The organism is Staphylococcus pseudintermedius (genome assembly GCF_001792775.2).
GTDB classification, from domain to species: Bacteria; Bacillota; Bacilli; order Staphylococcales; family Staphylococcaceae; genus Staphylococcus; species Staphylococcus pseudintermedius.
The window spans coordinates 1-57,671 of the sequence record NZ_MLGE02000002.1 but is presented as its reverse complement, the minus strand read 5'-3'; the positions used below and the strand labels follow the sequence as shown (position 1 = coordinate 57,671).

Genomic DNA, 57,671 nt, shown 5'->3' with positions numbered 1-57,671 from the left:
AAGAAGGTAATGAGATTAACTTAATGCAGTTCATTAAAAAGTTAGACAAACAAATGGATTTCTTAGACATGGATAAAGACATGGCGCAACGTTACTTAAATGAAGGCTTCTCTGGTGGGGAGAAAAAACGTAACGAAATTTTACAATTAATGATGTTACAACCTAAATTCGCTATTTTAGATGAAATTGACTCTGGTCTTGATATCGACGCATTAAAAGTTGTATCAAAAGGAATCAATGAAATGCGCGGAGAGGAATTTGGTTCATTAATTATCACGCACTATCAACGTTTATTAAACTATATTACACCAGACCATGTGCACGTAATGTATAACGGCATCGTAGTGAAATCAGGTGGTGCTGAATTAGCAAAACGCCTTGAAGAAGAAGGTTATGAATGGGTTAAAGAAGAATACGAATCAGTAGTGGCAAACCAATAATCATCACAGGAGGAAATAATTATGACGACTGAAACATTAAATATTTCTGAAGCGCAACTTGTTGATTATTCACAAGCCCATAACGAACCTTCGTGGATGACTGAATTAAGAAAAAAAGCACTTCAACAAGTCGAATCTTTAGAAATGCCTAAACCAGATAAAACAAAATTAACGAAATGGGATTTTGACTCATTTAAACAGCATGAAACAGAAGGTGCTGTATATAACGATTTAAAAGAATTACCGAAAGAAATCGATCGTATTATTAACGTCGAAAACACTGAAAACTTAGTGATTCAACACAATAACACGCTGGCATATACAAAAGTCAATGAAAAAGCGCAACAAGACGGTGTGATTATTGAACACATTCAAGAAGCGTTAGTGAACCATAGTGATTTGGTAGAAAAATACTTCATGAAAGATGCAGTGACTGTTGATGAGCATCGTTTGACAGCGTTACACACGGCATTAATGAACGGAGGTATTTTCGTCTATGTGCCGAAAAATGTTGTTGTTGAACATCCGATTCAATATGTTGTGCTTCATGACGATGACAATGCAAGTTTCTTCAACCATGTTTTATTAGTGACTGAAGAAAGTGCTGAAGTGACATACGTAGAAAACTATTTATCAACAGCGAGTGGCGAAGGAAACCAATTGAATATTATTTCGGAAGTGGTTGCTGGCGCGAACTCTAACATTTCATATGGTTCTGTTGACTTTTTAGATCAAGGTTTTACAGGTCATATCATTCGTCGTGGTGTGACTGCAGCAGATGCCTCTATTCGTTGGTCATTAGGTTTAATGAATGAAGGCGACCAAATTATCGATAACACAACGAACTTAATTGGTGACCGTTCATCTTCTGAGCTTAAATCAGTTGTGGTTGGACGTGGTACACAAACAATTAACTTAACATCTCGTATTGTGCAATACGGTAAAGAAACAGACGGCTATATCTTGAAGCATGGTGTGATGAAAGAGAACGCTTCTTCAATCTTTAATGGTATTGGTCATATTAAGCACGGCGGTTCAGGTTCATCAGCTAACCAAGAATCACGTGTGCTCATGCTTTCTGAAAATGCACGTGGTGATGCGAACCCAATTCTATTAATCGATGAAGACGATGTAGAAGCAGGACACGCAGCATCAGTAGGTCGTGTAGATCCAGAACAACTTTATTACCTTATGAGTCGTGGTATTTCGCAATCAGAATCAGAACGTCTTGTTATTCACGGTTTCTTAGATCCAGTTGTACGTGAATTACCAATTGAAGATGTTCAACGTCAATTACGTGAAGTGATTGAGCTGAAAGTAGGCAAATAATACAATTCAAGAAAGGTCTGTGATTGTAGTGGCCGATACAAAACTAAATGTAGAAGCAATTATTAAAGACTTTCCCATTTTGGAACAACAAGTCAATGGAAAACGTCTTGCATATTTGGATTCAACAGCAACAAGTCAAAAACCAAAGCAAGTGATTGACGCCTTGTCAGATTACTACGAGCGTTACAATTCGAACGTACATCGTGGGGTGCATACACTCGGTTCGCTTGCGACAGATGGTTACGAAGGGGCGCGCGAAACAGTCCGTCGTTTTATCCATGCGAAATATTTTGAAGAGATTATTTTTACTCGTGGTACAACAGCAGCAATTAATATGATTGCGCATAGTTATGGAGATGCCAATGTCGGTGAAGGTGACGAAATTGTTGTCACACAAATGGAGCACCATGCGAACCTCGTCCCTTGGCAACAACTTGCGAAACGTCAAGGTGCGACATTAAAATTTATCCCAATGGCAGAAGATGGTACGATTACGTTAGAAGCTGTGCGTGAGACAGTTTCAGAACGTACGAAAATTGTAGCAATCGCGCATGTTTCTAACGTATTAGGAACAATTAATGATATTAAAGCTATTGCAGAAATTGCGCATGAACATGGTGCGATTATTTCAGTTGATGGTGCACAGTCTGTTCCACATATGAAAGTAGATGTTCAAGATTTGAATGTTGATTTTTATAGTTTTAGTGGCCATAAAATGCTTGGACCAACAGGAATAGGTGTCCTTTATGGAAAACGAGAACACTTGAATCAAATGGAGCCTACTGAGTTCGGTGGCGATATGATTGATTTTGTGGACTTGTATGACAGTACTTGGACAGACTTACCGACTAAGTTTGAAGCAGGCACACCTTTAATAGCTCAAGCTATTGGCTTACAAGCAGCTATTGAATACATTGAGTCCATTGGCTTTGATGCGATTCATGAACATGAACAAGCTTTAACAACGTATGCCTATGAACAAATGTCACAAATTGAAGGCATCGACATTTACGGGCCGTCTAAAGACAAACGTGCAGGTATTATTACGTTTAATCTTAAAGATGTACATCCACATGACGTTGCGACTGCTTTGGATACTGAAGGTGTTGCAGTGCGTGCAGGTCACCATTGTGCACAACCATTAATGAAATGGTTAAACGTTTCTTCAACAGCGCGTGCAAGTTTTTATATCTATAATACAAAAGAAGATATCGATCAACTTGTCGAAGGATTGAAACAAACGAAGGAGTTTTTCTCATATGAATTTTAATAATCTAGACCAATTATATCGTTCGGTGATTATGGATCATTATAAAAACCCTCGCAACAAAGGTGTCATTGAAGACGGGACGATGACTGTCGATATGAACAATCCCACTTGTGGTGACCGTATCCGCTTAACATTTGATATTGCAGAGGGTGTCATTCGTGATGCGAAATTTGAAGGTGAAGGTTGTTCGATTTCGATGTCGAGCGCGTCGATGATGACTGAAGCGATTAAAGGGCATAGTTTAAAAGAAGCCATGCAAATGAGCCAAGAATTTACGAAAATGATGCTCGGTGAAGATTATGAAATCACTGAGGAAATGGGAGATATTGAAGCCTTACAAGGTGTTTCTCAATTCCCAGCCCGTATTAAATGTGCCACACTTGCATGGAAAGCACTTGAAAAGGGTACTGTAGAAAAAGAAGGCAAAAGTGAAGAATAGTCGTTTGTGAGAACTTTTTACACAACGATTACGATAGAGTTGAAAATGAGTTGTCATAAGGCACTCATGAATGAATTAGAAATAGGAGTGATGATTGATGGCTAAAAAAGCACCTGATGTAGGCGATTATAAATATGGCTTCCATGATGAAGACGTATCGATTTTTAGATCAGAACGTGGCTTAACAGAAAATATTGTACGTGAAATTTCAAGAATGAAAAGCGAACCTGAATGGATGTTGGACTTTCGTTTAAAATCGTTAAAACAGTTTTATAAAATGCCAATGCCACAATGGGGCGGCGACTTATCTGAATTAGACTTTGACGATATTACGTATTATGTTAAACCGTCAGAGCGTTCAGAGCGTTCTTGGGATGAAGTGCCTGAAGAAATTAAACGTACTTTCGATAAATTAGGTATTCCAGAAGCTGAGCAAAAATATTTAGCAGGTGTATCTGCACAATATGAATCAGAAGTGGTTTACCATAACATGGAAAAAGAACTTGAAGAAAAAGGTATTATCTTCAAAGACACAGATACAGCATTAAAAGAAAACGAAGAACTTTTCAAAGAATATTTTGCATCTGTCATTCCAGCAGCTGACAACAAGTTCGCAGCATTGAACTCAGCAGTATGGTCAGGTGGTTCATTCATTTACGTACCGAAAAATGTGAAATTGGACACACCATTACAAGCGTATTTCCGTATTAACTCAGAAAACATGGGTCAATTCGAACGTACATTAATCATTGCTGACGAAGGTGCATCTGTAAACTATGTTGAAGGTTGTACAGCACCAGTGTACACAACGAACTCATTGCACTCGGCAGTTGTTGAAATCATTGTACACAAAGATGCGCACGTTCGTTATACAACGATTCAAAACTGGGCAAACAACGTGTATAACCTTGTGACAAAGCGTACATTCGTTCATGAAAATGGAAACATGGAATGGGTTGACGGTAACTTAGGTTCGAAATTAACAATGAAATATCCAGCATGTGTGTTACTTGGTGAAGGTGCAAAAGGTAGCACATTATCTATCGCTTTTGCGGGTAAAGGCCAAGTTCAAGATGCAGGTGCTAAAATGATTCATAAAGCACCAAACACATCTTCAACAATCGTTTCAAAATCTATTTCTAAAGACGGCGGTAAAGTAGTATACCGCGGTATTGTACACTTTGGACGTAAAGCGAAGGGCGCACGTTCAAACATCGAATGTGATACGCTAATTTTAGATAACCAATCGACATCCGATACAATTCCTTACAACGAAATTTTCAATGACCACATTTCATTAGAACACGAAGCGAAAGTTTCTAAAGTATCTGAAGAGCAATTGTTCTACCTCATGTCTCGTGGTATTTCTGAAGAAGAAGCGACTGAGATGATCGTAATGGGCTTCATTGAACCATTTACAAAAGAATTGCCAATGGAATATGCTGTTGAAATGAACCGTCTCATCAAGTTCGAGATGGAAGGTAGTATCGGATAAGCTGAGTAGGCATGGTTGAGCGATTTTGATTGTCGAAAACTACCTTTTTGATACCTCTTTATTTTGATTATGTTCAAAATAAAGAGGTATTTATTTTACACAAGTTTTTTTATGTCGCTACCTTAATTCAGAAAGGATAGACTATATGAAAAAGCTTATGATGATCAACACAAGTCACCATCAGTTTGGGTATGACGAGAAGCCGACTGGGTTAGTGTTAGGCGAACTTGTTCATTTTTATGACGCTTTCAATCGTGAAGGTTACACCATGGACATATATATTAATGGGAGTGACACGCCTATCGATTCAGTCAGTTTAAACAAATTGATGTTAGATCGTGCCACTAAAACATATTATGAAGGTGCACATTTTATGGCGTTATTAAAAAAATGCGCAACCTATTACTCACGCAAATCCAAAAATGTATGAAAATCATGCAGGTATTATGTGTGATTCATTTGCAATTTAGCTATCGTTCAGACACAATAATACTATGATTGCCGGTATGTATTTTCGGTGTATAAGGTTTGAGATGATAGGGAAGTAGAAATGATGTGCATGATATAGTAGGAGATAGGGTGAGACATTAAGCTTTCTCATCATCTTCTTTCTCATGTTTTTATTGCGCATTGTTAATTATAAAACAGTTGAAAAATGAAAATGGGTTTAACATATTGACTATTTTCTTATGCTAGAGATTAAGAGGGGGAACTGCTTAATGATCATTGCGATCATTTTACTCATCATTGTCTCTTGTTTCTTTTCGGGGAGTGAAACGGCACTTACCGCAGCAAACAAGGTCAAATTAAAATCAGAAGCGGACCAGAATCACCAAAGATCCGCGAAATTATTGAAGTTATTAGAAAAACCGAGTGAATTCATTACCACTATTTTAATTGGTAATAACATTGCGAATATTTTGTTACCGACATTAGTCACGATTTTAGCAGTAGATATAGGCCTAAGTGTCGGTATTGCGTCCGCGGTGTTAACGGTCGTCATTATCGTATTTGCTGAAGTGATTCCGAAATCCGTAGCCGCAACATTTCCAGATCCAATTGCACGTTTTGTATTTCCAGTGATACGCCTTTGTGTCATCGTATTTAAACCGATAACGGTCGTGTTGAATGCTTTAACAGATGGCATTAATCGTATATTGTCACGTGGACAAGAAAATCAAGGTATGTCCAAAGAAGAAGTGCGTACGATGGTGTCGATTGCAGGTACGGAAGGCGCATTTAACGAAATGGAACGGAATCGTATTCAAGGGGTTATGGATTTTGATCGTTTGAAGTTGAATGATGTCAGCAATACTCCGCGTGTGAATGTGACATCACTATCTGTAGAGGATACGTATGATGAAGTGTATGACATTGTGATGAACCATCCATACACGCGTTATCCAGTATATGAAGGCGATATCGATAATGTGGTAGGTGTGTTTCATTCTAAATATTTGTTAGCTTGGAGTAAAACACCCGATAAAGCAGTGACAGATTTCTGTTCAGAGCCGTTGTTTGTTTATGAACATAACCGTGCTGAATGGGTATTGAGAAAGATGACGGTCACACGTAAACATATGGCTATTGTACTTGATGAATATGGTGGTACAGATGCGATTGTGACACATGAAGATTTGATTGAAGAGATGTTAGGTATGGAGATTGAAGATGAGATGGATCGCGAAGAAAGCGATAAATTGAAACAAATCCGTTAAAGTGACATAAAAATATAGAAAATGGCTGGGAACATTTCATTGTGACCCAGCTTTTTTTAAAATTTAAGGTGACTTGACGATGTGGTGTAAAACAAAGGTGACAGAACAATGTCAAATTGACTATCCAATTATACATGTAGGAATGGCTGAGAGAATGACACCAGAACTCGTCGCAACGCGGTCAGCGAATTAGGTGGACTTGCGACGATTGGTACATGTTATATGACCTCGGCAGTACTCGAATAAGAAATTTTAAAAGTGAAAGCACGCACATCCAAGTCTTTTTCAGTAAATTTATATGTGCCAGAGTCATTTTCATATAAAGATGAAGCTGTGGCGGCGATGAACGACTTTTTAACACCATATCGCCCAGCATTAAATCTTGAACAACCAACAATTGGCGATACCGACCCTTCCATATGTGACATATTGATTGACATTGTCATTCAACAACACGTTTCGATTTGCAGTTCACTTTTGGAATTCCTGATGAAAAAACAATCAACCGTTTGAAAGCAGCCGATATCGTATTAATTGGTAGTGTGACAACCGGTGAAGAAGTCAAAGCAGTAGAAGCAGCTAGTTGTGGCACAAGGAAGTGAAGCAGGCGGTCACCGTACAACATTTGATGATCATCAAGAGACAACGCCATTAATTGGGACAATGGTATGCGCCCCTTAAGTGGCGACAACCTTTTTAACAATACATGAAAGCACCGCAAAATCAGTGTATAAACAAGTGATTTTAACAGTGTGGCAACAGATGCGATTCTGACACATGAAATTATTAGAAAACCTGCAAGAGCGCTTCACAATGCATGGATTCAGCATTTTCGCGAAAAAGGTCCGGTCATTTTACCTTAGCCAATACAAAATGATTAAACGTAACATATTTGAGCTGCGGCAGGTATGGTAGGCGATGCAAACTGGATGCATATGTGGAGTGGTCAAGGTGGCCGTCTCGCGCAAAATCACGATGTGGCTAATTTTTTCAACCAATTGATTCAAAATGCACAGTCACAAGCTGAATAATTCAACATGTAACTGTGCATCATATGTGTCCGCTATACCGTATCGCCTGCAGTACGGTGTGCGAGCCATTCCAATAACATATTGAGGTGTGTCGCGCCAGGATTAATACAATCCAAATGGTCTAAATAAGGTAAGGCATAGAGTGTTAAATATTGACCATGCTTGTAGTTTTCTTGGACATAGGAGAGCGTGGTATCCATATGTACGGAAGTGTCGTTAAACCCGTGTACAATGAGTGTATCGACATCAATAGGTGCTTGCATTAAAGGTGAGGCTACACGCATCGTATGGGTTGAGCTAGAGTCAAAATATTCTGCTGCAGCGTTTTGTCCTAAATGTTGATGTAACGTGTAAAGGACGTCTGTCACAGGTGCGAGTGCGACGATTTGATCGAATAACTCTGCGTTTAATAAAACGAGTTGTCCACCCACGGAATGACCGATGCCAACCAGTTGTCGTGGTTGATAGGTAGAAGTTTTAAAATGTTGAATTGCTGCTGCCACATCGTCGCTCGGTATCGGCCATGGATGTGCTGTACCGCGACGATATTCCACATTGACTACTGCATAGCCTGCTTCAATCAATGTATCAATCATTAAATCCATCATCGCTTTACTATATTTTTGTCTCCAATAGCCGCCATGAATGAGAACAATCCATGCTTGTGACGTTTTCTGTTCATTGTCATAAACGTCATAATGTTGGTCTTCATGTGCCCCGTAACTGATTTGTTTTACCATTATTAAAAACTCCTTTTTGCACGTCTTTAATCCCATTATACCCTATGCTGCTTTCCAACAAACGAGGGGCATCATCACGTACATCATCGTGGTGGATATGATAAAATGAAGGCGGTGATAAAAATGATAGAAATTGGTCTAACAGGGTGGGGCGATCATGACACCTTGTATGAAGATTTACAGCGCAAAGCAGATAAATTACAAACTTATGCAAGTCATTTTCCAGTCGTTGAATTAGATGCGTCATATTATGCCATCCAACCTGAACGTAATATTGTGAAATGGATTAGTGAAACGCCACAACGCTTTAAATTCGTCGTCAAAATTCATCAAGCACTGACGTTACATGCAGATTACCACGACTATGCAGACACGATTGAAAGTTTATTTCATGATTTTCGACGGATGTTACAACCTTTAGTTGAAGCAGATCGTTTAGCGATGGTCCTCGTTCAGTTTCCGCCTTGGTTTGATTGTAATGCTAAAAATATTAAATATATTCGCTACGTCCGCGCACAACTCGAACAAGTACCGGTATGTATCGAATTTCGTCATCAATCTTGGTTCCAAGGCGAAATGAAAGAGCATACGCTACAATTTTTAACAGACAATCAACTTATTCATTCGGTATGTGATGAACCTCAAGTAGGAGAAGGCAGTGTCCCATTAGTGAACCGCATTACACATCAAACGGCACTCGTTCGACTTCATGGACGAAACAAGTATGGTTGGACGAAAAAGGATATGACGGACCAAGAATGGCGAGATGTGCGGTATCTTTATAATTATAACGCTGAAGAATTACAACAATTAGCAGATAAAGTGACATTATTAAATCAAAAAGCGCAACATGTATATGTCGTGTTTAACAACAACTCAGGCGGTCATGCTGCAGCAAATGCCAAGTATTTTCAAAAACTTTTAGGCATTGATTATGAAGATTTAGCACCACAACAACTTAAATTGTTTTAGAGGAGGGCGTGACGTTGAGTATTATCATTCTTATTCTCGTAGGATTTTTATCCGCTATTATCGGTTCTTTAGTTGGAATTGGTGGTGGCATTATCATTGTACCGACATTAATTTATTTTGGTGTCACGTTAAATATTTTAGGGGGCATTACACCGCAAACTGCAATTGGTACATCATCCATTATTTTAATTGCGACAGGGTTGTCCTCAACGGTAGGTTATTTAAAACAAAAGCAAGTGGATGTAAAAAATGGCATCATATTCACGATTGGTATCATTCCAGGGGCGTTGATTGGTGCTTATTTAAGCCAATATTTAACGCTACATTCATTTAATTTATACTTTGGGATGTTTCTAATTCTCATCTCTGTATTATTAATGGTCCGTCATCGTATACCACCGATTAAAGCCTTCCAACAAGAACGCTATATGAAGTCATTTACAGATGCACACGGTGAACATTATCGTTATGGTGTTGTTCCAACTATTGCGATTATTGCGTCATTTATTATTGGTTTAACAGCAGGCTTATTTGGCATTGGCGGTGGTGCATTGATGACACCATTAATGTTGCTTGTATTCCGTTTCCCACCCCATATTGCAGTAGGGACAAGTATGATGATGATTTTCTTCTCAAGTGTGACTGGTTCCATCGGTCATATTATGTTAGGTCATGTGTTATGGGGGTACAGTTTGATTTTGATCATTTCAAGTTGGGTCGGCGCACAATTAGGTGTGAGATTAAATAAAACGGTCAAATCCGATACCGTAGTTTTAATTTTACGATTAGTCATGCTAGGATTAGGGATTTATCTCATTTTACAATCATTCTTTAACTAAAAAGTGAGGCGAGATTATGCGTTTAACGATTTATCATACGAATGATATTCACAGTCATTTACATGCTTATTCACGTATCACAGCATATTTAACAAAGGCACGTGCACAATTAACGCATCCTTCTCGTTATGTCGATATCGGCGATCATGTCGATTTATCCTTACCTGTAACAGAAGGCACGTTAGGGAAACGCAATATAGAACTCCTGAATGAAGCGGGATGTGATGTAGCGACAATCGGAAACAATGAGGGCATGACGATTTCACATGAAGCGTTGAATGCATTGTACGATGAGGCACAGTTTAAAGTGACGTGTACGAATGTATTAGATGAATCAGGTCAATTACCACACAACTTTTTGACGTCTTATATTGAACAAATTGAAGGCGTGCGTGTGATGTATGTCGCAGCAACAGCGCCATTCACCCCATTTTATCGCGCACTAGATTGGGTGGTGACTGATCCTCTTGATGCGATACAACAAGAAATCGCCGCGCATAAGGGTGAATATGACGTTTTAATTGTATTGAGTCATGTTGGTATCTTTTTTGATGAGAAACTTTGCGAAACACTACCAGAAATTGATGTTATCTTTGGTGCCCATACCCATCATTACTTTGAAGACGGTGAAATTCAAAATGGTGTATTAATGGCGGCAGCAGGAAAGTACGGTCAATATTTAGGGGAAGTGACGCTAGAGATAGAAAACAGTAAAGTCATTGAGAAGACTGCGATGTTACATCCACTTGAGCAACTGCCTGAAGTTGAGACAAACTTTGAAGCGGAAGGGAAAGCACTCCTCAACGCACCAGTCGTGGATACACCGATCACTTTGCAACGTGCGATGAATCATATTACAAAAGCGAGTTATTTGTTAGCTGAAAGCGTGCACGAATTTACCGAAGCAGACTGTACAATTATTAATGCAGGTTTGATTGTCAAAGGCTACACGGCACAACGATTAACCGAATATGATATCCATCAAATGTTGCCCCATCCAATCAATGTCGTACGTATTCGTTTAACAGGGGCTGAATTGAAAGAAGTGCTATTGAAAGCCCGTGCTCAAGAATATATGTACGATTACGCGCAAGGTCTAGGCTTTCGTGGGGACATCTTTGGCGGTTATATTTTATATGATGCGGGCTACATTGAATCGAGTGAACGCTACTTTGTGAATGGCAAAGAGATTGATGATGAGGCGACTTATATTTTAGGGACGGTGGATATGTACACGTTTGGACGCTATTTTCCAACTTTAAAAGGCGGTCACATCCAATACTTAATGCCTGAGTTTTTGAGAGACATATTTAAAGAAAAGTTGTTAACGGTTTAATTTGCATGAACAGGAGATTTTAATTTCTTGTAAAGTTCGTTATAATAGAGTAAGACCTATAAATTATGGGAGGTTTTCCGCTGTTATGGCTACAAAAAATGAAGAAATTTTACGCAAACCAGATTGGCTTAAAATAAAGTTAAACACAAACGAGAACTACACAGGCTTAAAGAAAATGATGCGCGAAAAAGGACTACATACTGTATGTGAGGAAGCAAAATGTCCAAACATCCATGAGTGCTGGGGTGAGCGTCGTACGGCTACATTTATGATCTTGGGTGATGTTTGTACACGTGCATGTCGTTTCTGTGCAGTTAAAACAGGTTTACCGAATGAGTTGGACTTAGGTGAGCCAGAACGTGTCGCTGATTCAGTGAAACAAATGAACTTGAAACACGTCGTTATCACTGCAGTAGCGCGTGACGACTTGAAAGATGCCGGTTCAAATGTATACGCTGAAACAGTACGCAAAGTTCGCGAGCTTAACCCATTCACAACAATTGAAATTTTACCTTCTGACATGGGTGGCGACTATGAAGCGTTAGAAACATTAATGGCTGCACGTCCGGACATTTTAAACCACAATATCGAAACAGTACGTCGTTTAACACCAAGAGTGCGTGCACGTGCCACTTACGATCGTACATTAGAATTTTTACGTCGTTCTAAAGAGTTGCAACCAGACATCCCAACAAAATCAAGTATTATGGTGGGATTAGGTGAAACAATTGAAGAACTTCACGAAACGATGGATGATTTACGTGCGAACGGTGTAGACATTTTAACAATCGGTCAATATTTACAACCTTCTCGTAAACATTTAAAAGTACAAAAATACTACACACCATTAGAATTTGGTAAATTGCGTAAAGTTGCGATGGAAAAAGGCTTCAAACATTGTCAAGCGGGTCCATTAGTGCGTAGTTCTTACCATGCAGATGAACAAGTAAATGAAGCAGCTAAAGCGAAACATCGACTTGGTGAAGAACAACTTAAATTATAAGAACCAGGTGATGAACGTATGATTAAAGTAGGAAACCATTATTTTGAATTATTAACGTCATATAAAGATGGGTTCAATGAAGATGATTTTATTGCGAGATATTCTGAAATTCTAGATAAATATGACTTTGTCGTTGGGGACTATGGTTACGATCAATTGAGATTAAAGGGCTTCTATCATGATTCCTATAAAAAAGCAGATTTTAACAAACGCTTTTCAACGATACAAGATTATCTCTATGAATATTGTAATTTTGGATGTGCCTACTTTGTCGTACGTCGACTTTCAAAAGCAGAAGTCGAACAACAATTAGGACATGATGCGCCTATTGATGCAATAGATAAATTGAAGGATGTCAAAATACAACCGACAATACAAGATTAAATCATTCGAATGATATATGAGCAGCATGTGCATAGTGAAGTATAGTGAACTTCATCGTGTGCGTGCTGTTTTTTTATTTGGGATATTAAGTATTGACTGTGATCAGTTAAGAAGGAAACAGAGGAAAGCGCTAAAAAAATAAGCATTGCAAGACGTTTGATGACGCGGAAATCTTGATCCAGTCTCTCTACAGAAAATGATTGAAATGATGAAGTGAGAATATTGGTGAAAAATGGCATGAAGAAGAAAAGTAATTGTAGAAACCTGTAACATTAGATGTCCTGCGCCATAATAGTTAAAAACCGTGCAAAGATCCCGAGGGATGATGTAAAAAAACAATAACGTCATTTAACTTTAAATGTGGCTAGTGTTCAACGCAGTAGATGTCTGATTGCTCAAGGTTTGCACTTTTGAGAAGCCTAGCCAAGCTTGCGGGGGCAGTATGACGAAATCTTTGTTGTACATGAAATTTATGTCCTGCTCCCCAAATCCATTTCGGTACATCCCAATATACACTTTAATCAAGTTGAATTGCGTTGAAGGGATAGCGCCTAGGAAAGCGTAGCACTGTTCGGCAATCGAACGAACAAAAAATAACCTATGTACAACAAAGATTTAAAATTACCACTACTGAATCACTTCATGCAAATAAGCCCTAATCTCATCGCCCTCTTCTTCACTCACGCCCAAAATATAAGCAATATAACCTTCTTCCTCTAAATCATCCGTCCCAATAATCCCAAACTTATTCGTCTGCGTATTTAACACTAACGTCTTACCATAATGACGATCCGTTTGAATCAACACCAAATCATAACGGCTATGCTCACCAACAAAGCCAACAAAACGAATTTGAGAAGGTTCCATATCATCATATAAAAACATATCTATCATGTGTGTAACTCCTTTAAAATCATGTTAAGGCAAGTATAGCGATAAATGAAGTTGCATGCAAAATTATGATATGATAGAGGGGAATAGGGGTGACCATAAAGTGTATTTTGTTGATAAAACACAATTAGAAACGAAATTAAAATATTTAAAACAACTCACTGAAGATTATGAGACGGTAAAATCAAATCATTACGCATTTGAACGTGTCGCACAAATGTTGATTGAGTCCTCAGTCGATATCGGCAACATGATTATCGATGCCTTCATTTTGAGAGACCCAGGCAATTATAAAGACGTCATTGATATTTTAGAGCTTGAGGGTGCCATTTCTAAAGAGACCCAACACGCTTTACACGAAACGATAGATGTGCGCCGTCAGTTCGTGCACTATTACGATACATTAGATATAGCGCAGTTAATCCCATTATTTGATCAAACAGTCCCATTTTATGAGCAGTTTATTGAAGAAGTTTTACAGTTTTTAGAAAATGAAAATGTCCCTGTAACAGCATTTGGAAAAGGAGCGCAATAAGCAATGAAAGCATACAAAGGCTATTTAATCGACTTGGATGGAACGATGTATAAAGGTAATCAAAAAATTGAAGGTGCATCTGAATTTATTGATTACTTAAATGAAAATCAAATTCCACATTTATATGTGACGAATAACTCAACGAAAGCACCAGTCGATGTAGTGGAAAAACTAACGACGATGGCCATTGACGCAAAGCCACAAGAAGTCATTACGTCAGCAATGGCAACAGCAGATTATATCCATGGTGAAAAACCAGGTGCCACAGTTTTTATGATTGGGGGCTCTGGATTAGCGACAGCATTAGAAGAGGCGGGCTTACAACTTGAAAATGACATCAATGTCGATTACGTCGTTGTAGGTTTGGACGAAGCGATTACTTATGAAAAACTAACGACAGCAACGTTAGCCGTTCAAAACGGTGCGACATTTATTTCTACCAATCCGGACCCATCGATTCCTAAAGAACAAGGCTTTTTACCAGGCAACGGTTCTTTGACAAGCGTTGTAACGGTATCATCTAAACAACAGCCGATTTTTATTGGTAAACCTGAAACACCTATCATGGAAAAATCGTTAGAAGTGCTACAACTGAACAAAGATGAAGTGGCGATGATTGGTGATTTATACGACACGGATATTATGGCAGGAATTAACTTCGGCATCGATACGATTCATGTTCAAACAGGTGTAACGTCGAAAGAAGAAGTCATGCAACGTGACGTACCGCCGACTTATAGTGTGAAAGATTTGAATGAGTTACGTGAACAATTAATCAAAGGCGAGTGATGAGAGATGGAAAAAATTTTAGTAACGCGACGTATTCCACAGAAATTTGTAGAACGACTTGAAACTTTAGGTGAAGTTGAAATGTGGGATCATGAATTGACACCTATGCCACGTGAGAAATTTATAGCAGCAGTCCAAGATAAAACAGCGATACTTGTCACGTTAAGTGAAAAAATCGATGCCACTTTATTTGAAGCGGCGCCGAATTTGAAAATTGTCGCAAATATGGCTGTAGGTTTTGACAATATTGATTTACAAGCAGCAGCGCAACATGAAGTCGAGATTTCAAACACACCACATGTGCTAACTGAGACAACAGCTGAATTAGGCTTTGCGCTTATGATGGCAACGTCCCGACGTATCGTAGAAGCAGAAAAATATGTTCAAGATGGCAAATGGGAAAGCTGGGGCCCTTATTTGTTAGCCGGTAAAGATATTTATCAATCTAAAGTTGGTATTTATGGAATGGGTGAGATCGGTCGTGCCTTTGCGCGTCGTTTAAAAGGATTCCACGCTGACATTTTGTATCACAACCGTTCGCGAAATATTCAAGCCGAACAAGAATTAGGTGCGTTTTACACATCATTTGATAAATTGATTAAAGAAAGTGATTTTGTCATTTGTACGGCACCGTCTACACCTGACACGCAAAATAAATTCAATAAAGAAGTATTCAAGAATATGCGTAAGGATGCGATTTTCATTAATATCGGTCGTGGGGATTTAGTTGTTGAAGAAGATCTCGTTGAAGCGATTGAAACAGGAGAAATTGCCGGCTGTGGTTTAGATGTCGTGCGCGATGAACCAATTCGTACAGATCATCCGTTACTGCAGTATCCGAACGTCATTGTAACACCACATATCGGTAGTGCGACTGTACTCACACGTGACCAAATGATCCAAACGTGTTTATTAAATATTAAGGACGTTTTAGAAGGTCAAAAACCGCGCAATCAAGTTAAAATGGGTTAGCATTTCAACATAAAAAAGAGCTGGGATTATTGTCTTTTCCCAGCCTTTATCTATTCATTAAAGATTATAAAACAGCAGAAAAAAGAGGATGAATTGGATGAAAAATTGATGCTATTGTTTTTCTGGATTATATAAACTTGCTCTTAGTTTTACTTTATTTAATGTAAGATTGCCTAGAAAGCTGAAACTCGTGAGGAATTGACTACATACTGCTAACTGTCACTTTTTTACATTAAAAGTGGTTACCGTTTAACGCAGTAGCTGTCTGACTTCTCAATGCGCATGCTTTTGAGAAGTCTAGTCAGCCTTGCGGGGCAATACGACGACATCTTTGTGACACAAACGCTTTCTTTACTACTCTCAAAATCCAATTCGGTATCTATCTTGTTTACATTATAATCAAGTCGAATTGAGTTGAAGGTTCAGTCCCTGGGAACGCGTAGCCATGAGTGCAATCATAAACACAAATGGTAGGATATGAGGGCGAGTTAAACCAGAATGCTGCACCAATAGCATCAAAAATTTTTTTGTGTCTCATCTTCTTTTTTTCTCATATGAAATACGACATTGAATTAAACATGTTGTTAGAATACTTGTTCGACCTCGACAACACCTGGTACTTCTTCTACTAATGCACGTTCAATCCCAGCTTTTAAAGTAATTGTACTACTTGGGCATGTGCCACAAGCACCGAGTAATTGAAGTTTTACAATACCATCTTCCACGTCGACAAGTTCACAGTCGCCACCGTCACGTAATAAGAACGGGCGTAATTTCTCAATGACTTCTGCAACTTGGTCGTACATTGTAGCATTTTCAGTTGGCATGCGTAATGCCTCCTTTCAAATTTAAATGGTTCATTTTATCCTTATCTTTTTATTATAATAGAATCAGTACAAAAAATCTATCGAATCAATTAGGGGGATGGCTATGAAAAAAGTAAGTGTCGTTGTGTATGGTGCAGAAGTCGTTTGTGCAAGTTGCGTGAATGCACCAAGTTCGGAAAACACGTATGATTGGTTGAAAACATTATTACCACGAAAATATCCAAACATCGATTTTGAATACACATATATTGATATTATGGGGGCACAAGATAATTTGTCAGATCATGATATACAGTTTATTGAACAAATTCAAGAAGATGAATTGTTTTACCCATTAGTGACGATGAACGATGAATATGTGGCAGATGGTTATATTCAATTGAAACCAATTAAACGTTTTATTGAACGCAACTTTGATGTATCCGCAGAATAGGAGAAGTAGAGAACAATAGCGGGGTTAGGGCATAGAAGGTTTTTAGCCTTAATTCTTTCGTAAGTTTCATGATTCATTAATGATTTTAAAGCAGTCGGAAAATGAGGGTAAATGGGATAGAAAAAATTGATGCTATTGTTTTTTGATTTCATAAACTTGTTCTCAGTTTCACTTTATTTGATATCAGATTTTATTTGATGCACTTTTGAGTTGATTTCCGTAACATTAGGGCGTGATTGTAGCACCTCTAATATAAAAATGCCAAAATGGGCACGCATTCCGAGGATGAGCCTATAGGAACGTAAGCTCGTTTTGGCATTTATAAAATTAGCGTTTAAATGAACAGTAAAAGTTCAATTTCTATCCGTTATGATATTTATACAACCAAAGTACGCCTGATTTCAAGATGGAAGCTAAACGTCCAGTTACCGTTGTATCCATCAAATAAGCAAAACCTTTCTTTTCACCTAAAGAACCTAGAAAACCTTGAATCTTAATTTCAGGCATTTTTTCAGGTAAATTTTTCCCTTTCCACAATGTCGTTAACACCATCGCGATTTGGTCAGCTTGTTCTTCAGCGAGTTGTGCGCTCGGGGCATGTGGCAAGTTCGCACAGTCTCCAACAACATATACATTAGGATACGTTGGGATTTGGTGATATTGGTTCACCATCACGCGATTACTACGACTTAAGTCAACAGGCAGATTTCGCACGATTTCGACAGGTTGAATTCCTGCAGTCCAGACGATGAGGTCGTGTTCATTTTTCGTTTCTTTATTATAAAGTATACCTGGTTCAACTTTGACGATATCCGAATTAGGCACGACTGTGACATCGTGTTGATCGAACCATTTTTTAACATAATTACTTAATTTTTCAGGGAATTGATTTAAAATACGCTCACCGCGATCGTATAAGTAGATTTTCAAATCGCTACGACTTTCGCGTAATGCACTCGCGAGTTCGATACCACTTAAACCAGCACCGACAATACCGACAGTTGCATTGGTAGGAAGATCAGAAATGTCGTGGTAAGTTTTACGAGCGTCATGTAAAGTTTGGATGCTGTACGTATATTCTTTAGCACCTGGGACATTGTGGTATTTATCTTCGCAGCCTAGACCGATCACTAGTTCATCGTAATCGACTTTTGTTTGACCTACAGAAATGATTTGATTGTCTAAATCGATATCTGTAATTTCTCCGTATACTGTGTGGGTTCTGTCATGTTGTGGGAAATTAACACGTACCTCTTTATCAGATTTAGAGCCAGCAGCTAATGCATAAAATTCTGTTTTAAGCCCATGGTAAGGCATCCGGTCGATTAACGTCATATTATAATCATTTGGAAGCGCGTCTGGTAAAATTTTAGACATAATGCGCATGTTACCATAACCGCCGCCTAGCAATACTAAATTCTTCATTTTGATACCCCTCTTTAGTGATGTATATTCCGATATCTATTTCAGCAATGGACTCCACACAAAACGAAATAGGCACCGTTCAAGTTATTGATCATAGCTCTAAATTTAATTATATCCCTTTTTCGAAAGCCACACAAACAAAGGAAAACACGTGCTTTCAAAATTTTTCACAAACCAACTTTGTCAATCCAATCGATGCGTATGATGAAGCGTTAACATGAGCCGTCTCATAGATGTCCGTTCTAAAATTTGTTATACTGATAACATTAAAACATAGAAGAGGGTGTAAAATGAATCCGATTGTCGAGTTTTGTATTTCTAATATGGCGAGAGGTTCAGAAGTTGTTTACCAAACTTTAGAAAATGATCCGGGAGTGGATGTTCTAGATTATGGTTGCCTTCAAAACTGTGGGATTTGTTCGTCGGGACTCTACGCACTTGTGAATGGTGATATAGTTGAAGGTGATACGCCAGACGATTTATTGCAAAATATTTATAAGCATATAGAAGAAACGTGGACTTTTTAAGGAGGCTAAAACATGGCAGTAGTCAATTTGACAGAAGCAGCAGCATATGAAGTGAAAGATATGTTGAAGCAAAATGATATGGCAGATGGTTATTTAAAAGTGAAAGTAAACGGTGGGGGTTGTACAGGTTTAACGTACGGCATGACTGCTGAAGCTGAACCAGGTGAAAATGATGAAGTACTTGAATTTTTCGGTTTAAAAGTACTTGTAGATAAAGAAGATGCGCCGATTTTAAATGGCACAACTATTGACTTTAAACAATCTTTAATGGGTGGCGGTTTTCAAATCGATAATCCGAACGCGATTGCATCATGTGGTTGTGGTAGCTCATTTAGAACAGCGCAGGCGGCAGGTTCACCAGAAAGTTGTTAATCGAGTGAATGGTGGACAACATCCTTTTTAATGCGATTTATGTCATGCTTAAAAAGACTGAAATGTAACATATGAAAGCAACTACAGAGTGATATTGAATATCCGAGACTCTTCGCCATATCGAATTGTCTCGGTTTTCTTCGTATGACACGGATGCATTCAAAATGAGATCGAGTAGGTGGCATAGCATAGGCTAAGCGTACTTACAATGATTTGACGCGTCACAATATTTTTTTAAGATGAGCGACAAAAATAATGAAAATCTGTTGAAAACTTATAGGGTATTAACTTGAATTCAATAATAAAAAACTATACACTAATGAATGACAATATTTTACAATTTTGTGTACTGTAAAAATTGAGAGGGTATACAGTATTATTGGAATTTGATTATATTTACGAAAGAATAGGTGAATGCAAATGGCAGAACGTAAAAAAGTACTTGTTTTAGGTGCTGGTTATGCGGGCTTACAAACTGTTACAAAACTTCAAAAAAAATTATCAGAACAAGACGCACAGATTACTTTAATCAACAAAAACGACTATCACTATGAAGCAACTTGGTTACATGAAGCTTCAGCAGGTACATTAAATTATGAGGACGTCTTATATCCAATCGAAAACGTGTTGAAAAAACATGTTGATTTCGTTCGTGCGGAAGTAACAAAAATCGACCGCAATGCGAAAAAAGTTGAAACAACACGCGGTATTTTCGAATATGATATTTTAGTTGTTGCTTTAGGTTTTGAATCAGAAACATTTGGCATTGAAGGTATGAAAGAACACGCTTTCCAAATCGAAAATGTCAATACTGCGCGTCAAATCTCTCGCCATCTTGAAGATAAATTTGCAAATTATGCTGCATCAAAAACAAAAGACGACAAAGACTTAGCGATTCTTGTCGGCGGAGCAGGATTCACTGGAATTGAATTTTTAGGTGAATTAACAGACCGTATTCCTGAACTTGCTAACAAATACGGTGTAGAACAAAGTAAAGTAAAAGTTACTTGTGTAGAAGCTGCGCCAAAAATGTTACCAATGTTTTCTGATGAGCTTGTTAGTCATGCAGTGAGCTATTTAGAACAACGCGGTGTAGAGTTCAAAGTCGGTACACCTATTGTTGCAGCAAATGACAAAGGTTTCGTTGTTAAAATTAATGATGAAGAGCAACAATTAGAAGCGAACACTGTCATTTGGGCTGCAGGTGTTCGTGGTAGCCAATTAATGGAAAAATCATTCGAAGGCGTTAAACGTGGACGTATTGTAACGAAACAAGATTTAACTATCGAGGGTTACGATGACATCTTCGTCATTGGTGACGTCTCTGCATTCATCCCTGAAGGTGGCGATCGTCCATTACCAACAACAGCTCAAATCGCAATGCAACAAGGTGAAAAAACAGCTTCTAACATTGTGAATATCTTAAAAGGTGCACCAACAGAAGACTTCAAATATAGCGATCGTGGTACAGTATGTTCATTAGGTCGTCATGACGGTGTGGGTATCGTTTATGGCCGCGAAATTACTGGTAAAAAAGCAGCATTCATGAAACGTGTCATTGATACACGTGCCATCTTTAAAATTGGTGGTTTAGGTTTAGCTTACAAAAAAGGTAAATTTTAAGCATTAATCAACCCTGCTTTGATTCGACGATATTAAAATCAGGAGTCTCACTGAGTAAGGTTTTGAAATAACGCATTGATGATGAAACGGTATGACTTTTATCAGTCCAATGCTTGATTAGAGAAAAAGATTTTAAGCATACGGTATACATATACAGTGTAACAAAATGTATATGATAACTGCAGGGAGTGGAAAAGGGATCTAAATGTCATATTTAGGTTGCTCTTCTACTCCTTTTTTACATATTAAAAAGGAGTGAAAGTGATGCCTTCACAGCAAACAGAAACAGCAGCTGCGATCATTGCAGGTGTTCCAGAACATTTAAACCAATATTTCGATGTCGTGAAACAGGATACGGCATTTTTCGAAGCATTGACGGAATTAAAAGCACATCATCTCATCAGTTCAAAAGTAGGTGAAATTGCGTCAACTGGAGTCACAATAGAAAATCAAATGTATCGTTTAATTACGGTAGGTCTCGGTAATTTGAACCAATTGAAAGCACAAGATTATTTGAAAATATGGGGCAAATTATTCCAATATTTACAACAAGGTGCGATTGCTAAAATCAATTTAAAAGTGAATACATTTTTAGCCAAATCACTAGAATCAGAAACGATATTTAAATTAATGGGTCTTCAAAGTGAACAGGCGATTTATCAATTTGATGATTATAAATCTGATAAAAAAGCACCGTTCCATCTTAAAATGGTATTGGATTGTGACCAAGTGTCAGACTATACAGATCCAATTGAAGTGGGACAAAAGTTAGGTCGTGCCGTTAACCGCGCGCGTGATTTGAGTAATACACCACCAAATATTATGACGCCTGCTTATTTAGCTGAAACGGTTGAACAGTATTTTAAAGATACAGCAGTTAAAGTCCACATTAAAGATGAACACGCGATTGTACAAGAAGGATTCGGATTAGTCCAAGCTGTCGGCAAAGGGTCTGTACATCCTCCGCGTATGATTACATTAGAATATCAAGGAGATCCGGACCATGAAGATCGAGTGATCGCTTTAGTCGGTAAAGGGATTACGTACGATTCAGGTGGTTATTCCATCAAATCTAAAAATGGCATGCCGTCAATGAAATTTGATATGAGTGGTGCGGCTAACGTCATTGGTATGGTTGAAGCAATCCGAGCATTGAAACTCAAAGTGAATATTGTAGCCGTTATTGCGGCAGCAGAAAATATGATTGCGAATAATGCGATGAAGCCGGATGATGTATTTACAGCGCTCAGTGGTGAAACCGTCGAAGTGCCGAATACCGATGCGGAAGGGCGTTTAGTGTTGGCTGACGCGACGTTTTATGCGAACCAATACAAGCCCGAGATGATTATGGACTTCGCAACATTGACAGGAGCGGCAGTTGTTGCATTAGGTGAAGATAAAGCAGCCGTGTTCCAACATCGTGTCCAACCAGAAGTGTTGAATCAAATTTTACAAACTTCTCAAATTTATGAAGAACCTGTGTTTGAGTTGCCGATTACTGAGACAGAACGTAAAAATATTAAAGCATCAGATGTGGCAGATTTAACGAACCATGTCAATGCGCACGGTAAAGCTTTATTTGCGGCAGCATTTATTATGCATTTCAGTGGTCAAACACCACATCTTCATTTTGATATTGCGGGACCAGCAACAATCAATAAAGCGACACATAAAGGTCCAAAAGGTCCAACAGGTTTTATGATTCCTACAATTGTCACATGGTTGAAAAATCAATACGGTATGAATCAGTAAAGAAAGGGGGAGTGTGCCATGAATTTGTGCCACTCCCGCTTTAATTTTGATGTAGTAAGCATTGACGAATGACGTGACAACTGTTACCATTATACCCATACGCTTTATCTCGATAATGAATTAAAGGAGATAGAATAATGAATGCTGTGTTAATAGCGGTCGTCATCATGATAGTGCTCTGTTTATGTCGGCTCAACGTCGTCATTAGTTTATTTATTAGTGCACTCATCGGCGGATGGATTGCAGGTCTGCCATTTGATAAAACGATTACAACTTTTACAGAAAATATTGTGGATGGGGCAGAAGTAGCGCTCAGTTATGCTTTACTCGGTGGCTTTGCTGCACTCATTTCATACAGTGGGATTACAGATTATCTCGTACGTAAAGTGATTTTATCTATTCGTGCAGAAGAGACAAAAGTTTCGAGAATTAAAGTGAAAGTACTCATTATCGTGAGCTTACTATTACTGAGTATCATGAGTCAAAACGTGATTCCAGTCCATATTGCTTTTATTCCAATTGTGATTCCCCCTTTATTAAGCTTATTTAATGAATTGAAAATCGATCGCCGCTTAATTGCGATGATTATTGGTTTTGGTCTATGTTTTCCGTATGTCTTATTACCATTTGGCTTCGGTCACATTTTCCATGAGATCATTCAAAAAGGATTTGAAAAGGCACACCATCCGATTGAATTTAATATGATCTGGAAAGCAATGCTCATACCAGCATCAGGTTATATTATCGGACTTATTATCGCCATGTTTTATTATCGTAAACCGAGAACGTATCGGGAAACGGCAGCGCAAGAGGAAGAGGTGGTTGTGGATTTAAAACCATCTGTCATTATCGTTACGGTTGTTGCGATTTTAGCTACATTTCTCGTTCAAATGTTCTCAGATTCAATGATTTTCGGTGCATTGGCAGGGGTGCTTGTCTTTTTCATTTCTGGTATTTATTCTTGGCGCAAACTCGACGACCAATTTGTGGATGGCATTAAAATTATGGCTTACATCGGCGTCGTGATTTTAACTGCGAATGGTTTTGCAGGTGTGATGAATGCGACAGGTGATATTGAAAAGTTAGTGACCGGCTTAACTACGATTTCAGGAGATAATTTATTGGTAAGTATTGTACTCATGTATCTCATCGGTTTAGTCGTGACTTTAGGAATTGGTTCTTCATTTGCGACGATCCCAATTTTAGCCGCGCTCTTTATACCGTTTGGTGAAGCAATGGGAATGAGTACGATGGCATTAATCGCATTAATCGGTACAGCGAGTGCACTTGGGGATTCAGGTTCTCCAGCGAGCGATTCGACATTAGGACCAACAGCAGGACTCAATGTAGACGGTCAGCACGATCATATTCGTGATACGTGTATTCCGAACTTTGTCTTTTATAATATACCACTCATTATTATGGGAACGATTGCGGCACTCGTATTATAATAATAGAAAAAGGAGTGACCCTCATGACAAACTTAATCGAGTTATTAGAAATGAAAGTCGAAGCACAGGAGGACGGCTATTTGAAAATGTCGATGCCTGTGACGGATAAAGTCAAACAGCCATTTGGTTATTTACATGGCGGAGCATCACTCGCATTAGGGGAAACAGCATGTTCGCTAGGCTCGGCCCATTTAATAGACACTTCGACGCATATTCCTTTAGGGTTAGAAATGAATGCGAACCATATCAGTTCAGTCCGTGAAGGTGTCGTTTATGCAGAAGCACGCATTTTGCATCAAGGTAGTACAACGCATGTGTGGGACATTCATATTAAAAATCAAGCAGGGCAGTTGATTTCAGCTATGCGCGGTACGATTGCGATTAAACCATTGAAGCAGTAATTTGAGAGAAGGGCAGATATAGAAAATTTTGAAGCTATTGATGTAGTATTTTGTTTAACTTGCCCTCCATTTGATTTGTGGTTTTTGATTGCCATCATGGCTTTGCATTCCGAGGGGCTAGTCCTTCAACTCACTAATGCTGGATTAAACTGCTACATTTGTTGAGGCGTTAGTGGATTTTGGGAGCAGTACAGAACCCTCATGTGTCACAAAGATTTCGTCGTACTGCTTCCGCAAGGCGGGCTGGACTTCTCAAAAGTGTATACATTGAGAAGTCAGACCGCTACTGCGATAAACAGTAGCCACTATTAAAGTGTAGAGGTCACTGTAAGCAGTATGCATGCATGCATTCCCACAGGCGTCTCAGCCTTCTGAACAACCTTATAGTAAACATTTTGAGGGCATGTTTATGAAATGAAAACAATTCATAGCATCCCATTTTTTATGTCCGATTCATCCCTATTATTAACGGTTGAATCATCATTAATCGATAAAAGTTCATGAAAGGGTAGGAACTGGGAAAACTTAATGCGTCATCCCCTTTTCCTATGATAAAAGAAAATAATAATAATCAAAGTTTTTATGCCTCATCCTTCTCACGTTTTCTCTTTTTGAACAAAGATACCACAACATTACGTAAGAGTAGTAAAACTAAAAAGTCAATAGGAACTTGTACTGCGGTTGTACTGAATCATTGCAAGAAGACGCAAACTAAAAAGAGCAATAACCTCAAAATCAAATAAGTGAAAATAAGCTTGAGCATTCTATCCCCTCATATGAAAATGTTACTATGATATTATAACGAAATTTGTATTTATGTAATCATAAAGATTTAATAATCAAAAGAACATTCCAAAATATAAAATCAATATAAAGAAACGGCTAGGACACAAATACTCCTAGCCGTTTCTTTATATTGATTAGACAAGATGCGCTATCTCTATAATTTTGTACCTTTCATGTCTTCTTTAATTTCATCCAGCTTCAATCGTTTAGAAGCGGGTGTTTTGAGGTTATACGCTGCTTTCAATACGAGATGACTTGCTAAAGGACCTGTAATAAATACAAAGACAATCCCGATAATTAATTGAAAGTTGACGTAGCCTTCTTTACCGATGAAATAAATAAATGTCCCGGTTAATAACAACATTGCGCCAAGTGTTGAAGCTTTACCCGCAGCATGCGCACGAGAGTAGACATCATCGAGACGTATCATTCCAATGGCTGCGAGGGCACTAAATAACGCACCGACGATAACAAGAATCAACCCGATACTAATCGTGATCGTTTCTGTCATGTTCAATCACCTGACCTTTATCCATAAATTTGGCGAACACGGCTGTACCTAAAAAGGCTAAAATCCCAATTAAAAGAATCGCTACAATCATATAATGTGTACCTAAAATAATTGAGAACAATCCGATGACCGCCATTAACTGAATGCCAATCGCATCTAATGCCACGACACGATCTGGCAATGTAGGACCAAGAATCACACGGACAAGCATTGCTAAAATCGATAAAACGACGATGACTAAAGCAATAATGATGAAAATATCATAGTTCATTACGATTCGCCCACCTCTCTCACTGCTTTTTCAAGAGAGCCTTTAATTCCAGCAACTTCTTCTTCTTTTGTCGAGAAGTTTAAACAGTGAATATATAAACGTTTCATATCATCATTAACCCCGATGACGACAGTACCAGGTGTTAATGTGATTAAATTTGATAATAACGCGACTTGCCAAGGGTGCTCTAAGTCTGTTTCATAAACGAAAAAAGCAGATTCATTTTTAATGCGTGGTTGAAGGATAATACGCAATACATCAATATTCGCTTTGATGAGTTCGAGTAAAAAGACAAATACGAGTTTAATGACTTTGTATAGCGTAATCACGTAAAAGCGTCCAGGTAATAGTTTACGCATTAAAAATACAAGTAATAAAGCGAAAAGATATCCTAAGACGAAAGCGTTCATCGTATAACTGTCAGAGACGAACAACCAAAATATCGCTAAAAATAAATTGATGACGATTTGTATTGCCATATTACTGCACCCCCAATACGCTATGAATATACGTGTCTGGTTGATAGAATGACTTCGCAGCTTCTGCAACGATTGGATACAGTTGTCCTGCTGTCAGACCAAAGACCACCGAAATAACGACTGCTAAAACACTCACGGCTAATAAACCGCGGTGATGTAAGCGTGGGTTGTACACATAGCCGTAACTTTTACCAAAGAAACCACGTAAAAAGATGTTGATAACTGAATAAAGTACAACTAGGCTTGAAAGCAGTACGATTATACCTGTCGCATAGAATCCTTCTTCAAATGCAGCTTGCACGATGTAAAGTTTGCCATAAAAACCACTTAATGGCGGAATCCCAGCTAAACTTAATGCCGCAATGAAAAATGTCCAACCTAATAATGGATAATGATGAATCAGACCACCAAATTTACGTAAGTCCGTTGTTTTCGTAATTTTAAACATAATCCCAATCAGGAAAAATAGCGCGGCTTTAATTAACATATCGTGAAGGGTGTAGTAAATAGCACCGACCATACCTGATTCGTTCATTAAGCCCACACCAACTAAAATGACGCCAATTGCAATCATAATGTTGTATAAAATAATACGCTTCGTATCACGGAAACCGACTGCACCGACTGAACCAAAAATAATGGTTAACAATGCGAGTGCTAAAATCGTGTAGTGTGAGAAAGTCAATGTATCATGGAAGAATAAACTCATGACACGTGCAATCGCATAAACGCCGACTTTTGTAAGTAGGGCACCGAAAAACGCAATAATGGCAAATGGTGGCGCATAGTAAGCCCCTGGTAACCAGACATACATTGGGAAGACCCCAGCTTTTGTCGCAAATACAAAGATGAATAAAATAAATGCGACACTGAGTAAACCTGGATGATCTTCAGAAAGGGTATTTAATTTTAGACTAATGTCCGCTAAGTTCAATGTACCGACGATAGAGTATAAAATGCCGACCGCCATGACGAAAAAGGCAGAAGAGACGACGTTCACTAACAAGTATTTAACACTTTCTTGAAGTTGAATTTTAGTGCCACCAATCACCATTAAGCTATAAGATGACATTAAAAATACTTCGAAAAAGACGAATAAGTTAAAGATATCGCCTGTAATAAATGCACCGTTAATCCCTGTGAGCATCATCATGACTGTGAAATAGTAATAATATGTTTCACGATGTAACCCAATCGACTGGTACGAAAATAAAATAATCAGTAACGTAATAATAATGCTAGTTGTCACAAGAAGGGCACTAAATAAATCGAGTACGAAAACGATACTATAGGGTGCCTCCCATGACCCCAATCTTAAAACAATCGGATGACCGCTTTGCCATACGTTCACTAAATTCCATATCGAAAATGCTAACGTGACAAGCGTTCCAGTTAATGCGATGTAACGTTTAATAAAAGGTCGGAGTCCACTGACAATTAACAGAATCGCTGTCATAATTGGGACAACTAACACCATAATGATTAAGTTTTCATTCATCATCTTCTTGTGGCACTCCTTTCATTCTTTCTACGTTGTCTGTTCCTAATTCTTTATAACTTCTGAAAGCGAGTACTAAGAAAAAGGCAGTAACCGCAAATGAAATAACAATCGCTGTTAAAATTAATGCTTGTGGGATCGGATCTACATAATCAGAAACGCCTTTTTCATAAATAGGGACGTTCCCGTTTTTAAGTCCACCCATTGTTAAAATAAATAAGTTTGCAGCGTGTGATAATAATGTTGTACCGATAATAATTCTGATCAAACTTTTAGAAAGAATGAGGTACACACTGATGGAAGTTAACAAGCCGCAAACGACGATTAAAACAATTTCCATTACTCATTCTCTCCAATCGTTAGAATAATTGTAAGCACTGTGCCGATAACGACAAAAAGGACGCCGGTATCGAAAATCACAGCTGTATGCACATGCATCGGTTGTAACAATGGCAACGGAATATCCACAGACGTATGTGTGAAGAAGTTTTTACCATATGTCCAACTAAGCATAGGTGCACCGACACAAAACGTTAAGCCTACAGCAATTAACTTTTTGAAATCCCACGGGAAAACTTTACGCAATGTTTTAACGTCAAATGCCACTGCAATTATGACGAGCGCACTTGAGACGAGTAAACCACCGATAAAGCCGCCCCCTGGTGTATAATGTCCAGCTAAGAAAAGTGAGAAGCCGAACATCATAATTAAGAAAAAGATAATTAATGATGAATACTGCGCAATTAAATCATTTTTCTGTCTGTTCAACTTTCTCAACCCTTTCATAACCGTTTTTATGTTTCGCACGTAATTTAATTAATGTGTAAATGCCCATACCTGCAATACCGAGTACAGATGATTCGAACAATGTATCGGTACCACGGAAGTCGACAAGTATCACGTTCACCATGTTTTTACCTTCAGCTAAGTCATACACATGTGCTTTGTAGAATTCACTAATAGATTCGAAGTGGCGGTTGCCGTATGCGATTAAACCTAACACAATCACCACTGCACCGACCCCAATAGAAATGATCATATTAACGACACGATAGCGTACAGATTCGTTGTAACGACTCATATTAGGCAAGTGATAGAAACAAAGTAAGAACAATGCCGTTGAAATCGTTTCTACGACGAATTGAGTTAAGGCAAGGTCAGGCGCATTAAAGAAAATAAAGAAAATCGCCATAGAGTATCCGACAGCACTTAACATGATAATGCTGAACAATCGTGAACGCGCAAAAATAATCATAATCGCCGCAATCGTAATCGTAATTACTGATACAAATTCATAAAGTCTGATAGGCGAAACTTTCATAAAGTCAACTGTGAAAGGTACGAAAATCAGTGTCACAAAAGTAAGGACAATCATCATGAAAAAGATAATGACTAAATTGTTGCGATTGAAACCTGTCATATAAGTACGCGTAATTTGTGTCGCGTAGTACGGCGTGTAACGTCCTGTTTGGTTATACCAATGATTTAAGGTCAATGCGTTTGGAATACCTCTTAGTATTGGTACCCAACGTTTGGCCGTCAATATGAGTACAGCACCGACAACATAAATGACTAAAGTTGCGATAAGTGCTGGTGTGAAGCCGTGCCATAAATGGAATGACGCACTCACTTCATTGGTGTTCGCAATGGATTTAACTGCAGGTTCAACGAGTGGTGCAGAGACAATACTAGGGAATAATCCAATCAAAATGACTAAACCGGCTAAAATCGCTGGTGAAATATTCATCAGTATTGAAGCTTCATGTGCTTTGTTCGGAAGTACATCAGGTTTGTGATCACCTAAGAAAATTTCCACAATAAATTTAAACGAATATACAAATGTGAAAATACTTCCGACAATCGCGACGATAGGGATTAACAAGCCGACTGTGTTTAAACTAAAAACAGAGGCGTGTGTTACTTCTATCATAGATTCGATAAAGGCTTCCTTAGATAAGAAACCGTTAAATGGGGGCACCCCCGCCATACTTAATGACGTAATGATAGATAAAGTGAATGAAATTGGCATGATCGTCATTAAGCCACCGAGTTTACGAGTATCACGCGTTCCCGTCGCATGGTCCACGGCACCTGTAATCATAAACAGTGCCCCTTTAAATGTTGCGTGGTTGATAAGATGGAAAATCGCTGCACTGTATGCGGCTAGGTATAATTGACTTTCATCGCCTTGGAAATGATAGCTCACTGCACCAATACCGAGCATCGACATGATCATCCCGAGTTGAGAGACAGTTGAAAATGCTAAAATCCCTTTAAGATCTTGTTGTTTCGTCGCATTAAGCGATCCCCAGAAAAGTGTCACGAGACCAAATGCGGTTACAGCCCAAATCCATCCTTGTGACACTGCAAAAATCGGTGTTAAACGGGCAATAAGATAGATACCTGCTTTAACCATTGTTGCAGAATGAAGATATGCACTGACTGGTGTCGGTGCTTCCATCGCATCGGGTAACCAAATGTAAAATGGAAATTGTGCAGATTTTGTCATTGCACCAATAATCACAAAAATCATGGCGAGTAGAAAAATCGGTGACGTTTGAATCTGATCAACGTTATCGATAATGTCACGAATACGCCATGTGCCTGAAGCGAGGTAAAGTAAAATGAAACCACCGAGTAGTGATAAACCACCAAAAACGGTAATCATCATCGACTTCATCGCACCATACAGTGACTTGTCTTTGTGTCGCCAAAAAGAAATCAATAAGAAACTTGAAAATGATGTTAACTCCCAGAAGAAATAAAGGACGAGTAAATTATCAGAGAGGACGACGCCGAGCATCGCACTCATAAACATTAACAAGTAACAATAAAAATGGCCGAGTTGTTCTGATTGGCTTAAATAACTAATTGAATATAGTACAACAAGACTCCCAATGCCAGTAATCAGTAAACTAAAAAGTAAACCTAGACCATCGACATAAACGTCAAAGTTCATCCCAATTTGTGGCATCCAAGCAGCAGACTGTTCTGTAAATTGCCCGGACATTGTTGGTTTAATATAAGATAAAAAATAAGCAAACAATACGACCGGTATCGGTAAAACAAACCAACCGAGATGGATGCGTTTGTAGTAGCGATACAATATCGGAATGAGTATTGCGAATATTAACGGCAACAGTACCGCCATATGTAACCAACTCATAAATTGCCCTCCTTTAAAAACTACGATAAATCTATTATACATGATTGTGAAACGTCTGAAAAACATGGCTATACATAGATGCGTCTAGATTTCAATCACTTTTAAATAAGAAGAAACACGTCAATATTATGAAAAATTTGTTTTATATTGGCGTGCATAATCTTCTTTAAGTTGCGCCAAACAATTTAAGGATGCATGCGCAAAAGGGGTATCCATTTCTTGTAATTGATGTTCGAGTGTAGTAATCGCACGTTGCAGAGTCACTGTATACTCTTCAATGTCACCTTCAAAAGGTTTTAAGCGACTTGGAGACGTAAATCTTTTTTCATAGAGACTTAACGCTTTTCGTTCATGGAAAAAGACTCCTTCAACTTCATTTGGATTGTGGAGGTCGCCTTGTTTCGGGTGTTTAATCACTTGTAGCACTTTGACTAATACCTGATCCCCGTTTTCTTCTACGACCTCTACAGCATAGACACCAGTTTTATGTGCAAATCGATAAAGCATGTCAATACCATCCTCTCTCAAATATGTTAAAATAGTTATATACAACAGTTTATCACGAATGGAGTATTAAAAAATGACTAACTATCCACAATTAACGAAAGAAATTCAAGAAAATGAAATTAAAGTCATCATGCATACGAATAAAGGGGACATGACATTAAAGTTATTCCCTGAGATTGCACCTAAAACAGTTCAAAACTTTGTTGAGCTTTCTAAAAAAGGTTACTACGATGGGATCACGTTCCACCGTGTCATCAATGACTTTATGATTCAAGGTGGTGACCCGACTGGTACTGGTATGGGTGGCGAAAGTATTTACGGTGGCCCATTTGAAGATGAATTTTCAATGAACGCATTTAACTTATACGGTGCGTTATCAATGGCCAATGCAGGTCCAGGTACGAACGGTTCACAATTTTTCATCGTTCAAATGAAAGAAGTGCCTGCACAAATGGTAGACCAACTTGTTGATGGCGGCTGGCCTAAAGAAATCGCTGAAGCATACAAAGAAAAGGGCGGTACACCTTGGTTAGATCAAAAACACACAGTATTCGGTCAATTGATTGAAGGTGAAGATACTTTAGAAGATATCGCAAGTGTTAAAGTCGGTGCACAAGACAAACCAATGTACGATGTTGTCATTGAATCGATTGACATTGAAGAATAATCAATGAATGGAGGTCATCACGTGGCAAATAATGATTTGAATATTCGATTGTATCAATATTTAGCGGATTGGAATCCTATGCAATTTGATGACCCAACAATGGGAGACGCAGAAGTTTACGAAATGATGGATGCAGTACATCAAATAGGCGAGGCAGAAGCCGTTGCACAAGCGTTTCAACAGATTTATCAATTTTCCTTTGACGAAACGTTATCGTATGATGTTTGTTTGGTGAAAGCGACAGAAGCGGTCAACATGCAAACGGAATGCAATATTTCTTAATGAATAGTGAAGTCGGTAAAGATCGAGAGTGATTTTTATCGGCTTTTTCTTTTAGTCTATCAAGTGCTACAGTCTATTTTATTGGAATTTAATTGTAAAAATAGTGTACTTTTTCGTTTTGTGGGTAAAAGAATCTTAAGTGATGGAAGATTCTGTCATATCCAAACAATAGGGGGAATTGTCATGTCGAAAAAGTTATTTAGTATTGATTTAAATAAGAAAATGGACGAACAAGCACATCCAGGACACAATCGTTGGCATCCAGATATTCCAGCAGCATTTTCAGTCGAGCCAGGAGAAACGTTTCGTATGGAATGTTTGGACTGGACAGACGGGCAAATTTCAAACAATGATGATCCGAGTGACATTAAATATGTGAATCTCAATCGTGTTCATGTGTTAAGTGGTCCGGTGTATGTGAATGGTGTCGAACCCGGCGATTTATTAGTCGTTGATATTTTAGATGTCGGTGCCTTTCCAGAACATGAATGGGGCTTTAACGGTATTTTTGACAAGACAAATGGGGGAAGTTTTTTAGTCGATCATTATCCGAATGCACAGAAATCGATTTGGGACTTTCATGGTATTTTTGCATCAAGTCGACACGTACCCGGTGTTGAGTTTGTAGGTGTTATTCATCCGGGTTTAATTGGTGTTGCACCGTCTCAGGACATGTTAGTAGAGTGGAATAGAAGAGAACGCGCATTTGTAGATACTGATCCGAATCATGTGCCACCGCTCGCGAACTTACCGACTGAAGATGCGGTCGTACTTGGCACTTTAAAAGGAAAGGACTTTGATCGTGTCGCTAAAGAAGGTGCGCGTACCGTACCTCCACGCGAAAATGGTGGGAATTGTGATATTAAAAACTTATCCAAAGGTTCTCGAATTTATTTTCCAGTATATGTTGAAGGTGCAAAATTATCAGTAGGTGACTTACATTTTTCACAAGGAGACGGTGAAATTACTTTTTGTGGCGGTATCGAAATGCCTGGATGGATTGATTTGAGAGTGAACGTGATTAAGGAAGGCATGGAAAAGTATCAAATTAAGAAAAATCCAGCGTTTAACCCAAGTCCAGTATTGCCAAACTACTCAGACTATATTGTGTTTGAAGGCATTTCGGTCAATGAATTTTCGGGGAAGCAAACCTATTTAGATGCTAATACAGCCTATCGCAATGCATGTTTAAATGCAATCGAATTTTTAAAAACACGGGGCTTTACTGGTGAGCAAGCCTACATGTTACTCGGATCAGCACCTGTGCAAGGGACTGTTGCAGGCATTGTTGACGTTCCGAACGCATGTTGTACAATCGCCATACCACGAGAAATCTTTAAACCAGGCGTAATACCAGAGAAGGATGCGTTCTAATGCCAAATTACTCTTATACGTGTAGGAACTGTGGTACATTTACAATTCGGCAAAACATTTCAGAACAACATGAAACTGTACCGTGTCCATCGTGTCATCAAATCGCTAAACGTGAATTTCTCCCATTTCAAACGTACAAAATGGATCATCGTGTTAAACAACGTATCGAAAAAGGCCAGCAGCCACGTCTTGTTAAAAGAGAAGCCTTGCCTAAAAAGCCACCGCGAGCACCACAAGTGACACGACCATGGATGGCAGGTCATTAAAAGAACGTAAAAAAAGAGACGGGGCATCACGCCTCGTCTCTTCTATATTAAATGATTTAGATTACATTTTAACAACGTTTGCTGCTTGTGCACCACGTTCGCCTTCAACGATATCAAAGTCAACATTTTGACCTTCTTCTAAAGATTTGTAGCCATCTCCAACGATTGCTGAGAAATGTACAAATACATCGTCGCCGTTTTCTCTTTCAATAAATCCAAAACCTTTTTCTGCGTTAAACCATTTTACTGTACCGTTATTCATATAGAATACCTCCACGTGCTTTTGCACAAATATTTGCAATAAATTCATTGATTAAAAAAGAGGATATTCTAAACAAATACACTACATTTAAATTCAAGTTCTTTTATTACGATAACCTAACTATACGCTTTTGTTTGCATAAAGTAAAGCATTATTATTTTTCATTTCTTGAAAATAGCAACATAAAACACCTTTGAAGTCGGGCGCACGTAAGCACGAAAAAATTTAAAAAAAGATGGAATTAAGAACTTTTGTCAGCGGATTTTCATATTTTTGATTGTGGCTGGTCGTGAAAATAAAACAGAATGATAAAAAGAGCAAGCGCACAACAACGATATTGACAATGGAGTTTTTGCGCAGTATATTTAAAATAAAGATAGAGAGAGATTTTTGTGAGGGATGCGTTCCTTAATAAATGTCGGAATATTTTAAAATTTATTTGAGCATCGCATAAGGTGGCTAGCCAAAGCGGGTACTTTGAATTTTACAGACTTACTGATTGAGTTGATTCGAATGCGCAGGGGATCATGCATTTAAAAATCATTTTACATTAATTGTAAGGGAATGAAAAAAATGAACATTTTAATGGGAATCTTATTGTCACTATTTATTTTTGTCACAGGTGTTCTCTTTATGAAATTTAACAGCACGTTTTGGAATAATCCACTGTTACTCATTTTTAAAAATAGAAATGATGTGAATCAAATAACGGGAAAATCGTTCATAGCTATGAGTCTATTGTATTTCATCATTGCTATCCTATATCATCCGACGATATCGAGTATGGTTGTATTGTACTTAGTTTTAGCCCTCATTGATTTCATTGTCGTTGGTTTGGTGATTCATTCGAAAAATAGAAAAAATATTAAAGTACAGTAACTTTATAAAAATCAGTAAAGGGACTTAAAGTTCACAAAACATGAATTTTGAGTACCTTTTTTTATAGTTGATCTTTCGGTAAAATGGGGGGTGTAAATCACATAATAGAGTGATTAAATTAAAACAAAATGTGCTACTCATTCGTCATCACAATGTTTTTAACTGTTTTTTTAGAGATAGCAGAGAATTGCTCTCGTGTTGAGATAAAACGAGATGGACAACTAAAAAGTAACAACCGACTGAGTGGTCTATTAATGAATCGAGGAAAATATCCATCCATGTCAATTTTTACTATTAATAATAAGGACTCAGCTCTAGCTATCTTGCTACTGTCACCGCGCTGTATATGTAACCCCAAAGAACTCAAACCGCACAACTCCCAAAAAAAGCCAAATAAAAAAGCCAATGCACAAACTGTACATTGACCTCAAGCGTTATTTAGACTCATATTTCATCTTCTTTTTGGACTGTTTCACCCAATATGGCAAACGTTCCTCTAATGTTCGAAACCCATATTTCTCAGTTTCCTGAATTTCATCCAATACTGAATATTTACCTTTCTTACGCTCATAATTTTTAAAATAATCATTATCCTTCAGAGATAAATTTAATTTTCCGTTGTGATCAATCGAGATGATTTTAGCTTTTACAGTTTGACCTGGTGACAAAAGCTTCTTTAAATTATGTACATAATCATCCATGATTTCGGATATATGAATGAGTCCTTCAGTACTGTCAGGGGTCTCGACGAAAGCGCCGTAGGGTTGAATACCAGTCACGCGTACTTTGACATGTTGCCCAACACGATACTGTCTTTTCAACATTCATAACCCCTTATCGATTAGTTTTTAACATTTTTATCATAGCACATCTTTGAAGAAACTCCTAACCATTCGTAATTCGAAATTGATTTTTTAACGCTCACGAAGAATTGTATATGAAGGGCACTGGATTGTTACGGATTTATGTTATAAAAGTATCGTGAAAATTGATTAATTTGCTAGAGAAAGACTATTGCAAAAACAAGGTTAAAAAGGCTATAATGGCTTATAAATGAAAGCGCTTAATCAATATCGATTGACTCAAAATGATTCGAGCATGTGAGTACCTCATGGCATGTGACACGAACGGTTTTTAGGTTGATGCAAATAGTGTTTTCTTTTACAAATATGTCATAAATATGTCATGATAGATGTAAGGGTTTTCTTATTATAAACAAAGGAGGATTTTTAAATGATTCCATATCAACACGAACCATTTACAGATTTTACGAAAGAGGAGAATCGCGAGGCTTATTTTCGTGCATTAGAAAAAGTTGAAGGTGAACTCGGGAAAGATTATCCACTCATTATTGGTGGAGAGCGCGTATTCACTGAAGATAAAACACGTGTATACAATCCTTCAAATCGCGAAGAAACAATCGGGTATGTTTCAAAAGCAACGAAAGAACATGCACAACAAGCGTTAGATGCAGCGAAAGAAGCGTTTAAATCTTGGAGAAAAGTAGATCCAAAAGTACGCGCAAATATTTTATTCAGAGCTGCTGAAATTACACGTAAACGTAAGCATGAATTCTCTGCATTACTTTCAAAAGAAGGTGGTAAACCTTGGAAAGAGGCAGATGCAGATACAGCAGAAGCGATTGACTTTATGGAATATTATGGTCGTCAAATGCTTGAACTTAAAGACGGTAAACATGTAAACAGTCGTCCTGGTGAATACAATCAGTTTGACTACTTACCTGTAGGTGTCAGTGTTGTTATTTCTCCATGGAACTTTGCCTATGCGATTATGGCGGGTACAACGTCAGCACCACTTGTAACAGGAAACACAGTATTATTAAAACCATCTTCTAATACACCAATTATTTCTTATAAATTTATGGAAGTTTTAGAAGAAGCTGGTTTACCAAAAGGGGTTGTGAACTGGATTCCTGGTTCTTCAAGTGAAATTGGTGACTTCTTAATTGAAAACAAAGATGTGGGCCTCATTTCATTTACAGGTTCTAAAAAAGTCGGTAAAGAAATTATCCAAAAAGCATCTGTCATTCAAGAAGGTCAAAATCATATTAAACGTGTCATTGCTGAAATGGGTGGTAAGGATGCGATTATCGTCGACAACGAAGCGGATTTACAAGTTGCGACAGATGCTATTGTCTACTCAGCGTTCGGTTTCTCTGGCCAAAAATGTTCAGCATGTTCACGTGTTATCGCGCATCAAGACATTTATGATGAATTGTTAGAGCGCGTTAAAGAAGCAACTGAAAAAATTAAAGTAGGTAATGCTGCAGAGCCAGATACGTATGTCGGACCAGTCATTGACCAAAAATCTTTAGACAAAATTAAAAACTACATCGAAATTGGTAAAGGTGAAGGCCGTCTTGTAACAGGTGGTAATACAGATGAAGCAGTCGGTAACTTTGTCTATCCAACTATCTTTGCTGATTTAGATCCAAATTCACGCGTGATGCAAGAAGAAATTTTCGGACCAGTTGTCGGTTTCACTAAAGTTAAAGACTTTGATGAAGCAATTGATGTCGCAAATGATACAGAATACGGTTTAACAGGTGCCGTGATTTCAAACAACCGTATGAAGTTAGAACAAGCGCGTCGTGACTTTATGGTCGGCAACCTTTACTTTAACCGTGGCTGTACAGGTGCAGTTGTCGGTTACCAACCATTTGGTGGCTTCAAAATGTCAGGTACAGACTCAAAAGCAGGCGGACCAGACTACTTAGTATTACACATGCAAGGTCGTTCAGTATCAGAACATCTATAATGATGAATTAAATAACACAAATGTACAGGACATAATGTATTGTACTGATGTAGGGTAAATCATTTGTAAGTATCGTTCACTACTTGAATGACAGGTGTTGAGTGATGCGAATAATCGATTTGCCCTACACTTTCATGTGAAGAGATGTACGTATTGTATTTAAGGAGGAGATTGCATGGTAACAAAATCTGAAGAAATCATTGAAAAAACGAATCATTATGGGGCGCACAACTACTTACCGCTTCCAATCGTGATTGCCGAAGCTGAAGGGGTATGGGTGAAAGACCCAGAAGGCAATCGTTACATGGACATGTTGGCTGCATATTCAGCAGTCAATCAAGGGCATCGTCACCCTAAAATTATTCAAGCTGTTAAAGAACAAGCGGATCGCGTGACACTTGTTTCACGTGCTTTCCATAGTGACAATTTAGGCGAATGGTATGAAAAAATCTGCAAATTATCAGGTAAAGAGAAAGCCTTACCGATGAATACAGGTGCAGAAGCGGTAGAAACAGCATTAAAAGCTGCGCGTCGTTGGGCGTATGAAGTAAAAGGTATAAAACCAAACGAAGCTGAAATTATTGCGATGGTCGGTAACTTCCACGGACGAACAATGGCACCAGTATCACTTTCATCAGAAAAAGAATATCAACGTGGTTATGGTCCACTGCTAGAAGGTTTTCAAAATGTTGAGTTTGGTAACATTGATAGTTTAAAAGCCGCCATTAATGAAAATACTGCTGCTGTGCTGATTGAGCCGATTCAAGGTGAAGCAGGGATTAACATTCCACCAGAAGGCTATTTAAAAGCAGTGCGTGAACTGTGTGACGAACATAACGTATTATTCATTGCAGACGAAATTCAAGCTGGTTTAGGTCGTACTGGTAAGTTATTCGCGACAGACTGGGATGGTGTGAAACCAGATGTTTATATTTTAGGTAAAGCACTCGGAGGCGGTGTATTACCTATCTCAGTTGTACTTGCGGATAAAGAAGTACTGGATGTCTTTACACCAGGTTCACATGGTTCGACTTTCGGAGGGAATCCGTTAGCATGTGCCGCTTCACTTGCTGCACTCGACGTGATTGTTGATGAAGACTTACCAGGGCGCTCACTTGAACTCGGTGAATATTTCAAAAATGCATTACTTGAAATTGATCACCCGGCGATTAAAGAAGTACGTGGTCGTGGTCTCTTTATCGGTGTGGAATTACATGAAGATGCACGTCCTTATTGTGAACGACTTAAAGATGAAGGACTTTTATGTAAAGAAACACACGATACAGTCATTCGATTTGCACCCCCATTAGTCATCACAAAAGAAGAGTTAGATTTTGCGATTGAAAAAGTGAAAAAGGTGTTCGCACAGGGGTAAAAAGTTAAACGTTTAATTTGAGCGGAAAGCACTTTAAAATAAAAATGCTTATGTTACAATACGAATGTAAGCGAAAACAATAGTAGGAAAAAGAGGCGAAATGGATCATGGCTGAAAAAAATAATTTAGTGACGTCAACGCAAGGCATCATTAAGGAAGCAATGCATAAATTAGGCTTTGATGATGGCATGTATGAACTTATCAAAGAACCTTTAAGATTTTTGACAGTACGTATTCCAGTAAAAATGGACGATGGTACAGTAAAAACATTTACAGGTTACCGTGCACAACATAACGATGCAGTGGGACCAACTAAAGGTGGGGTACGTTTCCACCCAGATGTTGATGAGGAAGAAGTAAAAGCATTGTCAATGTGGATGACATTAAAATGCGGTATTGTCGACTTACCATACGGTGGTGGTAAAGGGGGGATCGTTTGTGACCCACGTCAAATGAGTATTCATGAGGTTGAGCGTTTATCTCGTGGTTATGTGCGTGCGATTTCACAAATTGTTGGACCGACAAAAGACATTCCAGCGCCAGACGTATTTACAAACTCTCAAATTATGGCATGGATGATGGATGAATATAGCCAAATGGACGAATTTAACTCTCCAGGCTTTATTACAGGTAAACCTATCGTATTAGGAGGTTCACAAGGACGTGACCGCTCAACAGCATTAGGTGTCGTTATCGCCATTGAAGAAGCTGCAAAACGTCGTGGTAAATCCATTGAAGGTTCACGTATTGTCATTCAAGGTTTCGGTAATGCAGGTAGCTTCTTAGCGAAATTTTTGTACGATAAAGGTGCGAAAATTGTAGGTATTTCAGATGCTTACGGTGCACTTCATGACCCAGAAGGATTGGATATCGACTACTTATTAGATCGCCGTGACAGTTTTGGTACGGTGACAAACTTATTTGAAGATACGATTTCAAACAAAGAGCTATTTGAATTAGATTGTGATATTTTAGTCCCAGCAGCCATTGCGAACCAAATTACTGCAGACAACGCAGCAGACATTAAAGCTGAAATTGTTGTAGAAGCAGCTAACGGACCAACAACGCCTGAAGCAACAAAAATTTTAACTGAACGTGGTATTTTATTAGTGCCAGACGTGCTTGCAAGTGCTGGTGGTGTAACAGTTTCATACTTTGAATGGGTACAAAATAATACAGGTTATTATTGGACAGAAGATGAAGTCAATGAAAAGTTACGCGAAAAATTAGTGAATGCGTTCGACACGATTTATACTTTATCTGAAAATCGCAAAATTGACATGCGTTTAGCAGCCTACATTGTCGGCATTAAACGTACAGCAGAAGCGGCACGTTACCGCGGATGGGCATAAGAGAAAAAGAGATGAATAAGCAGAGACGCTATGTGTGCGTTTCTGCTTTTTTAATTACATTGAAATACATTGAAAACTAGCATTTAGGTAAAATATCGAGGAGTGCACAACAATGGATAGAAGTACGTTCACACTTATTATTGCAACTATTTTTTCAGTAGTGGGCATTGCTTTTGCGATGGAGCACGAATGATTGATTGCAGCATTGTTCATCTTGATCGCCGTGATTTACGTCATTAAAGGCATCAATTGCATCAAAAGTTTTTATGTCTCGTCGCCTATTCTGTATGTTTAGCAATGAAACATCCTTTATTATTGAATTAACGCGTGATATAGGTCGGGATAGTTCGTGAAAACGCCAGTGACCCCATATTGATTTAAACGCGCCATTGTTTTTTGATCGTTAACGGTATATGGATGGATGTAAAAGCCTTGTTGACGTAATGTGCGGGTATTTTGAGCAGTTAGATCATGATAATCTGGGCCTACACCCACCGCGTAACTTTGAATTTTTTTCAAGTCAGCATTAGACTGTCGTGGAAGTTCGCCTCTTTCTAACAATTGTACAAGTGGAATACGCGGGTTTTCGTGATGAACCTTTTTGAGGCTGTCTCTTGAAAATGATTGAATAACTACTTTACCGTTACGCAAATTCTTTTTACAGTCGAGCCCATATTGATGTAATTGGCGGAGCAGTTGTTCCTCCATGCCTGGATAAACATCGGGTGATTTCGTTTCGATGTAATAATTGACACTTGTGCCATAACGGCTGAAGATTTCATCAAGTGTTGGAACTTGTTGACCGACATATTGCGGGTTTTGGTACTTTGGATATTTTTGGTTGAACCATGAACCGGCATCTAACTGTTTTAATTCAGCAAGTGTATAGTGATCGACACGGCCGGTTCCATTTGTAGTACGGTTTACTTTATCATCATGCATGGCGACTAAATGACCGTCTTTAGTCATTTGTAAATCAAGTTCTAAATAATCGGCATGCATTTCATAAAGGCTTTTATCGTAAGACGCAAAAGTATGTTCCGGTGCATAACCACTTGCGCCACGATGTCCGATATTCACATAAGGTTTGTTCAAGACATTATGTTGGCTTGGAGAGAGGGGTGTCGCTTGATGATGGGCATGATTTTGAGGTGAATTGGCATTTGCGCTATCAACAAGTGCGCTTGAACCAGCAAGCAGTGTTCCAATTAAAACAGTTGATGCGAAAAGGTGTGATGCAGCTTTCATTTTGACGCCTCCTTAGTATGATAGATTAATTTCAGCATATACAAAATTCAAAAAAATGGCAACACTCTTAATTAAGAAATTACTTTATCTTTATGTTTGAAATGATTGCGACATATTCAATTAAAATGACAGGATGTGAATGGTGTTAAATGAGTGCATTAAACGATATCACATACCATAGTAGACACAAAAAGAGGCCCGGACGTTCAGTTGCCCGAGTCTCTTTTTTGGATGGTATTACTTTGAATGATATTGCGCGAAATGACTCTTTGCGACGTCGATTTGGTGACGCACTGCATCTTGACCTGTAGCACCGTAAGTTTGACGACGCTTGACGGCTTCATCAGGTTGTAAATATTGATAAATATCTACTTCGATTTGGGTGTGATGATCTTGATACACCTCTAACGGGACGTCGAGTAAATACATCTCATGTTGAATAGCCCAAAGTACGAGCTTGCCGACGATTTCGTGAGCCTCTCTAAACGGGATACCTTTTGTTACGAGATAGTCTGCTAACTCTGTCGCATTTGAAAAGTCTTGACGCACTGTTGCTTGTAGACGATCCGTGTTCACAGTCATTGTGGCGACCATACCGTCAAAGATGCGCAGTGACCCTTTGATTGTTTCGATTGCATCAAACAGACCTTCTTTATCCTCTTGCATATCCTTATTATAAGCAAGGGGTAAGCCTTTTAATGTCATCAATAGACTCACGAGATGTCCAGTCGTACGTCCCACTTTACCGCGGATAAGTTCAGCCATATCAGGATTTTTCTTTTGTGGCATAATAGATGACCCTGTTGAAAAACCGTCAGATAATGTGATGAATTTCGCTTCTTCCGACGACCAGAAAATGATTTCTTCAGCAAAACGAGACAGGTGAATCATCGTTAAGTTAATATTATTCAACGTTTCAACAATGTAGTCACGATCACTCACGGCATCGATACTGTTTTCGTATAATGCATTAAAACCGAGTGATTTTTGTGTTTCATGACGGTCTATTGGATACGTTGTCCCACTCAATGCTGCGGCACCTAAAGGGGAGACATCGATACGTGCCAATGACTCTTTGAAACGCGTCTGGTCACGTTCTAGCATCCAAAAATACGTCATGATATGATGCGCAAATGAAATCGGTTGTGCACGTTGAAGGTGCGTATAGCCAGGCATAATTGTTTCTACATGTTGTTCTGCAAGCTGCAATAACGTTTGTTGAAAAGCATGAATGTAATCAATAATCGTATGCACTTCTTTTTTCGTATATAAATGCATATCCGTTGCAACTTGGTCATTACGGCTACGTCCGGTATGCAGTTTACCGCCAACAGGACCGATACGTTTAATCAATTCATGTTCAACATTCAAATGAATATCTTCTAATGCTGTTTGAAATTCAATTTGGCCTTCGTGAAAGTCGTGTCGAATGTCTTTTAAAGTTTGGATAATCAATTCACTTTCTGCTTCAGTTAAAATATCTTGATGTGCGAGCATCGTTGCGTGTGCAATACTACCTTGAATATCTTCGTCAATGAGCTTTTGGTCAAAGTGAATCGACGCATTAAAAGCATCGACCCATGCTTCTGGTCTCTCTTCAAATCTACCGCCCCAAGCTTTTTTACTCATTCGCATAGCCTCCATGTAACATCGCGTTGACTTGTGTTGGTAAGCCATAAATATCGATAAAGCCCACTGCAGATTGTTGGTTGAACGCATCCTCTTTCGTATAAGTCGCTAATTTTTCATTGTAAAGCGTGTACGGTGATTTTCTACCATTGACGATGGCATGACCTTTGAATAGTTTGACACGTACTTCACCAGTTACATATTTTTGCGTATGGTCTACAAATGTTTTAAGAGCATCAGTTAAAGGTGAGAACCATAAGCCGTTATACACTTGTTCTGCAAATTGCTTTTCAATAATGGGTTTAAAATGCGCCACATCTTTCGTTAAAGTGATCGTTTCTAATGCCTGGTGTGCTTTAATAATCACTTCAGCACCGGGTGTTTCATACACTTCTCTTGATTTAATACCGACGAGGCGATTTTCAATATGGTCGATTCTACCGATGCCATGTTTTCCAGCGCGTTCATTTAAATACAAGATGAGATCATCTAATGCATAATACTCACCGTTAATATGTGTTGGAATCCCTTGATCGAATGTGATTAAAATTTCATCAGCTGTATCGGGTGTATCTTCTAATTCACTTGTTAAATCATAAGCATCTTGTGGTGGAGCAACATATGGATCTTCTAATACACCACATTCATTACTACGGCCCCATAAGTTTTGGTCGATGGAATACGGAGATGCTTTGCCAATAGGGACAGGGATATTGTGTTTTTTTGCATAATCGATTTCTTCTTCACGGCTCCAACCCCATTCACGCACAGGTGCAATCACTTTGAGGTTTGGATCTAATGCTTTAATCGCCACTTCAAAACGCACTTGGTCATTGCCTTTTCCTGTACAGCCATGCGCAATAGCAACGGCATTTGTTTCGTGTGCAATTTCCACTAACTTTTTAGAAATAAGTGGGCGAGACAATGCAGAAACGAGCGGATACGTTTGTTCATACATCAGATTACCTTTGATTGTATAACCGACATAATCTTCCGCAAATTCTTTTGTTGCATTAATCACGTGAGACTCAATTGCACCCATATTAAGCGCCTTTTGATAAACAAGGTCTAAATCTTTTCCTTCACCTACATCCAAACAACATGCAATGACGTCGTATCCTTGTTCAATCAACCATTTAACGGCCACACTTGTATCTAAACCGCCTGAATATGCTAAAACCACTTTATCTTTCATCCTAGTCACCTCTGTTAAAGAATTAATATTTGATTAACTGTACTATAACATAAATGAATTTATATGCAAATACCCAAATAAATATTCATGTAAAATACACGCCAATGGATATGCTTGGGTAAGTCAATTGAATTTGTTGAAACAACTTAGTAAAATGAAGGTACGTTAAGTTAAATTAGGAGGCAAAAGTGTATGACACATATCCAATTAGATTATCAAAAAGCTTTAAAATTTTTTGGTCAACACGAATTAGATCAGCAACAAGATGCTGTTAAAGCAATTCACCGTACAATTCACGAAGGTACAGGTGCAGGAAGCGACTTCTTAGGATGGGTTGACCTACCAGTTAATTATGATAAAGAAGAATTTTCACGTATTAAAGAAGCAGCTAAACAAGTACAATCACATTCAGATGTACTTGTCGTAATCGGTATTGGTGGTTCGTACCTTGGTGCACGTTCAGCAATCGAAATGTTAACACCAGCATTCAAAAAAGATAGCGAATATCCTGAAATTATTTTTGCAGGTAATCATTTATCATCATCATATTTACAATCACTCATCGACTATTTAGCCGATAAAGATTATTCAGTTAACGTGATTTCAAAATCTGGTACAACGACTGAACCTGCAGTTGCGTTCCGTATTTTCAAAAAATTATTAGAAGATAAATATGGTAAAGAAGAAGCAGTTAAACGTATTTTTGCAACAACTGACCAAGCGAAAGGTGCCTTGAAACAACTTGCGACAAATGAAGGCTACGAAACGTTCGTCGTACCTGATGATGTCGGTGGTCGTTTCTCAGTATTAACGGCAGTAGGTTTATTACCAATCGCTGTAGCTGGTATTGATATCGATGCAATGATGGGCGGTGCAGCAAAAGCACGTGAAGAATTATCTTCGGACGATTTATCTTCAAATATTGCATACCAATACGCATCAATCCGTAATATCCTTTACAACAAAGGTTACACTACAGAAATGTTAATCAACTACGAACCATCATTACAATACTTCAATGAATGGTGGAAACAATTATTCGGTGAATCAGAAGGTAAAGACTTAAAAGGGATTTACCCTTCAAGCGCTAACTTTACAACTGACTTACACTCATTAGGTCAATATGTACAAGAAGGCCGTCGTTTCTTAATTGAAACAGTATTAAAAGTAGAAAATCCTGAACACGATATTACAATTGAAGAAGATGCGGATGACTTAGATGGCTTAAACTACTTAGCAGGTAAAACAGTAGATGAAGTCAACACTAAAGCATTCGAAGGAACTTTACTTGCACATACTGACGGTGGTGTGCCTAACATGGTTGTTAAATTACCTCGTTTAGACGCCGAAACTTATGGTTATGTTGTCTACTTCTTTGAATTAGCAGTCGCAATGAGTGGTTACCAATTAGGTGTGAACCCATTCAACCAACCAGGTGTAGAAGCTTATAAACAAAACATGTTTGCATTATTAGGTAAACCTGGATTTGAAGATAAGAAAAAAGATTTAGAAGCACGCTTATAATCCAATAGGGCTGTTGAATAGAATATAAAAAAGGGCTGATGAGCATACGTCTTGTCAGTCTTTTTTATTGCGTACGTTGACTCAGTGCCCTATTGCTTTTTGTTCAGGGATTGAGACATCAAAATTATTTTGTTTCAATGCGTGCAGAGATTTATGATTCAAATGTAAAAGTTAACGTTTTAAGAGAAATTATGATAAGATAAAATTTGTTATGATGAAATTGATAGGATTGGGAGTGCAAAATTGAAGTTTCTGATAAAGATGACATTCGCTCTAATCAGCGCATTGGTCGTTTTAGCCGTCCTCGTTTTGTTTGTTGTAATCCCATATGAAGTAAAACATCAAAATATGGATACAACACTGCAACCCCATGATCGGCTGTTAGTGAATAAAATCGCACCACGCTACAATGGGATTCATCATCAAGATATCGTTGTCTACTATGCGGAAGGTCAATATCGTGTTGGACGCGTGATTGGAGAACCAGGTCAATCAGTTGAATTTCAAAAAGGCCAATTGTATTTGGACCATATCCCTGTGACTGAATCGTATGTGAATCAACAAGATCAGCAGTCATGGTCACTGAAATCACTGCCGAATTCAGAAAGTGATATCATACCGCCAAACTCGTATTTAATATTAAACGATCGTCGTGATGATGACGTCGATTCTCGAAATTTTGGTCTCATTAGGAAATCAACTATTGAAGGTAAGTTATGGATACGTTATTATCCTTTTGATAGAATAACGACTCATTTTTAAAATAAGAGGTGTAAAACTGTGAAAAAAGAGACAATGGAATGGTTGCTGTCTATAGGATTAGCCTTATTGATTGTAGGTCTATTGTATGCATTTGTCATTAAACCCTATAACATTAAAGGTGATTCTATGGACCCTACATTAAAAGATGGAGAAAGAGTTATCGTTAACAAAATAGGGAAAACTTTAGGTCATTTAGATAATGGTAATGTCATCGTCTTTCATGCAGATGAAACGAATGACTATGTAAAACGTATTATCGGTAAACCGGGTGATCATGTCGTTTATAAAAATGACCAACTGTACTTAAATGGTAAAAAAGTAGATGAACCATATTTAGATTATAACCTTAAACATAAAACATATGAACAAATTACGGGTTCATTTGATTCTAAAGACTTGCCAGGTAGCAACGGTCAGAAACAAATTCCGAAAGATAAATATCTCGTGTTAGGTGACAACCGCGAAGTGAGTAAAGATAGCCGTGCTTTTGGTCTTATCGATAAAGATCAAATCGTAGGGAAAGTTGCATTTAGATTCTGGCCATTGAGTGAATTTAAAATCAACTTCAATCCAGATCATACAGATACACAAGAGTAATCATCAATGATCGCGCATGATGAACAGACATCATGGAGTGATTCGATAATCAAAAAACTAACCAGAGGCTGGGAGACGATGACGTTTTCCCGGCTTTTTCTGTGTCAAAAAGATCCAACAAGCGACCGACTTTCATAGAGTATCAAGTGGGGTTAATGCTATAATAAACTTTAAATAATGAATGCCGATTCGTATTGAAGAAAGATAGGGGGGATTCGATGTTTCGAACATTTTTAGGTCGTGCTGGAACGGGCAAGAGCACACAGATGTTAGCAGAAATTAAAGACAAAATGAAAGCACAACCGATAGGGCATCCCATCATTATCATCACACCGATGCAAGGGACGTATTTGTATGAACAAGTATTCGTCAAAGACACCGAATTGTTAGGGAGTGTACGTACTGAAGTGTTGCACTTTGAACGACTAGGTCATCGTATTTTTCAAGAAGTAGGCGGGGTGCATGAAAAACGTTTGTCGTCGATTGCCATTGAAATGATGATTTACGATATTTTACAAGAAGTACAAACAGAGTTGAAGTTGTATCGCTCACAAGTAGGTTATATGGGATTTAGTACAAAAGTGCGTGAACAAATTCAAGACTTTGAAAAGTATGCTGTGACGCCTGAGATGGTTTCGGACATGGCTACCGATGCGCACCTTGAACCGCGCACCCGACATAAGCTACATGACATTGGGTTGATTTATGAAAAACTGCAAGCACGTATGTCTTCGGAATATATTACAGCGGAAGCGATGATGGATCGACTTGTCACGCTTATTCCACAGTCGAAGTGGCTCAAACAAGCAGAAATATACATAGATGGGTTTCATAACTTTTCTACTCAAGAATATCAACTGATCGAAGCTTTAGTGAAGCATGTGAAATCTGTGACGTTAGCATTAACGACAAACGGCGATCAAGATGCATTAAGCATGTTCCGTAAGCCATCTGAGTCGTTGCGTCATTTTGAAGAGATGGCTCACCGTGTCGGTCAGCCACTCGAACGCTTGTATTTTCATACGCAGCACCGATTCAAAGCACCATCATTAACCGTGTTAGAACAGCAGTTTGACGCATTACAACCTGAAAGTCATCACACAGCAGACGAAGGTATTCGCATATTAGAAGCACCGACGACACGTGAAGAAGTTAATGAAGTGGCACGTACGATTTTAAGAGATGTGCGTGAAAAACAGTACCGTTATCAAGATATTGCAATATTGTATCGTGATCCGTCGTATGTCTATTTGTTAGATGCGATTTTGCCACAATATGATATTCCGTACAATATTGATGTCAAAAAGTCGATGACGCATCATCCGATTATGGAAATGTTGCGTGCACTAATCGAAGTGTTACAAACAGAATGGCAGTTTGAACCGTTGATGCGCTTGTTGAAAACGAATGTCTTAACCCAAGTGATGCCTGACAGTGCGTATTTAGTCCATTTATTAGAAAATTTTGCGATAGAACGAGGGATTTATGGCAAACGCTGGCTCGATCCACAATATTTTGAACTGAATCAATTCCGTAAAATGGGTATCCGACCGAATGATCCGCTGACGGAAGAAGAGGCTGCTACATTTGAACGTGTGATCGATTTAAAAACGAAAGTCTTTAATCAATTGTTGAATTTTGAAGAAAAATTAGCACAAGGTTCAAATGCCAAAGCTTTTGCGACGTATTTTTATGAAGCGATGGAAGGTTTTGAACTGCCCAATCAGTTAATGACGCAACGGGATATGTTAGATGAGCAAGGTCAACATGAAGCAGCGGAAGAAATTGACCAAATATGGAACGGGTTGATTCGCGTGTTGGATGATGTCGTTACCGTGTTTGGTGACCGTGATATGACGTTAACGCGCTTTTTAGAAGTGTTAGATGTCGGTTTGAACGAACTCGAATTTTCAATGATTCCACAAACGTTAGATCAAGTGACAATTGGGACAATGGATTTAGCGAAAGTGGATAATAAAAAGCACGTTTATATGATCGGGATGAACGACGGCGTGATGCCCCAAGCAATTAACGGCTCTGGTTTGATTTCAGATAATGAAAAGAAAGCGTTTGAAACCTTTGCCGGTGTGCAGTTGAGCCCGACCTCAGATATTTTACAAATGGATGAAGCATTCGTCTGTTATTTTGCGATGACACGTGCGACAGAAACAGTGACGTTCTCATACAGTTTGATGGATGCGAGCGGTGCAGAACGAGAAAAAAGTCCGTTTTTAAATGATGTCCGTCAAATGTTCCGCAACTTAGATATCATCCAATTGACACACCAACACGCACGTGACACGTTATCACTTATAGAACACCCACACCAAACGAAAGTGCATCTATTTGAAGCATTTAAAACATGGTTAGATGAAGGATTGATTTCGGATACTTGGTTTACGACTTATGCAGTGATGGCACAGTACCCACAACTCAATGACGGGCTGACACATTTGAAATCAGCGCTCACATACAATAACGATACCGTACAATTGGATGGAGAGTTGACGACACAGCTTTATGGTAAGGCGATTCATGCGAGTGTGTCCCGTTTTGAAGGGTACCAAAATTGTCCATTTAAACATTATACGTCACACGGTTTGAGGCTCAATGAACGGACGAAATATCAACTTCAAAACTTTGACTTAGGGACAATTTTTCATGATGTTTTAAAATATATCGCCGAAAAGGTTGAAGGACGTTTTAATCAACTCACAGAGCTTCAAATTGCGCAATTGACGAACGACGCATTAGAAACATTGTTACCACATGTACAATTTAATTTGTTAAACTCGACGTCGTATTATCGTTATTTATCACAGCGCATCGGTGCAATAGTTCAAGCCACTTTATATGCAATGAAATACCAAACGTCGCATTCACAATTTAAGCCTATCGCATTTGAAAAGTCGTTCCGTAAATCACCGAAAGATGCATCAGAACTAAAAGCAGAAACGTTGTATACATCACAAGGCATGCCGATTTATATTCGTGGCCAAATTGACCGAATCGATACGTATCAAAAGGAGAATAAAAGTTTCGTCAATATTATTGATTACAAATCATCCTCTTCAAGCGCATCACTCGATTTAGTGAAAGTGTATTACGGCTTGCAAATGCAAATGATGACCTATATGGATATCGCGCTTCAAAACAAAGAACGTTTAGGTTTAGTGGAAGAAGTAAAACCAGGTGGCTTTTTATACATGTACGTGCACCAGTTTAGAGACGAAAAGCGTGCGTGGAATGATATCGAAGCGGCCAAGTTAGATGAAGCCTTCTTGAAGTCGTATCAATTACAAGGATTGCTTAACAATGATGTAGATGTATTAGAAGCGTATGATGAACGATTGACAGCGGGCTTCAAATCCGACATCGTGCCACTCGGTATGAAAAAAGATGGCAGTTTGAATGCGACGAGTAAAGTGGCGGATGAAGCAACCATTTATAAACTGATCCAACATAATAAGCAAAACTTTGTGGATATCGCAAGTCGTATTATGGATGGGCATAACGAAGTCGCGCCAATGCAATACCGCAATCATTTACCATGCCAATATTGTCAATATCAAGCCGTTTGTCACGTAGATAGTATGATTGATAGTCCGAAATATCGTCGAGTGGATGAAAAAATCAATCCCCTTGAAATACTTGCGGCAGAAGAAGAGGAGGATGAAGTATGATTCCAACAAAACCGGAACATGTACAGTGGACCGATGCACAGTGGGAAAGTATATACGCAAAAGGTCAAGATGTACTTGTAGCAGCAGCGGCGGGTTCTGGTAAAACAGCAGTCCTCGTTGAACGTATTATTCAGCGCATTTTACGTGATGGCATTGATGTTGACCGTTTACTCGTTGTGACGTTTACAAACTTGAGTGCACGCGAAATGAAACATCGTGTCGAAGCGCGTATCCAACAAGCCGCTATTGAAGATCCTTCCAATCAACATTTAAAAAATCAACGTACAAAAATTCATCAAGCACAAATTTCAACGTTGCATAGCTTTTGTTTACGTCTCATTCAGCAGCATTACGACGTGTTGGACATTGATCCTAATTTTAGAACTGCGAGTGAAGTTGAAAATGTCCTATTGCTTGAAGAAGTGATTGATGACGTGTTTGAAAAGCATTACGACCGTTTGGCTCCAACATTTGTGACGTTGACTGAGCACATTTCGACGGATAGAGATGATGCCGCATTACGTTTAATGGTTAAAAATTTATATGATTTCAGTATCGCAAACCCGGATCCAATTGGTTGGTTACATGCGTTAGATCAACCTTATTTGGAGCGTCATTTGCAGCAGCATTATTTAGATATTTTAAACAAGTATGTCCAGTTGTATTTACAAGCAGCACAAAATGCAATAGAAGAAGCGTATCATCAATTCGAATTAGTAGGGGATTTTCCTAAGCACATTGATTTTATTGAGGGTCACCGCCAATTTTTGCGCCGACTATTAAGTGAACAGTTTATCGACAAAACAGCATTGGCGACTTATCAACTTGGCCGCATCCCACCTAAACCGAAAGCTGTAAAAGAAGATCCGATGCTTGATGCGGCTTATGAAAACTTTAAAGCGCATTATGAGCAATTTAAAAACAATCTTAATGCAGTAAAATCTACATTCGTTGGACGTGATGATGAGACACTGCTTGAGGAATTGCAACACTTAGCGCCGCGTGTGAAATATTTGGCCACTTTAACTGAAGATGTTATTCATGCATTCAGTCGTGCGAAACGAGCACGCAACATTTTGGACTTTTCAGATTATGAACATTTTGCGCTACAAATTTTAAGAGATGAACAAGGCGAGCCGTCCGAAATTGCGGCGTTATATCGTGAACGTTTTGAAGAAATATTAGTCGACGAATATCAAGATACGAACCGTGTACAAGAAAGTATTATTGGCAGCATTAAACGAGGGGACGAATCGAACGGTAATTTATTTATGGTGGGCGACGTGAAACAGTCTATTTATAAATTTAGACAAGCGGATCCGAGTCTGTTTATCGAAAAATATCAACGTTTTAACCAACCAGACCAGTCAAGTGGTTGGCGCATTGATTTATCGCAAAATTTCCGTTCTCGTAAAGAAGTGCTCTCAACGACGAACTATTTGTTTGATCATATGATGGATGCTGAAGTGGGCGAAATTGACTACGATGCAGCTGCAAAACTTTATTATGGTGCGCCGTATGATGAGGTCGATATCCCTGTGCAGTTTAATGTCCTCATGGTCGATAAAGACCGAGAGATGACCGCGAGTGAGCAAGAGGCGTATTTTATTGCGCAACAAGTACAGACGATTTTAGAAACCCAAAAAGTATATGATCCGAAAACAGGTGCGTATCGTCCAGCACAATATAAAGATATCGTCATCCTTGAAAGAAGTTACAGCAATGTAAGACTTATTCAACAAGCGTTTAAAGATCAGGATATTCCGCTATTTGTGAATAGTAAGCAAGGTTATTTTGAACAAACAGAAATCCGCTTAATGTTGTCGTTTTTACGTACGATTGATAATCCGCTACAAGATATTTATTTAGTCGGTTTAATGCGTTCGGTCATTTATCAATTTACAGAAGATGAACTGGCTAAGATTCGTATTGTATCACCGCAAGATAACTATTTTTATCAATCCATTCAACATTACATGGATGATGAAGCGGCGGATCCTGCAATTGTGGCAAAGTTAAAGCCGTTTTTAAATGATTTAGCACGCTACCAAGACTACAGCCAACGTCATCCAGTATACCAACTCATCGATAAACTGTTTAATGATCATTACATCATTCAATATTTTAGTGCACTTGTAGGTGGGCGTGGCCGTCGTGCGAATTTACATGGGTTGTTTAATAAAGCTGTCGATTTTGAAAATTCTAGTTTTCGCGGTTTATTTCAATTCATTCGTTTTATCGACCAAATGATTGAACGAGGCAAAGATTTTGGTGAAGAAAATGTTATTGGTCCAAATGATAATGTCGTACGTATGATGACGATTCATAGTAGTAAAGGTCTTGAATTTCCATTTGTCATTTATTCAGGGTTAACGCGCGACTTTAATAAAAATGATTTAGGAAAACCTGTTGTACTGAATCAACATGCAGGTCTCGGTTTACAATATTACGATGAAGCACAAGGATTGTTTTATCCATCGCTTATTTCTATGAGTATCGATCTGATCAATCAAAAAGAGTTAATCTCTGAAGAAATGCGCTTGATGTATGTTGCCTTAACACGTGCGAAAGAACAACTCTACTTAATTGGGACGTCCAAAAAAGCAGATGCACTCGAGATGATGGCAGCCGCTACAATCACTGATGAAAAATTAGCAGCCATTGACCGATTTAATGCGAAAAACCCGTTTCAGCTGATATACAGTATTTTGAGTAAACATCAGAATACGAATATTCAGCGCCATCAACGTTTTGAAGTGGATGTTGAGACTTTGGATGCAGCTGTCAAGCCGCGGCTTCAGTTACAACATATTGATGCAGGTGACGTGTTACCAACAGAACAAGATTTGGCGACATATCAAGGTCACGCGATTGAAGCGTTAGAGGCGAGACTTGCAGCGACCCCGTTAGATGATGAACTTGCGCAACGTGTGATGCAACAATTGTTGTATGTTTATCCGTATCAACAAGCTGTACAACAAGTTTCAAAGCAATCTGTTTCAGAGCTTAAACGTCAACTCGATACAGAACAAGCCGATACGAACTATGAGCGTGTCCGACAATATCGTTTAGGCGTGGCCACGTATGAGCGGCCGCAGTTTTTACAAGAACAACAACATACTGCAGCAGAAGTAGGAACATTGATGCATACGGTTATGCAACATCTGCCATTTAAAGAAGCCGGATTAACAGATCAAGCATTAAATGACTACATTGAATCATTGGTCGAACGTTCAATCATTCGCGCACATGATGTCAATGTGATTGTGATTGAAGAAATTAAACGTTTCATTCAAAGTGATTTGTATGACCGTATTGCGAGAAGTGACGAAGTGTATACAGAATTGCCATTTGTCGTGAATCAACATCAAGTCGAACATACACCAGATACGACAGATGCCTCTATTATTCAAGGGATGATTGACTTGGTCTTTAAAGAAAATGGCCATTATTACTTCTTGGACTATAAAACCGATGCACTCATTCGTCGTAAAGGGATGTCCGATGAAGCGTTGGAAAGACAATTGAAGGAGAAATATCGTGTTCAAATGCAATATTATCAACGTGCATTAGAAACCATTTTAAAATGCCCAGTAAACGGCTATTTATACTTCTTTAAATATGGCGAACTCGAGATTTAAGCGGCTTTACTTTAAAAATTTGTGATTTGTCCAAAATATTCGTTATAATATGACTAAGATATACGTTAGGAGCTGATTATGAATGAAATTCCTATCATTCAAATATAAAGGTGAAACTTCATATGGAGTGAAGGTAAAAAGAGAAGAAGCGGCTTGGGATTTAAAACAAGTCTTTGCAAACTTTGGAGAAGGTGATTTCCATCCCAAAACATTGCTCGAAGGATTACAACAAAACCAAACTTTAGACTTTCAAGAGCAAGTACGTAAAGCAGTTGTTGCTGCAGAAAACAGTGGTAACGGCGATGCGTATAAAGTGAAATTTGAGGATATCGAATTTTTACCACCAGTAACACCTACGAATAACGTCATTGCATTTGGCCGTAACTATCAAGCACATGCTGAAGAGTTAAAGCATGAAGTGGATCGTTTATATGTATTTACGAAAGCAGCTTCGTCATTAACAGGTGATGAAAGTACGATTCCGAACCACCAAGACATTACAGACGCTTTAGATTATGAAGGCGAGCTGGGTGTCGTAATCGGTAAATCAGGCGAAAAAATTCCAAAAGGTTTAGCGTTGGATTATGTATATGGTTATACCATCATTAATGACATCACAGACCGTAATGCACAAAAAGCACATGACCAAGCATTCTTGTCTAAAAGTTTAACAGGGGGTTGCCCAATGGGGCCATACATCGTGACAAAAGATGAACTTCCTACACCTGAAAACGTAAATATCGTGACAAAAGTAAACAATGAAATTCGTCAAGATGGGAATACGTCACAAATGATTTTGAAAATTGATGAGTTAATTGAAGAAATTTCAAAATATGTGGCGTTACACCCAGGAGACATTATTGCGACAGGTACTCCAGCAGGCGTCGGTGCGGGTATGAATCCGCCGAAGTTTCTACAACCTGGTGATGAAGTGAAAGTCACGATTGATAATATTGGAACGTTAACAAACTTTATTGCGAAAGATTAATATGAAATAAGCATCAAGTGATTTTGCGCTTGGTGCTTTTTTATTGATGGCGAAGAGAGTGTTTTTAAATTGCCGAATACACCCCTTGGACAGCGAAGCTATGATGGCAATTAAGAACCACAAAACATAGGGGGCAAGTTTAACACAAATATGACATCAAAAGCATCGAAAATTTTTGTGTCTCATCCTCTTCAGTGCATGTTATAAAAATGTTGCTGTTTGCTTTGATTATTTTTATAAGTGTTTGGAATAACAATAATTAGGTAATTAAAATGTGTAGAAGGCTATATTATGTTATGATTGAAAAGATACGCAACATAAGGAGGTGACCGAACATGTTTTTAATCAACGTGCATATTGTCAGTTGGATTGTTCTTTTGATTTTATTTTATGCGTCGTATGAAAATTATTCAAATAAGCAAGGCCCGACGCTATTATTTAAGTCACTCCACATGGCGACACGATTATTTATGCTTCTCGTTTTAATTACAGGCTTTTGGCTAGCAATCAAAGCATTTTCAGCTCCGGGTGTGAGTCATATGTTGATGACTTTGAAAATGGTTGGAGGTATAGCTGTTATTAGTTTAATTGAAGTGACTTTAACGCGTAAGAAGAAAAAAGCGCCAAGTCGAGGTCTATTCATTGCTACTTTTATTGTGGCTATTGTGACCATTATTTTAGGCGCTATTTTACCGTGGGGCCCGATTACAGGCTTATTTCATTAGGGAACGCAAGTTTAAATTGGGAGTCATTCATGAGCGTATAGTTAGTCATACAAGACGTGAAAAGCGAGGGATATGTCACCATGACCCCTCGCTTTTTTTCAGTGCGCCCGGCATGGGTAACATCTTGACGGTGAAAGTCCGTTACAGGCTTGGTAGTAGGAACTGTTAGCGAAAGACAAGGGTGTCCATTGCGAAGTGGAATCTGAAGGAAGTCGGACGCAAACACTCGCAC

57 protein-coding genes (1 of these 57 running past the window's edge) are annotated in these 57,671 nt (G+C 38.5%); 39 read left to right on the top strand and 18 right to left on the bottom strand.

Going from position 1 to position 57,671, the window contains the following annotated elements:
- From sufC to BJK46_RS01980, 7 genes are all read left to right on the top strand, one after another.
- Positions 1-440 carry the 3' portion of a Fe-S cluster assembly ATPase SufC gene (sufC, locus tag BJK46_RS02010; RefSeq protein WP_014614447.1) on the top strand. Its footprint begins 331 nt before the window's first position, so only the last 440 of its 771 coding nucleotides appear in the window; its start codon lies off the left edge, out of view; the stop codon is at positions 438-440.
- A 21-nt stretch (positions 441-461) separates the two neighbouring features.
- The gene (gene sufD / locus BJK46_RS02005; protein WP_037543686.1) at positions 462-1,769 is read left to right on the top strand and encodes a Fe-S cluster assembly protein SufD; all 1,308 of its coding nucleotides are present in this window, start codon (positions 462-464) and stop codon (positions 1,767-1,769) included.
- Positions 1,770-1,797: 28 nt separating this feature from the next.
- Positions 1,798-3,039, top strand: coding sequence for a cysteine desulfurase (locus BJK46_RS02000; protein ID WP_014614445.1), 1,242 nt, complete (start codon positions 1,798-1,800; stop codon positions 3,037-3,039).
- A complete protein-coding gene (gene sufU / locus BJK46_RS01995; protein WP_014614444.1) occupies positions 3,029-3,478 on the top strand; it encodes a Fe-S cluster assembly sulfur transfer protein SufU in 450 nt (149 codons plus the stop codon). The genes BJK46_RS02000 and sufU overlap by 11 nt, the downstream gene beginning before the upstream one ends.
- A 97-nt stretch (positions 3,479-3,575) precedes the next feature.
- Positions 3,576-4,973 carry a Fe-S cluster assembly protein SufB gene (gene sufB, locus BJK46_RS01990; protein WP_014614443.1) on the top strand — a complete coding sequence of 466 codons (1,398 nt, stop codon included), beginning with the start codon at positions 3,576-3,578 and terminating at the stop codon, positions 4,971-4,973.
- A gap of 145 nt (positions 4,974-5,118) precedes the next feature.
- A complete protein-coding gene (locus BJK46_RS01985; protein ID WP_070407539.1) occupies positions 5,119-5,403 on the top strand; it encodes a type 1 glutamine amidotransferase family protein in 285 nt (94 codons plus the stop codon).
- Positions 5,404-5,692: 289 nt separating this feature from the next.
- A complete protein-coding gene (locus tag BJK46_RS01980) occupies positions 5,693-6,691 on the top strand; it encodes a hemolysin family protein (RefSeq protein WP_014614441.1) in 999 nt (332 codons plus the stop codon).
- Positions 6,692-6,909: 218 nt separating this feature from the next.
- Here BJK46_RS01980 and BJK46_RS12375 read toward each other — a convergent pair whose 3' ends face one another.
- Positions 6,910-7,137, bottom strand: coding sequence for a hypothetical protein (locus tag BJK46_RS12375; protein WP_015728854.1), 228 nt, complete (start codon positions 7,135-7,137; stop codon positions 6,910-6,912).
- 18 nt (positions 7,138-7,155) lie between these two features.
- Between BJK46_RS12375 and BJK46_RS12370 the strand changes: the two genes are divergently transcribed.
- Positions 7,156-7,293, top strand: coding sequence for a hypothetical protein (locus BJK46_RS12370; protein WP_015728855.1), 138 nt, complete (start codon positions 7,156-7,158; stop codon positions 7,291-7,293).
- Between the two features lie 306 nt (positions 7,294-7,599).
- Positions 7,600-7,722 (top strand): hypothetical protein, encoded by a 123-nt coding sequence (locus BJK46_RS12550; RefSeq protein ID WP_014614440.1) that lies wholly within the window; start codon positions 7,600-7,602, stop codon positions 7,720-7,722.
- Between the two features lie 32 nt (positions 7,723-7,754).
- On the opposite strand, the gene BJK46_RS01970 is transcribed toward BJK46_RS12550, so the two are convergent.
- Positions 7,755-8,462, bottom strand: coding sequence for an alpha/beta hydrolase family protein (locus BJK46_RS01970; protein ID WP_103263532.1), 708 nt, complete (start codon positions 8,460-8,462; stop codon positions 7,755-7,757).
- Between the two features lie 123 nt (positions 8,463-8,585).
- On the opposite strand from BJK46_RS01970, the gene BJK46_RS01965 reads away from it, so the two are divergent.
- The 5 genes from BJK46_RS01965 to BJK46_RS01945 all read left to right on the top strand — a co-directional run bounded on the left by BJK46_RS01965 (position 8,586) and on the right by BJK46_RS01945 (position 12,996).
- Positions 8,586-9,434, top strand: a complete 849-nt coding sequence (locus tag BJK46_RS01965; RefSeq protein ID WP_103263531.1) for a DUF72 domain-containing protein — start codon at positions 8,586-8,588, stop codon at positions 9,432-9,434.
- Positions 9,435-9,442: 8 nt separating this feature from the next.
- Positions 9,443-10,273, top strand: a complete 831-nt coding sequence (locus BJK46_RS01960) for a sulfite exporter TauE/SafE family protein (RefSeq protein WP_041613273.1) — start codon at positions 9,443-9,445, stop codon at positions 10,271-10,273.
- 16 nt (positions 10,274-10,289) lie between these two features.
- The gene (locus tag BJK46_RS01955) at positions 10,290-11,609 is read left to right on the top strand and encodes a bifunctional metallophosphatase/5'-nucleotidase (RefSeq protein ID WP_103263530.1); all 1,320 of its coding nucleotides are present in this window, start codon (positions 10,290-10,292) and stop codon (positions 11,607-11,609) included.
- An 85-nt stretch (positions 11,610-11,694) separates the two neighbouring features.
- The gene (lipA, locus tag BJK46_RS01950; protein ID WP_014614435.1) at positions 11,695-12,612 is read left to right on the top strand and encodes a lipoyl synthase; all 918 of its coding nucleotides are present in this window, start codon (positions 11,695-11,697) and stop codon (positions 12,610-12,612) included.
- An 18-nt stretch (positions 12,613-12,630) separates the two neighbouring features.
- Entirely contained in the window at positions 12,631-12,996 is a 366-nt protein-coding gene (locus BJK46_RS01945) for a YutD family protein (protein WP_103263529.1), read from the top strand.
- A gap of 627 nt (positions 12,997-13,623) precedes the next feature.
- Here BJK46_RS01945 and BJK46_RS01940 read toward each other — a convergent pair.
- The gene (locus BJK46_RS01940) at positions 13,624-13,890 is read right to left on the bottom strand and encodes a DUF3055 domain-containing protein (protein WP_096533850.1); all 267 of its coding nucleotides are present in this window, start codon (positions 13,888-13,890) and stop codon (positions 13,624-13,626) included.
- 100 nt (positions 13,891-13,990) lie between these two features.
- Between BJK46_RS01940 and BJK46_RS01935 the strand changes: the two genes are divergently transcribed.
- The 3 genes from BJK46_RS01935 to BJK46_RS01925 are packed head-to-tail and all read left to right on the top strand — an operon-like array spanning position 13,991 to position 16,183.
- Positions 13,991-14,422 (top strand): DUF86 domain-containing protein, encoded by a 432-nt coding sequence (locus BJK46_RS01935; RefSeq protein WP_031253621.1) that lies wholly within the window; start codon positions 13,991-13,993, stop codon positions 14,420-14,422.
- A 3-nt stretch (positions 14,423-14,425) separates the two neighbouring features.
- Entirely contained in the window at positions 14,426-15,211 is a 786-nt protein-coding gene (locus BJK46_RS01930) for a TIGR01457 family HAD-type hydrolase (protein ID WP_037543552.1), read from the top strand.
- 6 nt (positions 15,212-15,217) lie between these two features.
- Positions 15,218-16,183, top strand: coding sequence for a 2-hydroxyacid dehydrogenase (locus tag BJK46_RS01925; RefSeq protein WP_014614430.1), 966 nt, complete (start codon positions 15,218-15,220; stop codon positions 16,181-16,183).
- A 584-nt stretch (positions 16,184-16,767) separates the two neighbouring features.
- On the opposite strand, the gene BJK46_RS01920 is transcribed toward BJK46_RS01925, so the two are convergent.
- A complete protein-coding gene (locus BJK46_RS01920; RefSeq protein ID WP_014614429.1) occupies positions 16,768-17,010 on the bottom strand; it encodes a NifU family protein in 243 nt (80 codons plus the stop codon).
- Between the two features lie 103 nt (positions 17,011-17,113).
- Between BJK46_RS01920 and BJK46_RS01915 the strand changes: the two genes are divergently transcribed.
- Positions 17,114-17,443 carry a YuzD family protein gene (locus BJK46_RS01915; protein WP_103263528.1) on the top strand — a complete coding sequence of 110 codons (330 nt, stop codon included), beginning with the start codon at positions 17,114-17,116 and terminating at the stop codon, positions 17,441-17,443.
- Between the two features lie 360 nt (positions 17,444-17,803).
- Here BJK46_RS01915 and BJK46_RS01910 read toward each other — a convergent pair whose 3' ends face one another.
- Positions 17,804-18,868: an NAD(P)/FAD-dependent oxidoreductase gene (locus BJK46_RS01910; RefSeq protein WP_015728861.1), complete on the bottom strand. Its 1,065-nt coding sequence runs from the start codon at positions 18,866-18,868 to the stop codon at positions 17,804-17,806.
- A gap of 290 nt (positions 18,869-19,158) precedes the next feature.
- Between BJK46_RS01910 and BJK46_RS01905 the strand changes: the two genes are divergently transcribed.
- The 6 genes from BJK46_RS01905 (at position 19,159) to BJK46_RS01880 (ending at position 24,994) form a co-directional block, all read left to right on the top strand.
- A complete protein-coding gene (locus BJK46_RS01905) occupies positions 19,159-19,395 on the top strand; it encodes a YuzB family protein (protein WP_014614426.1) in 237 nt (78 codons plus the stop codon).
- Between the two features lie 12 nt (positions 19,396-19,407).
- Positions 19,408-19,767: a HesB/IscA family protein gene (locus BJK46_RS01900; RefSeq protein WP_014614425.1), complete on the top strand. Its 360-nt coding sequence runs from the start codon at positions 19,408-19,410 to the stop codon at positions 19,765-19,767.
- A gap of 420 nt (positions 19,768-20,187) precedes the next feature.
- On the top strand, positions 20,188-21,390 hold the full coding sequence (locus tag BJK46_RS01895) for an NAD(P)/FAD-dependent oxidoreductase (RefSeq protein WP_014614424.1): 1,203 nt from the start codon (positions 20,188-20,190) through the stop codon (positions 21,388-21,390).
- Positions 21,391-21,654: 264 nt separating this feature from the next.
- The gene (locus BJK46_RS01890; RefSeq protein ID WP_096533205.1) at positions 21,655-23,142 is read left to right on the top strand and encodes a leucyl aminopeptidase family protein; all 1,488 of its coding nucleotides are present in this window, start codon (positions 21,655-21,657) and stop codon (positions 23,140-23,142) included.
- Positions 23,143-23,276: 134 nt separating this feature from the next.
- A complete protein-coding gene (locus tag BJK46_RS01885) occupies positions 23,277-24,593 on the top strand; it encodes a Na+/H+ antiporter family protein (RefSeq protein ID WP_103263527.1) in 1,317 nt (438 codons plus the stop codon).
- A 23-nt stretch (positions 24,594-24,616) separates the two neighbouring features.
- Positions 24,617-24,994 carry a PaaI family thioesterase gene (locus BJK46_RS01880; protein WP_037543544.1) on the top strand — a complete coding sequence of 126 codons (378 nt, stop codon included), beginning with the start codon at positions 24,617-24,619 and terminating at the stop codon, positions 24,992-24,994.
- 940 nt (positions 24,995-25,934) lie between these two features.
- Here BJK46_RS01880 and BJK46_RS01875 read toward each other — a convergent pair.
- The 8 genes from BJK46_RS01875 to kapB all read right to left on the bottom strand — a co-directional run bounded on the left by BJK46_RS01875 (position 25,935) and on the right by kapB (position 32,212).
- Complete coding sequence (locus BJK46_RS01875) at positions 25,935-26,291, bottom strand: Na+/H+ antiporter subunit G1 (RefSeq protein WP_014614420.1); 357 nt, start codon at positions 26,289-26,291, stop codon at positions 25,935-25,937.
- Entirely contained in the window at positions 26,269-26,562 is a 294-nt protein-coding gene (locus BJK46_RS01870; RefSeq protein ID WP_014614419.1) for a Na(+)/H(+) antiporter subunit F1, read from the bottom strand. The genes BJK46_RS01875 and BJK46_RS01870 overlap by 23 nt, the downstream gene beginning before the upstream one ends.
- Complete coding sequence (locus tag BJK46_RS01865) at positions 26,562-27,041, bottom strand: Na+/H+ antiporter subunit E (protein WP_014614418.1); 480 nt, start codon at positions 27,039-27,041, stop codon at positions 26,562-26,564. Before BJK46_RS01865 ends, BJK46_RS01870 begins: the two co-directional genes overlap by 1 nt.
- Before the next feature lies 1 nt (position 27,042).
- Positions 27,043-28,542 (bottom strand): Na+/H+ antiporter subunit D, encoded by a 1,500-nt coding sequence (locus tag BJK46_RS01860; protein ID WP_014614417.1) that lies wholly within the window; start codon positions 28,540-28,542, stop codon positions 27,043-27,045.
- Positions 28,532-28,879 (bottom strand): Na+/H+ antiporter Mnh1 subunit C, encoded by a 348-nt coding sequence (gene mnhC1 / locus BJK46_RS01855; protein ID WP_014614416.1) that lies wholly within the window; start codon positions 28,877-28,879, stop codon positions 28,532-28,534. The genes BJK46_RS01860 and mnhC1 overlap by 11 nt, the downstream gene beginning before the upstream one ends.
- Positions 28,879-29,325: a Na(+)/H(+) antiporter subunit B gene (locus BJK46_RS01850; RefSeq protein ID WP_014614415.1), complete on the bottom strand. Its 447-nt coding sequence runs from the start codon at positions 29,323-29,325 to the stop codon at positions 28,879-28,881. The genes mnhC1 and BJK46_RS01850 overlap by 1 nt, the downstream gene beginning before the upstream one ends.
- Complete coding sequence (locus tag BJK46_RS01845; protein ID WP_014614414.1) at positions 29,288-31,705, bottom strand: Na+/H+ antiporter subunit A; 2,418 nt, start codon at positions 31,703-31,705, stop codon at positions 29,288-29,290. The genes BJK46_RS01850 and BJK46_RS01845 overlap by 38 nt, the downstream gene beginning before the upstream one ends.
- Positions 31,706-31,831: 126 nt before the next feature.
- Positions 31,832-32,212 (bottom strand): sporulation phosphorelay system protein KapB, encoded by a 381-nt coding sequence (kapB, locus tag BJK46_RS01840; protein ID WP_014614413.1) that lies wholly within the window; start codon positions 32,210-32,212, stop codon positions 31,832-31,834.
- A gap of 73 nt (positions 32,213-32,285) precedes the next feature.
- On the opposite strand from kapB, the gene BJK46_RS01835 reads away from it, so the two are divergent.
- From BJK46_RS01835 to BJK46_RS01820, 4 genes are all read left to right on the top strand, one after another.
- Entirely contained in the window at positions 32,286-32,879 is a 594-nt protein-coding gene (locus BJK46_RS01835) for a peptidylprolyl isomerase (RefSeq protein WP_014614412.1), read from the top strand.
- A gap of 21 nt (positions 32,880-32,900) precedes the next feature.
- On the top strand, positions 32,901-33,161 hold the full coding sequence (locus tag BJK46_RS01830; protein WP_014614411.1) for a DUF1871 family protein: 261 nt from the start codon (positions 32,901-32,903) through the stop codon (positions 33,159-33,161).
- Between the two features lie 183 nt (positions 33,162-33,344).
- A complete protein-coding gene (gene fmdA / locus BJK46_RS01825) occupies positions 33,345-34,535 on the top strand; it encodes a formamidase (RefSeq protein WP_103263526.1) in 1,191 nt (396 codons plus the stop codon).
- Entirely contained in the window at positions 34,535-34,801 is a 267-nt protein-coding gene (locus BJK46_RS01820) for an FmdB family zinc ribbon protein (protein WP_014614409.1), read from the top strand. The genes fmdA and BJK46_RS01820 overlap by 1 nt, the downstream gene beginning before the upstream one ends.
- Before the next feature lie 61 nt (positions 34,802-34,862).
- On the opposite strand, the gene BJK46_RS01815 is transcribed toward BJK46_RS01820, so the two are convergent.
- Positions 34,863-35,063 (bottom strand): cold-shock protein, encoded by a 201-nt coding sequence (locus BJK46_RS01815; RefSeq protein WP_014614408.1) that lies wholly within the window; start codon positions 35,061-35,063, stop codon positions 34,863-34,865.
- A gap of 633 nt (positions 35,064-35,696) precedes the next feature.
- Here BJK46_RS01815 and BJK46_RS01810 point away from each other — a divergent pair.
- Positions 35,697-35,942: a hypothetical protein gene (locus BJK46_RS01810; protein ID WP_014614407.1), complete on the top strand. Its 246-nt coding sequence runs from the start codon at positions 35,697-35,699 to the stop codon at positions 35,940-35,942.
- Between the two features lie 434 nt (positions 35,943-36,376).
- Here BJK46_RS01810 and ygs read toward each other — a convergent pair whose 3' ends face one another.
- On the bottom strand, positions 36,377-36,766 hold the full coding sequence (gene ygs, locus BJK46_RS01805) for a S1 domain-containing post-transcriptional regulator Ygs (RefSeq protein ID WP_014614406.1): 390 nt from the start codon (positions 36,764-36,766) through the stop codon (positions 36,377-36,379).
- A 409-nt stretch (positions 36,767-37,175) separates the two neighbouring features.
- Between ygs and pruA the strand changes: the two genes are divergently transcribed.
- From pruA to BJK46_RS01790, 3 genes are all read left to right on the top strand, one after another.
- A complete protein-coding gene (gene pruA / locus BJK46_RS01800) occupies positions 37,176-38,720 on the top strand; it encodes an L-glutamate gamma-semialdehyde dehydrogenase (RefSeq protein ID WP_014614405.1) in 1,545 nt (514 codons plus the stop codon).
- Positions 38,721-38,895: 175 nt separating this feature from the next.
- Positions 38,896-40,095: an ornithine--oxo-acid transaminase gene (locus tag BJK46_RS01795; protein WP_015728871.1), complete on the top strand. Its 1,200-nt coding sequence runs from the start codon at positions 38,896-38,898 to the stop codon at positions 40,093-40,095.
- Positions 40,096-40,202: 107 nt separating this feature from the next.
- Positions 40,203-41,447 (top strand): Glu/Leu/Phe/Val family dehydrogenase, encoded by a 1,245-nt coding sequence (locus BJK46_RS01790; RefSeq protein ID WP_014614403.1) that lies wholly within the window; start codon positions 40,203-40,205, stop codon positions 41,445-41,447.
- A 312-nt stretch (positions 41,448-41,759) separates the two neighbouring features.
- On the opposite strand, the gene BJK46_RS01785 is transcribed toward BJK46_RS01790, so the two are convergent.
- The 3 genes from BJK46_RS01785 to BJK46_RS01775 all read right to left on the bottom strand — a co-directional run bounded on the left by BJK46_RS01785 (position 41,760) and on the right by BJK46_RS01775 (position 45,519).
- Positions 41,760-42,695, bottom strand: a complete 936-nt coding sequence (locus BJK46_RS01785) for a glycerophosphodiester phosphodiesterase (protein WP_014614402.1) — start codon at positions 42,693-42,695, stop codon at positions 41,760-41,762.
- A gap of 237 nt (positions 42,696-42,932) precedes the next feature.
- Complete coding sequence (gene argH, locus BJK46_RS01780) at positions 42,933-44,324, bottom strand: argininosuccinate lyase (protein ID WP_014614401.1); 1,392 nt, start codon at positions 44,322-44,324, stop codon at positions 42,933-42,935.
- A complete protein-coding gene (locus BJK46_RS01775) occupies positions 44,317-45,519 on the bottom strand; it encodes an argininosuccinate synthase (protein ID WP_014614400.1) in 1,203 nt (400 codons plus the stop codon). Before BJK46_RS01775 ends, argH begins: the two co-directional genes overlap by 8 nt.
- Positions 45,520-45,711: 192 nt before the next feature.
- On the opposite strand from BJK46_RS01775, the gene BJK46_RS01770 reads away from it, so the two are divergent.
- The 7 genes from BJK46_RS01770 to BJK46_RS01740 all read left to right on the top strand — a co-directional run bounded on the left by BJK46_RS01770 (position 45,712) and on the right by BJK46_RS01740 (position 57,439).
- The gene (locus BJK46_RS01770; protein ID WP_103263625.1) at positions 45,712-47,043 is read left to right on the top strand and encodes a glucose-6-phosphate isomerase; all 1,332 of its coding nucleotides are present in this window, start codon (positions 45,712-45,714) and stop codon (positions 47,041-47,043) included.
- 243 nt (positions 47,044-47,286) lie between these two features.
- Positions 47,287-47,805 carry a signal peptidase I gene (gene lepB, locus BJK46_RS01765; protein ID WP_169926731.1) on the top strand — a complete coding sequence of 173 codons (519 nt, stop codon included), beginning with the start codon at positions 47,287-47,289 and terminating at the stop codon, positions 47,803-47,805.
- Positions 47,806-47,823: 18 nt separating this feature from the next.
- Positions 47,824-48,402, top strand: a complete 579-nt coding sequence (gene lepB, locus BJK46_RS01760) for a signal peptidase I (protein ID WP_014614397.1) — start codon at positions 47,824-47,826, stop codon at positions 48,400-48,402.
- A 218-nt stretch (positions 48,403-48,620) separates the two neighbouring features.
- The gene (gene addB / locus BJK46_RS01755) at positions 48,621-52,085 is read left to right on the top strand and encodes a helicase-exonuclease AddAB subunit AddB (RefSeq protein WP_096536114.1); all 3,465 of its coding nucleotides are present in this window, start codon (positions 48,621-48,623) and stop codon (positions 52,083-52,085) included.
- Positions 52,082-55,726 (top strand): helicase-exonuclease AddAB subunit AddA, encoded by a 3,645-nt coding sequence (gene addA, locus BJK46_RS01750; protein ID WP_103263627.1) that lies wholly within the window; start codon positions 52,082-52,084, stop codon positions 55,724-55,726. The genes addB and addA overlap by 4 nt, the downstream gene beginning before the upstream one ends.
- Positions 55,727-55,808: 82 nt before the next feature.
- Positions 55,809-56,714: a fumarylacetoacetate hydrolase family protein gene (locus BJK46_RS01745; protein ID WP_014614394.1), complete on the top strand. Its 906-nt coding sequence runs from the start codon at positions 55,809-55,811 to the stop codon at positions 56,712-56,714.
- 335 nt (positions 56,715-57,049) lie between these two features.
- Positions 57,050-57,439 carry a YisL family protein gene (locus tag BJK46_RS01740; RefSeq protein ID WP_014614393.1) on the top strand — a complete coding sequence of 130 codons (390 nt, stop codon included), beginning with the start codon at positions 57,050-57,052 and terminating at the stop codon, positions 57,437-57,439.
- Positions 57,440-57,671: the final 232 nt, after the last annotated feature.

Coding starts and splice junctions, on each gene's coding strand:
- BJK46_RS01795 (WP_015728871.1), top strand. CDS start 38,896: ATGGTAACAAAATCTGAAGAAATCATTGAAAAAACGAATCATTATGGG.
- BJK46_RS01940 (WP_096533850.1), bottom strand. CDS start 13,890: ATGATAGATATGTTTTTATATGATGATATGGAACCTTCTCAAATTCGT.
- sufD (WP_037543686.1), top strand. CDS start 462: ATGACGACTGAAACATTAAATATTTCTGAAGCGCAACTTGTTGATTAT.
- sufB (WP_014614443.1), top strand. CDS start 3,576: ATGGCTAAAAAAGCACCTGATGTAGGCGATTATAAATATGGCTTCCAT.
- fmdA (WP_103263526.1), top strand. CDS start 33,345: ATGTCGAAAAAGTTATTTAGTATTGATTTAAATAAGAAAATGGACGAA.
- BJK46_RS01745 (WP_014614394.1), top strand. CDS start 55,809: ATGAAATTCCTATCATTCAAATATAAAGGTGAAACTTCATATGGAGTG.
- BJK46_RS01835 (WP_014614412.1), top strand. CDS start 32,286: ATGACTAACTATCCACAATTAACGAAAGAAATTCAAGAAAATGAAATT.
- BJK46_RS01985 (WP_070407539.1), top strand. CDS start 5,119: ATGAAAAAGCTTATGATGATCAACACAAGTCACCATCAGTTTGGGTAT.
- BJK46_RS12550 (WP_014614440.1), top strand. CDS start 7,600: ATGGTAGGCGATGCAAACTGGATGCATATGTGGAGTGGTCAAGGTGGC.
- BJK46_RS01890 (WP_096533205.1), top strand. CDS start 21,655: ATGCCTTCACAGCAAACAGAAACAGCAGCTGCGATCATTGCAGGTGTT.
- pruA (WP_014614405.1), top strand. CDS start 37,176: ATGATTCCATATCAACACGAACCATTTACAGATTTTACGAAAGAGGAG.
- BJK46_RS01865 (WP_014614418.1), bottom strand. CDS start 27,041: ATGGCAATACAAATCGTCATCAATTTATTTTTAGCGATATTTTGGTTG.
- lipA (WP_014614435.1), top strand. CDS start 11,695: ATGGCTACAAAAAATGAAGAAATTTTACGCAAACCAGATTGGCTTAAA.
- BJK46_RS01820 (WP_014614409.1), top strand. CDS start 34,535: ATGCCAAATTACTCTTATACGTGTAGGAACTGTGGTACATTTACAATT.
- BJK46_RS01945 (WP_103263529.1), top strand. CDS start 12,631: ATGATTAAAGTAGGAAACCATTATTTTGAATTATTAACGTCATATAAA.
- sufU (WP_014614444.1), top strand. CDS start 3,029: ATGAATTTTAATAATCTAGACCAATTATATCGTTCGGTGATTATGGAT.
- BJK46_RS01930 (WP_037543552.1), top strand. CDS start 14,426: ATGAAAGCATACAAAGGCTATTTAATCGACTTGGATGGAACGATGTAT.
- BJK46_RS01905 (WP_014614426.1), top strand. CDS start 19,159: ATGAATCCGATTGTCGAGTTTTGTATTTCTAATATGGCGAGAGGTTCA.
- BJK46_RS01860 (WP_014614417.1), bottom strand. CDS start 28,542: ATGATGAATGAAAACTTAATCATTATGGTGTTAGTTGTCCCAATTATG.
- BJK46_RS01910 (WP_015728861.1), bottom strand. CDS start 18,868: ATGAAGAATTTAGTATTGCTAGGCGGCGGTTATGGTAACATGCGCATT.
- BJK46_RS01785 (WP_014614402.1), bottom strand. CDS start 42,695: ATGAAAGCTGCATCACACCTTTTCGCATCAACTGTTTTAATTGGAACA.
- addA (WP_103263627.1), top strand. CDS start 52,082: ATGATTCCAACAAAACCGGAACATGTACAGTGGACCGATGCACAGTGG.
- argH (WP_014614401.1), bottom strand. CDS start 44,324: ATGAGTAAAAAAGCTTGGGGCGGTAGATTTGAAGAGAGACCAGAAGCA.
- BJK46_RS01900 (WP_014614425.1), top strand. CDS start 19,408: ATGGCAGTAGTCAATTTGACAGAAGCAGCAGCATATGAAGTGAAAGAT.
- BJK46_RS01965 (WP_103263531.1), top strand. CDS start 8,586: ATGATAGAAATTGGTCTAACAGGGTGGGGCGATCATGACACCTTGTAT.
- addB (WP_096536114.1), top strand. CDS start 48,621: ATGTTTCGAACATTTTTAGGTCGTGCTGGAACGGGCAAGAGCACACAG.
- BJK46_RS01740 (WP_014614393.1), top strand. CDS start 57,050: ATGTTTTTAATCAACGTGCATATTGTCAGTTGGATTGTTCTTTTGATT.
- BJK46_RS01895 (WP_014614424.1), top strand. CDS start 20,188: ATGGCAGAACGTAAAAAAGTACTTGTTTTAGGTGCTGGTTATGCGGGC.
- BJK46_RS01775 (WP_014614400.1), bottom strand. CDS start 45,519: ATGAAAGATAAAGTGGTTTTAGCATATTCAGGCGGTTTAGATACAAGT.
- BJK46_RS01815 (WP_014614408.1), bottom strand. CDS start 35,063: ATGAATAACGGTACAGTAAAATGGTTTAACGCAGAAAAAGGTTTTGGA.
- BJK46_RS01870 (WP_014614419.1), bottom strand. CDS start 26,562: ATGAACTATGATATTTTCATCATTATTGCTTTAGTCATCGTCGTTTTA.
- BJK46_RS01980 (WP_014614441.1), top strand. CDS start 5,693: ATGATCATTGCGATCATTTTACTCATCATTGTCTCTTGTTTCTTTTCG.
- BJK46_RS01925 (WP_014614430.1), top strand. CDS start 15,218: ATGGAAAAAATTTTAGTAACGCGACGTATTCCACAGAAATTTGTAGAA.
- BJK46_RS01810 (WP_014614407.1), top strand. CDS start 35,697: ATGAAATTTAACAGCACGTTTTGGAATAATCCACTGTTACTCATTTTT.
- ygs (WP_014614406.1), bottom strand. CDS start 36,766: ATGTTGAAAAGACAGTATCGTGTTGGGCAACATGTCAAAGTACGCGTG.
- mnhC1 (WP_014614416.1), bottom strand. CDS start 28,879: ATGGAAATTGTTTTAATCGTCGTTTGCGGCTTGTTAACTTCCATCAGT.
- BJK46_RS01790 (WP_014614403.1), top strand. CDS start 40,203: ATGGCTGAAAAAAATAATTTAGTGACGTCAACGCAAGGCATCATTAAG.
- BJK46_RS01970 (WP_103263532.1), bottom strand. CDS start 8,462: ATGGTAAAACAAATCAGTTACGGGGCACATGAAGACCAACATTATGAC.
- BJK46_RS01920 (WP_014614429.1), bottom strand. CDS start 17,010: ATGCCAACTGAAAATGCTACAATGTACGACCAAGTTGCAGAAGTCATT.
- BJK46_RS12375 (WP_015728854.1), bottom strand. CDS start 7,137: ATGACAATGTCAATCAATATGTCACATATGGAAGGGTCGGTATCGCCA.
- BJK46_RS01880 (WP_037543544.1), top strand. CDS start 24,617: ATGACAAACTTAATCGAGTTATTAGAAATGAAAGTCGAAGCACAGGAG.
- BJK46_RS01845 (WP_014614414.1), bottom strand. CDS start 31,705: ATGAGTTGGTTACATATGGCGGTACTGTTGCCGTTAATATTCGCAATA.
- kapB (WP_014614413.1), bottom strand. CDS start 32,212: ATGCTTTATCGATTTGCACATAAAACTGGTGTCTATGCTGTAGAGGTC.
- BJK46_RS01915 (WP_103263528.1), top strand. CDS start 17,114: ATGAAAAAAGTAAGTGTCGTTGTGTATGGTGCAGAAGTCGTTTGTGCA.
- BJK46_RS01875 (WP_014614420.1), bottom strand. CDS start 26,291: ATGACAGAAACGATCACGATTAGTATCGGGTTGATTCTTGTTATCGTC.
- BJK46_RS01770 (WP_103263625.1), top strand. CDS start 45,712: ATGACACATATCCAATTAGATTATCAAAAAGCTTTAAAATTTTTTGGT.
- BJK46_RS01850 (WP_014614415.1), bottom strand. CDS start 29,325: ATGAAAGGGTTGAGAAAGTTGAACAGACAGAAAAATGATTTAATTGCG.
- BJK46_RS01955 (WP_103263530.1), top strand. CDS start 10,290: ATGCGTTTAACGATTTATCATACGAATGATATTCACAGTCATTTACAT.